This window comes from Agrococcus sp. UYP33 (assembly GCF_054060915.1).
The window spans coordinates 167639-222140 of sequence record NZ_JBSSDR010000001.1; the positions used below are offsets into that span (position 1 = coordinate 167639).

Sequence of the window (54502 nt, forward strand, 5' to 3'; positions counted from 1 at the left end):
TCACGGGGGTGAAGTTGAGGTCGACGCCCAGGTCGCACGTGCCGAAGGGCACGAGGCAGCCGGCGGCGCCGGCGAGCCAGCCGAACCAGCGCAGCGGCGGCGGGACGTCGAGCGAGAGCCGCTCGATGCGCTGGCCGATGAGCTGCTGCGCGTTCGGGGCGTTGGACGCCTGGAGGTCCTCGAGCGGATTGCCCGAGTTCGCGGCGAGCACGTACATGAGGAACGAGGCCACGAGAAGAGTGAGGATGGAGGCGATGATGCGCCTCACGACGAAGCTGAGCACGGCTCGGACTGCTCCGATCATTCCGGAGACCGCGTGGCTTGTGGCTGCGCGGTCGAGGGTCGGACATGGGATGGCCGTGATTGCCGGGACCGAGGTCCCGGCAATCACGGCCGGGGTCTAACTCACTGGGAGCTGGTGACCGTCAGACTAGCTGACGGGCGTCCACTCCCACGTGTTCCAGATGGAGCCGGTCTGGCCGCCGTTGTAGACGACGCCGTCGACCGTGCCGTTGGTCGCCACCAGGCCGGGGACCTGGAAGAGCGGCAGGCCGTAGAAGTCCTCACGGCTGAGACGGTCGATCTCGATCTGGATCTCGGTGAGGCGCTCCTCGTCGCCGATGATCGTCTGCGACTCCGTCGCGAGCGCGTCCACCTCGGCGTTGGAGTAGCCGTTGTAGTTGCCGCCGCCACCGGTCTGCCAGATCTGCGGGAGGCTCGCGTAGCCGACACCGGGCGAGATCCAGCCGAAGATGGATGCGTCGTAGGTGCCGCTGCCGAGGAGGCTCGACCAGTCGGGCGAGCCCGCGTCCTCGATCACGAAGCCGGCCTCGGACGCGCTCGCCTGAATGAGCTGGAACGCGTCGACGCGGTTCGGGTTGTTCGTGTTGTAGAGGATGCTGACCGTCGGCGTGGCGCCGGCGAGCAGCTCGCGAGCGCCCTCGATGTCGGGCTCCGCGAAGTCGCTGTAGCCGTTGGCGGCGATGGCGTCCTCGTAGGCCGGCTGGTTGGCGACGAACTGCTGCGAGTTGAGCACCTCGGCGTCGGGCTGGACCGGGGTCACGATCGACTCGAGGATGGCCTGGCGCGGGATCGTCATGAGGAAGGCCTCACGCACGGCCGGGTCCGAGAAGACCTCGGAGTCCATCGTCAGGTCGAGGTGGTCGTACGACAGCTGCGGGCCCTCGATGAGGGTGCCGCCGAAGGCCTCGATCGCCGCGACGGTGTCCGCGGACGGCTGCGGCTCGATGACGTCGACCTCGCCGTTCTGGAGTGCCGTGATCTGCGCGTTCGGGTCACCGATGAAGCGGATGATCAGCTCGTCGAAGGAGGGAGCCATCTCGCCGCGCCACTCGGGGTTGCGCTCGAAGGAGATGAAGCCACCGTCGTCGGCCTGGAAGTCCTTGACGACCCACATGCCGGCCGAGACCAGCAGGCTCTCGTCCTCGGGCATCGACGTGATGTTGTAGCCCGTGTTCCACAGGTCGGCCATCTGGCGGAGCTGCTCGTTCTCGGCGGCGGGCGCAGCCGGGTCACCGGCGGGCGTCTCCTCGAGGAAGGTCGCGAGCTCGGCGACGTCCGCGAAGCCGGCCTTCTCAGCGAAGACGTGCGCGGGCTTGCCGATGAGGTTGACGAGGTTCCAGTCGACGTAGGGCTCGCCGTACGTCAGCGTGAGCGTGCCGGCCTCCTCGTCGATCTCGGGGAACTCGGTCGTGTCGAGGCCTGCGGTCGAGCCGGCGAGCTGGAAGTACTGGTTGCCGCCGGTGACCTCACCCGTCTCCTCGTCGAGCGTGGCGTCGTCGTAGTAGCCCGAGCCGATCGCCCATGCGAGCAGCATGTCGGTGGTCGTCATCGGCGTGCCGTCGGACCAGACAGCCTCGGGGTCGAGGGTGTACTGCACGACCAGCGGGCTCTCGGAGACGAGCTCGATGGTGCCGTTCGTCTCGTCGGGGACGACGTTGAACTCGCTGTCGACGTACAGGAACGAGCCGGGGCCCGTCGCGTTGCCGGTCAGGTAGTCCACCATGCCGTTGGTGTTGAGGTTGGTGTCGGGCGTGGCCGACGTCAGCGCGGTCGCGGCGTTGGTCTGCGCGACGCTGATCGTGCCACCGGTGCCCGGTGCGGCGGAGCCCGACTCCGAGGGAGCGGGCGTGGTCGTGGTGCAGCCCGCGAGCGCGACCATCGCGGCAGTGCCGATGGCCAGCCCGGCGAGCGCGCGACCGCGACGCCTGTTCTTGTCTGTCACTGTTCCTCCTGTGCAAGGTGAGCGGGCGGCCACAAGAGCCGCCTTGCTCGTTGGATAGTCAGCAGTGTATGCACGCGGTTTCCAGCGGGCGCGCACGGCAACACGATCGTTACCAAGTTGGTGCCAATCCGTTCCACGGCCCGTACGACGTAGCGTTGGGGCGTGCATCCGCCCCTCGCCAGCCCCGTCCCGGCCGCCGCTCCCCCGCTCTCGCAGCGCCGCCTGGCGGTCGAGCTCGTCATCGTGCTGCTGCTGTCGCTCGGCGCGAGCGCGCTCTGGTCGGTGCTGCAGTTCGTCGACCTGAGCACCAGGGCGGCGCCGATCGGCGAGCAGCAGGTCGCGCTCAACCCGGCCAGGTCGGATCGCGCGTGGCTCGACCTCAGCTACCAGCTCACCGGCATCGCGCTCGACCTCGTGCCCGTGGCGCTCGTCTGCTGGCTGCTGTGGCGGAGCCGCAGGCCGCACCTCGGCGCCCTCGGCATCGACGCCGCGCGCCCGGTGCGCGACACGCTCTCCGGCGCGCTCCTCGTGCTCGTGATCGGCGTGCCCGGCATCGCCCTGTACGTCGTGGGCCGCCAGCTGGGGCTGACGGTGAGCGTCGTGCCGTCGCCGCTCGACGCCGAGTGGTTCACGGTGCCGGTGCTGCTGCTGTCGGCGCTGCGCGCGGGCCTCACCGAGGAGGTCATCGTGATCGGCTACGCCTTCGAGCGCCTCCGGCGGCTCGGGTGGGGCCCGGGCGCATCGGGCACCGCCCGCTGGGGCATGTGGCCGATCATCCTCGCCGCCGCGGCGCTGCGCGGCGTCTACCACCTCTACCAGGGCGTGCCCGCGCTGTTCGGCAACCTCGCGATGGGCGTGCTGTTCGGCTGGCTCTACGCGCGCACCGGCAGGCTCGTGCCGCTCGTCGTCGCGCACACCCTCATCGACGTCGCCGTCTTCGTCGGCTACCCGTGGGCGTTCGCGACCTTCCCGCAGCTCTTCGGCTAGCGCTCAGGGCTGCTCGACGCCCCACTCCCACGCGTTCCAGGTGAGGGATGCCTCGCCGGGCCGCGGGGCGATGCCCTGCACGCCCGGGGCGCTGATCGTCAGCTGCGCGGGCTCGACGAGCGGCAGCACGACCGCCGCGCCGACGAGCGACGCCTCGAGCTCGAGCAGCGTCTGCTCGAGCGCGTCCTGGTCTGCGGTCATGAGCGCCTCGTCGAGCAGCGCCTCGCGCGCCGGGTCGGTGCTCGCGGCGAGCCCGCCGTCGCGCCAGCGCTCGACGACGGCTGCCGCGTCCGCGGGCGCGGGCGCGAGCCGCAGCACCGCGTGCCAGTCATCCTGCGCGAGGCCCGCGGCGAGGTCGTCGGCGCCGCAGTCGCGCACGGCCCAGCCCGCGGTCGCGGCCTGCGCGGCGATCGCCGGCAGCGCGGCGGCGGCGAACGCATCCGCCCGGTCGTACCGCACGCACAGCTCGGTGCCGGCGGGGACGCCCACCGCGTCGCGCTCCGCGACCGCGCGCTCCTCGTCGGCGCCGCCGAACGCCTGCGGGAAGCCGGCGTCCTCGATCGCGTAGTCGTAGATGCGGGTGCCGGGGCGGAACAGCACCGAATCGACGCCCGTCGCCTCGGCGGCCGCCTCCCCGAGCGCCGCCTCGGCGACGCCCCGGCGGTCGATCGCGTGCAGGAACGAGCGGCGGGCGTCGGCCGGCTGGAGCGGGGTGCGGTCGGCGCGCAGCAGGAGCTCCCAGCGGGTGCCGTCGCCCGCGGTCAGGAGCGTCGCGTCCTCGCGGTCGAGGTCGCGGATGGCGTCGCGGTCGGCGTCCGTCGGCCGGATCGTGGCGACGTCGAGCTCGCCGGCCGTGAGGCCCGCGAGCGCCGCCGCGTCGTCGGCCGTCGCGGCGAGCGCGATGCGCTCGACCTGCGGCAGCTGCGCGCCGACGTACTCGCCGTTCGCGACGAGCTCGACGCGCCCGTCGCGCACCGACTCGAGGCGGTACGGGCCGCTCGAGATCCCCGTGGCGCCCGGCGCGCCGTCCGGCAGCGTCGCGGCGTCGACGGTCAGCTCGCTGCTCCAGGCCGCCGCGAGGGTCGACAGCACGAGCGGGTCCGCGCGGTCGATCGCGTCGAGCACGCGCTGCTTCGCCTCCATCGGGTCGCTGACGCCGAACACGCGCTCCCCCAGCACGTGCGCCGGCACGGCGACGTCGAGCGCGGTGCGCCAGTCGGGCACCGGCTGCGAGAAGCGCACGTCGATCGACCTGGCCCAGTCGTCGCGCACCGGCACCTCGGTGGCGTGCACGAGCCCGCCCGGCTCGGCGACGTCGAACCACACGGCCGCCTCCGGCAGCTCGATCGCGCCGTCGGCGCCCCGCAGGGCCTCGCTGTCGAGGTCGGGGGTCGAGAGCGCGTTCGACGCGGCGAGCCACGCGAGCATGAGGTCGGCCGCGTCGATCGGCGCGCCGTCCGACCATCGGATGCCCTCGGCGAGGTCGTAGCGCACGGTGAACGGGCTGTCGGCGACGGCGGTCGCGGTGCCGAAGGACGGGTCCTCGCGGACCTCCCCGTCGGCGTCGACCGTCGCGAACGCCGCCCGCGTCATGGCAGCGACGTCGAGGTTGCCGGGGGTGCGGCCGAGCGTCGACGCCGCGTTCGTCGACGTGAGCTCGCCCGACCAGGCGACCTCGACGCTCGAGCCCGCCTGCACGCGCGGCTCGACCTGCGGCCCGCACGCGGTGAGCGCGGTCGCCACGACCGCCGCGGCGGCGAGCGCGGCGGAGGCGCGACGGATCGCGCCGCGTGCGGGCGTCGGCATCAGGCGAAGGCCTCCACCGGCGGGCAGCTGCAGACGATGTTGCGATCGCCGTACGCCTGGTCGATGCGCGCGACCGGCGGCCAGTACTTGGCGTGCTCGACGCCGGCCACCGGGAACACGGCGTGCTCGCGCGAGTAGGGGCGATCCCACTCGCCGTGCACGATCGAGCCCGCGGTGTGGGGCGCGCGGCGCAGCGCGCTCTCGGCGAGCGGCACCTCCCCGCGGCCGACGGCGTCGGCCTCCGCCTTGATCGCGATCATCGCGTCGATGAAGCGGTCGATCTCGGCGAGGTCCTCCGATTCGGTCGGCTCGACCATGAGCGTGCCCGCCACCGGGAACGACATCGTCGGCGCGTGGAAGCCGTAGTCGACGAGGCGCTTCGCGACGTCGTCGTTCGAGACGCCGGTCGCCTCCTTGAGCGGGCGCAGGTCGAGGATCGCCTCGTGCGCGACCAGCCCATGCTCGCCGGTGTAGAGCACCGGGAAGTGCTCGCGCAGCCGCGCGGCGACGTAGTTGGCCGCGAGCACCGCGCTCGCCGTCGCCTTCGTGAGCCCGTCGAGCCCCATCATGCGCACGTACGCCCACGAGATCGGCAGGATCGACGCGGAGCCCCACGGCGCGGCCGAGATCGGGTTCTCGCCCACGAGCAGGCCGTCGACCGGCGCCGCCGCCTCGCGCGGGTCGCGCGGCAGGAACGGCGCGAGGTGCGCCTTCGCCGCGACCGGGCCGACGCCCGGGCCGCCGCCGCCGTGCGGGATGCAGAACGTCTTGTGCAGGTTGAGGTGCGAGACGTCGCCGCCCATGTCGCCGAACGTCGCGTGCCCGAGCAGGGCGTTGAGGTTGGCGCCGTCGATGTAGACCTGGCCGCCCGCCTCGTGGACGAGGTCGGTGATGCGCCGGATCTCGGACTCGTAGACGCCGTGCGTCGACGGGTAGGTGATCATGAGCGCCGCGAGGTCGCCCGCGTGCGCGCCGATCTTCGCCTCGAGGTCGGCCACGTCGACGTCGCCGTTGCCGCGCGTCGCGACCACCACGACCCGGCAGCCGGCGAGCACGGCCGAGGCCGCGTTCGTGCCGTGCGCCGAGGCGGGGATGAGCACGACGTCGCGGTGGTCGTCGCCGCGCGAGCGGTGGTAGCCGCGGATCGCCAGCAGGCCGGCGAGCTCGCCCTGGGCGCCGGCGTTCGGCTGCAGCGAGACGGTGTCGTAGCCGGTGATCGACGCGAGCCACTCCGCCAGCTCGTCGATGAGCGCGAGCGACCCCTCGGCGTCCTCGATCGGCCCGTACGGGTGCAGCTGCGAGAACTCGGGCCAGGTGATGGCCTCCATCTCGGCCGCCGCGTTGAGCTTCATCGTGCACGACCCGAGCGGGATCATGCCGCGGTCGAGCGCGTAGTCGCGGTCGGAGAGCCGCTTCGCGTAGCGCATGAGCTGCGTCTCGGAGCGGTGGGTGCGGAACACCTCGTGCTCCATGAACGGGGTCTCGCGCACGAGCGACGCGGGGATCGCGCGAGCGATCGCGGCGTCGCCGACCTCGGTCGCGGGCGCCTCGGAGACCTCGAGCGCCTCGGTGAGCACCCGGAACGCGCCCGGGTCGTCGATCCAGGTCTCGTCGAAGCTCACGTGGAGCGTGTCGTCGTCGATGCGGTGCACCAGGATGCCCGCGTCGCCCGCGGTCGTCTGCAGCTGCGCCGCCCGGCCGGCCACCCGGATCCGCACGGTGTCGAAGAAGGCGTCGTGCACGACCTCGACGCCCGCACCGCGCGCCGCCTGCGCGAAGCGGGTCGCGACGCCGTGGACGCCCTCGGCGATCGCGCGGATGCCGTCGGCGCCGTGGTAGACGCCGTACATCGAGGCCATCACGGCGAGCAGCACCTGCGCGGTGCAGATGTTGCTCGTCGCCTTCTCGCGGCGGATGTGCTGCTCGCGCGTCTGCAGCGTGAGCCGGTAGGCCGGGTAGCCGTCGGCGTCGACCGAGACGCCGACGAGGCGCCCGGGCAGCTGCCGGGTGAGCGAGTCGGCGACGGCCATGAAGCCCGCGTGCGGGCCGCCGAAGCCCATCGGCACGCCGAAGCGCTGCGACGAGCCGACCGCGATGCGCGCGCCCTGGTGGCCGGGCGCCTCGATGAGCGCGAGCGAGAGCAGGTCGGTGGCGGCGACGGGCACGCCGCCCATCCGCGTCGAGGCGGCGAAGATGCCGCTCGCATCCCAGACGTGCCCGGAGGCGCCCGGCAGCTGGGCGATGACGCCGAACGAGTCGGGCAGGTCGGCGGGGTCGGTCTCGGCGAGCGGCAGCTCGACGAGCTCGATGCCGGTCGCGTGCGCGCGGTGGCGCAGCAGCGCCTTCGACTGCGGCAGCAGGTCGGCGTCGACGACGAGCACCGACGACGACGACTTCGACGCGCGGCGCGCGAGCAGCATCGCCTCGACGACCGCGGTGCCCTCGTCGAGCATCGACGCGTTCGCGATGTCGAGGCCCGCGAGGTCGGCGACCATCGTCTGGAAGTTGAGGAGCGCCTCGAGGCGGCCCTGGCTGATCTCCGGCTGGTAGGGCGTGTAGGCCGTGTACCAGGACGGGTTCTCGAGGATGAGGCGCTTGATCGGCGGCGGCGTGATGGTGCCGTGGTAGCCGAGCCCGATGGCGCTGCGGCGCACGCGGTTGCGGCTCGCGATCGTGCGGAGCTCGGCGAGCGCCGCCGTCTCGGAGGCGGCCTCGCCGATGCCGGTGCCCTCGGAGCGGATGCCGGCGGGCACGGCCGCGTCCATGAGCGAGGCGAGCGAGTCGAAGCCGACCACCTCGAGCATGCGCTGCTGGTCGGCCGCATCGGTGCCGATGTGGCGCTCGACGAACGGGCGCATCAGTCGGTGAGCTCGCGGTAGGCGGCCTCGTCGAGCAGCGCGGGCTGCTCGCTGAAGCGCACCTTGACGAGCCAGCCGTCGCCCTCGGCGGCGGAGTTGACGAGCGTCGGGTCGCCCGCGACCTCGTCGTTGACCTCGACGACCTCGCCCGCGGCGGGTGCGATGAGCTCGCCGACCGACTTCGTCGACTCGATCTCGCCGATCGCCTCGCCGCTCGCGAAGCTGCGGCCGACGCCAGGGAGGTCGACGAAGACCACGTCGCCGAGCGCCGCCTGCGCGAACTCGGTGATGCCGATCGTCGCGACGTCGCCGTCGGTGCGGACCCACTCGTGGTCCGGGGTGTACTGGGTCTCGCTCATGCTCGGGCCTCTCGGGTGTAGAACGGCAGGTCGGTGGCGGCGGCGGGGAGCCGGGTGCCGCGCACGTCGACGGACAGGGAGTTGGAGGTCGCCGAGCCGGGCTCGACGAGGGCCATCGCGATGGGGTGGCCGAGGGTGGGCGACAGCGCGCCGCTCGTGACGGTGCCGACGACGCGATCGCCGTCGAGCACCGGGTAGCCGGCGCGCGGGGCGCGGCGGCCCTCGGCGGTGAGCCCGACGAGCACCGGGGCGTCCACCGCGGGGCCCGCCTCGACGGCGCTGCGGCCGACGAAGTCGCCCTTCGTCTTCAGCGCGACGACGCGGCCGAGGCCGACCTGCGCCGGGAGCGTGTCGAGCGAGAGCTCGTGGCCGTAGAGCGGCATGCCCGCCTCGAGCCGGAGGGTGTCGCGCGCGGCGAGCCCGCAGAGCGCGAGCCCGTGCGCCTCCCCGGCGAGCACGAGCGCGCGCCAGAGGTCCTCGGCCGCGTGCGCGGCGATGTACAGCTCGAAGCCGTCCTCGCCGGTGTAGCCGGTGCGGGCGAGCAGCACGTCCTCGCCCTCGAAGACCGCCGGCAGGCTGCGGTAGTAGCGCAGCTGCTCGATCGGCTCGGACTCGAGCCCGATGGCGCCGACGATGGCCGCGGCCGCGGGTCCCTGCACGGCGACGAGCGCCGTGTCGTCGGTCTCGTCGGCGATCGTCGCGTCGAAGCCGGCGACGCGCGCGGCGAGGGCGTCGAGCACCGCGGTGCGGTTCGACGCGTTCGCGACGACGAGGAACTCGCTCGCGCCGGTGCCTGTCCCAGCCGTGCGGTAGACGATCACGTCGTCGACGATGCCGCCCTGCTCGGCGAGCAGCAGCGAGTACTTCGCCTGCCACAGCTCGATCGCCGACAGCCGGCCGGCGAGCGCGTGGTCGAGGAACGCCGCGGACTCTGCGCCGCGCACCCGGATCTCGGCCATGTGGCTGAGGTCGAAGAGCCCGGCGCGCTCGCGCACCGCCTGGTGCTCCGCGAGGTCGGAGCCGTAGCGCACGGGCATCGCCCAGCCGGCGAAGTCGATGAGCTGCGCCCCGGCAGCCTCGTGCACGGCGAGCAGCGGGGTGCGCCCCGCCGCCTCGGATGGGGGTGTGCCGGTCGCGGTCATGAGTCCTCCTGCGTGGTCTGGACTCCCCCTCTGTCGCTGACCGTCGACGGTCTGCTCCAGAGTGGCCTTCCCGCGCGGTTCGAGGACCTGAGAGTTTGGCGGGGAGGCTTGCTCCTTCGGTGCCCCGTGAGGGGCTCTCCCGCGCGGGCGTGCAGCGGCCGGCTGTGCGTGTCTGCTCGCGATCCTATCGGGTCTGCTCGTCGCCGTCAGCCGGTTCGCCCGCGTCGGCCGGCTCGTCGCGATCGCGGTCGTCGACCACGAGGTCGGCGCGGTACTGGCCGGTGCGGTGCGCCGCCTTCGCCATCATCTGCGTCGCGACCGGCGCGGTGACGAGCTGGAGCCCCGCCGCGAGCACGAGCATCGCCGTCGCCGCGCCGTCGCGCAGCACGAGCGCGAGCCCGACGCACAGCAGCAGGAAGCCGAGCGTCTGCGGCTTCGACGCCGCGTGCATCCGGTTGAGCACGTCCGGCAGCCGCAGCAGGCCGATCGCGGCCGTGAGGCTCAGCGCCGCGCCGAGCAGGATCAGCACGGCGCCCACGACGTCGAGCACGCCCTCGACCGTCATGCGCCGCGCCCCCGGCGCTCGGGGCCGGAGCCCACGACGCCCTGCCTGCCGGCGATGAAGCGCGCCATCGAGACGGTCGCCGCGAAGGCCAGCAGCGAGAGCACGAGGATGACGGGGATCGTGTAGCCGTGGTGGTTGATCGCCGCCTCGACCGCGAGCGAGCCGGCGACGATCGCAATGAGCACGTCGGTCGCGACCACGCGGTCGCTCGGCGCCGGGCCGCGGACGATCCGCACGAGCGTGAACGCGGCGGCGGCGGCGAGCATGACGCCCGCGGCGATGAGCACGAGCTGCATCAGCGCTCCTCCTCGGTCTCTCGGGCTGGCTGGGTCTCCGGCGCGGGCAGGCGCAGCAGCGCGCGGTCCTCGGCGGTGCCGAACGCCCGCAGCACGGTCGCCTCGGTCGAGCGCACCTTGGCGCGGGCGTGCTCGATCGCGGCAGGGGTCGAGGCGTCGAACACGTGCAGGAGGACCCAGCCGGCGTCGGCGTCGACCGCGACCGAGCCCGGCACGAGCGAGGCGAGCTCCGCCGTGATCACGGTGATGAAGGGCGACTGGCTGCGCAGCGGCACGCGGATGATGGCGTTGCGCGTCGGCCGCCAGAACGCCAGCACCTTCGCCGCGACCTGGAAGCTCGAGACCACGAGGCCGCCGAGCGTGACGAGCACGAGCCTCGCGAACCCGATCGGCCGGAACGACTCGAGCTCCGGCACGTCGGGCAGCGGGAACACGATCTGGATGAGGAGCGCCACGAGCACGCCGAAGACGGCGGCGCCGAGCGTCAGCTCGCCCCACAGCATCATCCAGACGATGGCGAGGCCGACGGTCGCCACGATCGAGGCGCGGTAGCGGAGGGCGGGTCGCTTCACGGCTGCGCCTCCTCGACCGCTGCCTGGTAGGCGCCGGCGCGGATGTCGGCCGCCGCGCGCTCCGCGTAGGCGGTCAGCGGTCCGGCGAGCACCGTGAGGGCGACCGTGACGGCCACGAGCGCGGAGGCGGCCAGGATCCAGATGCGCGGCAGCACCCGGACCGACAGCACCCGCTCGTTGTCGGGCGCCTGGTCCTGCCAGAACGCCCGCTGCCACACGCGGATGACGGCGATGAGCGTGAGCAGGCTCGTCGCGACGCCCGCGACCACGGCGACCATCGCGAGCGGCGACCCGGTCTCGAGCGCGCCGTCGATGAGCGCGACCTTGCCGAGGAAGCCCGAGAACGGCGGGATGCCGCCCAGGTTGAGCGCCGGCACGAGGTAGAGCACCGCGAGCAGCGGCACCGACGCGAGCCCGCCCAGGCGCGCGAGGCTCGTGGAGCCGCCGACCCGCTCGATGAGCCCGACGACGATGAAGAGCGCCGTCTGCACGAGGATGTGGTGGACGATGTAGAAGATCGCGCCGGAGAGGCCCGCGGCGGTGCCGAGCGCGACGCCGAGCAGCATGTAGCCGATGTGGCTCACGAGCGTGAACGAGAGCAGTCGCTTGATCTCGCCCTGGGCCAGCGCGCCGAGGATGCCGAGCAGCATCGTCAGGATGGCCGCGACGAGCAGCAGGTCGGTGAGCGGGCTCTCGGGGAAGAGCAGCGTCTGCACGCGGATGATCGCGAACACGCCGACCTTCGTGAGCAGGCCGGCGAAGACCGCCGTGACGCTCGCGGGTGCCGTCGGGTAGGAGTCGGGCAGCCAGGCCTGGAGCGGGAAGACCGCGGCCTTGATGCCGAACACCACGAGCAGCAGCAGCTGGATGACGAGCTGGAGCCCCGGGTCGAGCGCCGCGAGCCGCTCTGGCAGCTGGGCGAAGCTCACGGTGCCGGTCGCGCCGTAGACGATCGAGATGGTGAGCAGGAAGAGCGTCGAGGAGACGACGCTCACGACCACGTAGGTCGACCCGGCGCGCACCCGCTCCTTCGTCGCGCCGAGCATGATGAGCACGTACGACGCGAACAGGAGCGTCTCGAAGCCGACGAAGAGGTTGAAGAGGTCGCCGGCGAGGAAGGCGTTGGAGACGCCGGCCGTCAGCACCAGGAACGTCGGGTGGAAGACCGACACCGGCGCGCCGTCGGCGCCGTCGGCGATGTCGCGGCGCGAGGGGAAGATGACCACGAGCGCGGTGACGACGCTCGACACGAGCACCATGAGCGCGGACAGCCGGTCGGCGACGAGCACGATGCCGGTGCCGTCGGGCCACGCGCCCACCCACAGCACGATGGGGCCGAGCGCGTCGGCCGCGAGGCACAGCACGAGCGCGAGCACGGCGTTGATGGCGAGCGTCGACGCGGAGACGACGCGCTGCCATGCCGGGTGGCGCGCGAGCGCGAGCGTGATGCCGGCCGCGAGCAGCGGGAGCAGGACCGGGACGGGGACGAGGTTCGCGAGGTCCATCAGCGCTCCGGCTCGGCAGCGTCGTTGCCGGCCGCGACGACGTCGTCGTCGTCGCGGACGAGCCTGCCGCCCGACTCCGTGTCGGTCGCAGTGCTCGAGTCGGGCTCGACGTAGGCCTCGCTCGAGAGGTCGGCCTGCGCGCGACGGCGGACGATGGTGTCCTCGACGTCGTCGGCGACCTCGTCGTGGCCCTGGAGCTGGAACGAGCGGTACGACATCGCGAGCAGCAGCGCGCCGGTCGCGAGCGAGATCACGATCGCGGTGAGCACGAGCGCCTGCGGCAGCGGATCGGCGATCTGCGCCTCCGGCTCCCCCACGATCGGCGCGAGGCCAGCGGGGCCCGACGCGACGAGGAACAGCAGGTTGATGCCGTTGCCCGCGAGCATCACGCCGGCGAGGATGCGCATGAGGCTGCGCTCGAGCAGCAGGTAGACGCCCGCGGCGATGAGCACGCCGCCCGCGACCGCGAGCACGAGCGAGGGCGTCATGCCTGCACCTCGCGGCCGGGGAGCGACCGGTCGGACCCGTACTCGGGCCGCGGCGCGACGTCCTGCTCGCCGTGGAGGTCGATGCCCGCGCCGAGCGAGCGGACGAAGTCGAGCATCGCGCCGATGATGATGAGCCAGACTCCTACGTCGAAGAACAGGGTCGTGACGAGCTTGACCTCGCCGATGAGCGGCAGCACGGCCTCGAGGGCGTAGGACTGCCCGATGCGGCCGCCGATGAGCACCGGCCAGACGACGCTCAGGACCGCGAGCGCCATGCCGGCGCCGAGCAGCTTGCCGGCGTCGAACGGCACCGCCTCGAGCAGCTCGTCGCGTCCTCCAGCCAGGTAGCGCACGGCGAGCGCGACGCCCGCGACGAGCCCGCCGATGAAGCCGCCGCCGGGCAGGTTGTGGCCGACCGCGAGGAAGTAGACGGAGGCGACCATCATCACGGGGAAGAGGAGGCGCGTCATCATCTCGAGAACGGGCGACGCGAGCTCCGCATCGGCGAACGCCCCGCGGAGCCACGTGCGGCGGCCCGGCCCTCCTGGCGTGGGTCGGAGCACGCCGCTGCCCGCGACCGGGCGGCGGACGAAGATGAGGCTCGCGACGCCGGTCGCCGCGGCGAGCACGACGGAGACCTCGCCGAGGGTGTCCCACACGCGGATGTCGACGAGCGTGACGTTGACGATGTTCTCGCCGAAGCCGAACGTGTAGGCGTACTCGTAGAACGCCTCCGAGATCGGCTGCGCCGTGCGCGACTGCAGCGCGACGATCGACGCCGCCGCCGCGATCGTGCCAACCATCGCGCCGAGGAGCGCGCGCAGCCACCGCGCCGCGCGCAGCGGCCGGTTCGTGAAGTACTTCGGCAGGCGGCGCAGCACGAGCACGAGGATGACGAGGAAGACGGTCTCGGCGAGCACCTGCGTGAGCGCGAGGTCGGGGGCGCCGTGCAGCAGGAACAGCAGCGCGACGCCGTAGCCGACGACCGAGACGAGCATGAACGCCTTGAGGCGCCCGCGCGTCGTGGTCGCGAGCACGGCGGCGACGATGATGATGCCCGCGGCGCCGATCTGGCCGACGGAGTCGTACAGCCGGATGTCGTCGCCGAGGCCGACCTGCAGGAGGAGCGCGGAGCCCGGGAGGGCGACGACGGCGAGCATGATCGTGGCGACGTGGAGCGGCAGCGAACCGGTCTGGATGCGGCTCGTGACCTCGACCGCGAGGCGGTCGAGCCCGCGCATGCTCGCGTGGTAACCGCGCTCGAACGGGTCGGCGCCGTGCGGCGGGCGGCGACGGCGGCCGAGCGCGAGGAACCCAGCGGTGCCCGCGAGCCACGCGAGCATCGAGGCGATGAGCGGGATCGTGACGCCGTGCCAGAGCGCGAGGTGCGGGGCGTCCTCTCCGGCGGGGACGAGCTCGACGTGCGGGTGGAGCAGGTCAGAGATCGGGTCGCCGGCGAAGCCGAGCGCGATGCCCGCGAGCGCGAGCACGACGGGCGCGACAACGAGCCACGGCGAGCGCCGCTTCGGCTCGGTGACGAGCTCGCCGAAGAACGTGCCGACCACGAACCGCAGCGAGTACGCGACCGTGAGCGCCGCGCCCACCGCGATGCCGACGAAGGCGACCCAGCCGAGCGCGGCGAGCTCGGCGCTGTCGGCGATCGCCGCGTCGAGCGCCGCCTCCTTGCCGAGGAAGCCGATCGCGGGCGGGATGCCGGCCATCGACGCGGCGGCGACGATCGCGGCGCCGGCGGCGAGCGGCATCCGGCGGGCGAGCCCGCCGAGCTCGCGCAGGTCGCGCGTGCCGGTCGCGCGGTCGACGGCGCCGACCACCATGAACAGGGCCGCCTTGAAGACGGCGTGCGCGGCGAGCAGCGTGAGCCCCGCCTGCATCGCCGAATGCGTGCCGATGCCGAGCACGGTGACGAGCAGGCCGAGCTGGCTCACCGTGCCGTGCGCGAGCAGCACCTTGATGTCGAGCTGCCGCATCGCGCGCACGGCGCCGAGCAGCATCGTCACGATGCCGAGGCTCACGAGGCCCCAGCGCCACCACGGCAGCTCGACGAACGCCGGCTCGAGCGCGGCGATGAGGAAGATGCCCGCCTTCACCATCGCGGCGGCGTGCAGGAACGCCGAGACGGGCGTCGGCGCCGCCATCGCGCCGGGCAGCCAGTACTGGAAGGGCACGATCGCCGACTTCGACAGCGCGCCGACGACCATGAGCGCCGCTGCCCACGCGGCCGTGGCCGTGCGCGGCGGGTCGGCGAGCGTCGCGGCGAGCGAGAACGTGCCCGTCTGCGACTCGAGCAGCATGATGCCGGTCAGCATCGCGAGCCCGCCGACGGTCGTGACGATGAGTGCCGTCTGCGCCGCGCGGCGGTTGCTCGACGAGCGGTGGTTGAGGCCGACGAGCAGGTAGGAGAAGACGGTCGTGAGCTCCCACCCGACCGTGAGCACGATGAGGTCGTCGGAGAGCACGAGCAGCAGCATCGACGCGGCGAAGCCGGTCAGGAGCCCCACCGTGCGCGGCGCGAGCTTGCGCGAGTCGAAGTACCACGCGCAGTAGACGAAGATGAGGCCGCCGACCGAGAGCACGACCATCGCGAGCAGCCACTGCAGCGCGCCGAGCCGGAGGTCGATCGCGATGCCGAGCGCAGGCATCCACTCGATGCGCTCCTGGAGCACGGCACCGGCCGAGACCGCGGGGCCCTGGATGCCGAACCAGACCGCGGCCGCGAGGCTCGCCGCTGCCGGCAGCAGGAAGACGAACCGGCCCATGCGACTGCTCAGGGCGCTCGAGACGACGCCGAGGACGGCGAGGATCGTCACAGTGAGCAGCACGTGGTGCAGTCCCTACTCGAGCGCGGGCAAGGGGCTCCTGCCAGTCTACCGGCGCGTGCCGCGCCAGGATGACGTCGGCGCCCGGCCCTACCGTGGTGGCATGCGGCTGCTCCACACCTCCGACTGGCACGTCGGGCGCACGTTCCACGGTGCGGACACCGTCGACGCGCTCCGCTCCGTGCTCGAGGAGCTCGCCGCGACCGTTCGCCGAGAGCGCATCGACGTCGTGCTCGTCGCGGGCGACGTCTACGACTCGGCGATGCCCGCCGGCCGGCACGTCGAGGCGCTCACGCGCGCGCTGCAGTCGATCCGCGACGCGGGCGCGCAGGTCGTGCTGTCGAGCGGCAATCACGACTCCCCCGCGCGGCTCGGTGCGAACGCCGGCTTCGCGCGCGCCGGCGGGCTGCACCTCAGCACCGCCGCGCTCGACCCCGGCTCGTGGCGCATCGAGCTCGCCGACGAGCACGGGCCCGTGCACGTCTTCGCCGTGCCGTACCTCGAGCCGGTCGTGCTGCGCGCCGCGCTGCCGGAGTCGGGCATCCGCACGCAGGCCGACGCGATGCGCTGGGCCATGGACGCGATCCGCGCCGATCTCGCCGCGCGGCCGGCCCGCGCCGTCGTGCTCGCGCACTGCTTCGCGGCGGGCGTCGCGGCCGACGACGACGACGCGCCCCGCGAGATCCGCGCCGGCGGCCTCGACGTCGTGCCGATCGCGACGTTCGACGGCGTCGACTACGCGGCGCTCGGCCACATCCACTCGCGCCAAGCGCTCTCCGAGGCGGTGCGCTACTCGGGCGCGCCGCTGCACTACTCCTTCCGCGAGCGCTCCCCCGAGCGCGGCGGATGGCTCGTCGAGCTCGGCGCGGAGGGCCTCGACGGCGTCTCGTGGATGGGCCTGCCGGTGCCGCGGCCGCTCACGCAGGTGCGCGGTGAGCTCGAGTCGCTGCTCGCCGACCCCGCGCACGACGGCACCGAGGACCACTGGGTGCGCGCAGTCCTCACCGACGCCGCGATGCCGCTCGATGCGATGCGCCGGCTGCAGCAGCGCTGGCCGCACTGCGCGCAGGTGGAGTGGGCGGGCGCCTCGGGCGGTGCGGATGCCGCCGGGGTGCGGGAGCGCCTGCAGCGGCGCAGCGACGCCGAGGTGGTCGAGGGGTTCCTCGAGCACGTGCGCGGCGAGGGTCCGAGCGATGCGGAGCGCGCGCTCGTGGCCGACGGCCTCGCGCGCGTCGCGGCCGCCGAGGCGGCCAGGTGAGGATCCTGCGGCTCGCGCTCGAGGCGTTCGGGCCGTTCCGCGATCGGTTCGAGGTGAACTTCGCCTCGTTCCAGGGCGACGGCGTCTACCTCATCGCGGGTCCGACGGGCGCCGGCAAGTCGACCGTGCTCGACGCCATCAGCTTCGCCCTCTACGGGTCGGCGCCGCGCTACGACGAGCGCGCGCACCTGCGGAGCGACCTCGCGGGGCCCGGGTCGCCGACCGTCGTCGAGCTCGACGTGCAGCTCGGCGACCGGGTGCTGCGGGTGCTGCGCTCGCCCGAGTACGAGCGGCCGAAGGCGCGCGGCACGGGCACGACCCGCGAGCCGGCGCGCGCGACGCTCCTCGAGCGGACGGCGGACGGCTGGGAGGCGATCGCCACCACGACGAGGGAGGTCGGGCACGAGGTCGGACGGCTCGTCGGCCTCACGAAGCAGGAGTTCCTGCAGGTCATCCTGCTCGCGCAGGGCGGCTTCGCCGAGTTCCTGCGCGCGACGAGCGACGAGCGGAAGGCGCTGCTGCTGCGGCTCTTCGGCACCGGCGACCTCGGCGGGCTGCGCGACCTGCTCGAGGCCGATCGCAAGGCGCTCGCCGCCGAGCGCGAGGCGCAGGAGGCCGTGCTCGCCGATCGCGGCCGCCGGGTGCGCGAGGCGGTCGCCGCGCTCGCAGCGGGCGACGATGCGGACGACGACGTGGACGACAGTCCCGACGACGGCGCCGTGACCGTCGAGGAGCTCGACGCGCTCGAGGCCGCGCTCGCCGAGTCGAGCGAGCGCGCGGCCGCGCTCGCCGCCGAGGCCGGGGACGCGGAGCGGCAGGCGCGCCACGCGCGCGACGCGGCGCGCGAGCGGCTCGCGCTGCTGCGGCGGCGCGACACCGCCCGCGATGCGCTCGAGGCCCTCGCGCTCGTCGGCGACGAGGTGGACGCGGCGCGCGCGCGGCTCGACGAGGCGGAGCGCGCGGCGGAGGCGCGGGGCGCGCTCGACCGGTGGGCCAGGGCCGACGCCGGCGTCGCCGCGGCGGACGCCGCGCTCGAGCTCGCGGCGGCCGAGCTGCCCGACGACGTCGAGGCGGCGCGGGAGGCGGTCGTCGTCGCGCACGACGCCGCCGGCGACGACGCCGCCGTCGCACAGGCCGCCGCGGAGCTCGAGCGCGCCATGCCGGGGCTCGCGGCGGCGACCGTCCGCGCGGCGACCGCCGCCGAGGCCGCGAGCGCGGCGCTCAGCGCAGCCCGCGCGGAGCGCGAGCTGCACCCGGCCGAGCGCGACCGGCTCGTCGCCGCCCGCGAGGCGGCGAGCACGGCCGCCGCCGGGGCCGATGCGGCCGAGGCCGCGGTGACCGCAGCGCAGGACCGGCTCGCCGCGGCCCGCGACGTCGCGTCGCTCGCCGTCGAGGTCGGCGCGGCGCGCACGCGCGCGACGACGGCGCTCGAGCTCGCGCGCAGCGAGACCGCGCACGCCGCCGCGCTGCAGGAGGCGCGCATCGCCGGCATCGCGGGAGAGCTCGCCGCCGGGCTGGCCGACGACGAGCCGTGCCCCGTGTGCGGCTCGACGACGCATCCGGCGCCCGCCGAGCCCTCCCCCGACGCCACGACACCCCAGGCTGTCGCGGCCGCGTGGGAGCGCGCCGAGGCTGCGGTCGCCGCCGCGCGCGAGGCCGACGCGGCGCTCGCCGAGGTCGACGCGCGCCGCGCCGCTCGCGCGGCGGTCGCGGGCGACGACGAGCGGGCGCTCGCCGCCGCGCTCGAGGCCGCCCGGGCCGAGCGCGCGCGCTGCCGCAGCGCGGCGGTCGAGCGCGCCCGGCTGCAGCGCGAGCTCGAGGCGCACGATGCCGCGACGGCGGCGCTCGACGAGCGCATCGTCGCGCTCGAGTCGGATGCCGCGCAGGCGCGCGAGCGCGCCGCGGCGGTCGCGGCGCGCGAGGCCGACGCCCGGGAGCGGCTCGACGAGGCGCTCGGCGGCGACGACGCCGCGACGCTCGTCGCCAGCTCGACCGCCCGGCGCGACGCGCTGCAGCGCTGGCTCGACGCGGAGGCCGGCCGCAGGGCGGCGCTCGCCGAGCACGCGGAGGCTGCGGCCGCCGGTGCCGCCGCGCTCGACGCGCACGGGTTCGCGACCCGCGAGGCGGCCGTCGAGGCGCGCCTCGAGGCGAGCGAGCGCGCGGCGATGCGTGCGCGAATCCGCGACCACGACGCGCAGGAGGCGAGCGCCCGCGGGGTGCTCGCGCAGCCGGAGCTCGCCGACCTCGGCGACGAGGCGCCGGAGCTCGAGCCGCTCGAGGCGGCGCTCGCCGAGGCGACCGGAGCGCAGCGCGCAGCGGCGCGCGCCGACGCGGAGGCCGATCAGCGCCGCAGGCTCGCGCTCGCCGACGCGTCGGCGGCGCGCGGCGCGCTCGCGGCGCTCGGCGAGGGCGCCGCGCACGCGATGGCGCTCCGCGCGCTCGCGGGCGCGCTGCGGGGCGAGAACCCCCGCAGGCAGGACATCGAGACCTACGTGCTCGCGACGCGCCTCGCGGCGATCGTCGACGCCGCGAACCTGCGGCTCGCCGGCATGACGGGCGGGCGCTTCTCGCTGCTGCACGACGAGTCGACCGCCTACCGCGGCAGGGCGAGCGGGCTCGGGCTGCTCGCGCTCGACGCCCACACCGGGAAGGCGCGCACGACCGAGTCGCTCTCGGGCGGCGAGACGTTCCTCGCCTCGCTCGCCCTCGCGCTCGGCCTCGCCGACGTCGTGCAGGCCGAGGCGGGCGGCGTCTCGCTCGAGACGCTCTTCGTCGACGAGGGCTTCGGCTCGCTCGACGCCGACACGCTCGAGCAGGCCATGGCGGTGCTCGACGACCTCCGCGCGGGCGGGAGGAGCGTCGGCGTCATCAGCCACGTGCAGCAGATGCAGGAGCGCATCCCCGCGCGCATCCGCGTCGTGCCGGTGCCGGGCGGCGGCAGCCGCATCGTGGTCGCCCAGGAGGCCCTGCCGGCCGCTGGGTAGGCTCCCGCGCATGCATGACTTGGACGAGCGGCCGCAGCACGGCCGCCGCATCGACATCGGCTCGCTCGAGGCCTTCGACCGGTTCGCGGCGCAGGCGGGATCGATGCGCGGCTGGCGCATCCAGGACGTCGACCTGCGCGAGCGCGCCGCCGAGCTCGAGCGGCTCGACGGCAGCGGCGCGCTGCTGCTGGGCGCCGACCTCCCCGCGGGCGCGAAGGAGCGCCTCGTCGGGCAGGGCGCGCTCGTCTTCGACGACGTCCCGGAGGTGCCGTTCAACGCCTACCGGTCGACGCTCTACACGCCCGACGACCTGGTCGCCGGCATCGACGACGGCTACCCGTCGAGCTTCGACGCGCGCGTCTACGCCTGGTCGCGCACGCGGCACCACGACATCGCGCACACCCTCGCCGCCGCGCTGCACGATCACTCGATCGACGACGCGCTCACCGAGTGGGTCCAGGGCAAGATCATCGTCGGGATCATGGGCGGCCACGCGCTGCGTCGGGACTCGCCGGAGTACCGGCAGGCGGCGCACCTGGCGCACGGCCTCGCGCGCGCCGGACGGGTGGTCGCGACCGGCGGCGGCCCCGGTGCGATGGAGGCTGGCAACCTCGGCGCGCGCGCCGTGCGCTGCTCGAGCGACGAGCTCGACGCGGCGATCGACGAGCTCGCCGCGGTGCCCTCGTTCCACGGCTCGATCCCGGAGTGGATCGACTCCGCGCGACGGGTGGCGGCGCGGGTCGGCGACGGCGTCTCGCTCGGCATCCCGACGTGGCACTACGGTCATGAGCCGCCCAACTCGTTCGCCACCTCGATCGCGAAGTACTTCCAGAACTCCGTGCGCGAGGACATCCTGCTGCGCGTCGCGAACGGCGGCGTCGTCGTGCTGCCGGGCGGCGGCGGCACGGTGCAGGAGATCTTCCAGGACGCGTGCGAGAACTCCTACGCCGAGGACGGCGCGTGGGCGCCGCTCGTGCTGCTCGGCACGCGGTTCTGGACCGAGACGCTGCCCGCGTGGCCGCTGCTGCAGTCGGTCATGCGCGACCGGCCGGGCGCGGTGGGCATCGCGTGCGTCGAGACCCCCGCGGATGCGGTCGCGGCGATCGCGGCGTTCGAGCCGGGAGCCCGGGCGTCAGGCCTCTAGCTCGCCCGCGATCCGCCGCTCGAGGTCGTCGGTCGTCGCCTCTGGGAGCGCGATGAGGCCGTCGAGCTCGCGGCGGGCCTGCTTGTAGGCGCTCTGCCGCTCGGCGGGGGTGGACGCCTCGCTCTCGGCGAGGGCCATGAGGCGCTGCGCGGACTGCAGGCGCCGTCGCTCCGGCTCGGAGAAGCCCGACTGCGCGCGGCGCTTCGCCTCGCGCACCGCCGCCTCGAAGGCGACCTCGTAGTCGCGCACCGCCTCGCGGTACCGCTCGAGCGCGCCGGGCGGTCGCAGAGCGGCTGGCGCGTCGGGGCGGAGCCCCTCTGCCACCCGGCGCGCCCGGTGGAACGTCTGCGTGAGCGGCTCGCGCATGTCGGTCACGAGGGGGTAGTCGATGAGCTTCGCGACGTCGAGCTCGAAGTCGAGCCAGCGCCGGTCGGTGTCGGCGTGGTCGCCCAGGATGCGCTCGATCTGCCGGTCGCGGTCGGCCAGGTCCGCCGCCGCGCTCGGCGGCGGCTGGACCGGCGCGACCGGGTGCACTGGCGCGCGGCGGACGCGCTCGAGCTCGATGCGATCGCGCCGCCGTCGCTCGTTGTACTTGGCGACGCCGCCGATCCAGCCGCCGACGATCGGGCCCACGATGAACGCGAGCCACCAGTAGCTGCCGGCGAACTCCAGGATCTCCCCCACCCCGGCACCGTATCCGGGTCAGTGCGCCGAGGGGGCCTCCGCGCCGGCGTGCTCGACGTGCTCGCGCTCGTCGGGCACGACGTCCGCGGGCTTCCGCAGCCACAGCGTCGCGATCACGCCGATCGTCCAGAGCGCCGCGGCGCCCATGAACGCGATCCGCGCGCCCTCGAGCAGCGCCTCGCCGTGGGCGACGCCGTCGGCGACGAGCTGCGCCTGGCGCGTCGCCATGATCGTGACGAACGTGGCGGTGCCGGCGGCGCCGGCGACCTGCTGCACGGTGCTGAGCACCGCGGAGCCGTGGCCGTAGAGGTGCTTCGGCAGCGCGCCGAGCGACACCGTGAAGAGCGGCGGGAACGTGAACGCGAAGCCGAGGCTCAGCGTCACCTGCATCGCGAGCACGAGGTACCACGGCGTCGAGATGTGGAGCTGCGTGTAGAGCACGAGCGCGGTCAGCACGATGAGCGCACCGGGGATGACGAGCGGGCGGGGACCCCAGCGGTCGTAGAGGTTGCCGACCACCGGGCCGAGGAGGCCGGTGAGCAGCGCGCCGGGCAGCGTGATGAGGCCGACCTGGATCGGCTCGAGGCCCATCGAGTCCTGCAGGATGAGCGGCAGCATGATGAGCGTGCCGAACATCGCGGCCATGGCGAGGCCCATCACCACGACGGCCGCGGTGAAGAGCGGGTGCCGGAACGTGCGCAGGTCGAGCAGTGCGTCGTCGGTGCGCTGCAGGCGGCGCTGGCGCAGGATGAAGAGGGTCAGCGCGACGACGCCGACGCCGAGCGCGGTCGGCAGCTGCCAGGCCGGCAGGTCGGCGGCGCCGATGAGCGACAGGCCGTAGACGAGCCCGCCGAAGCCGAAGCCGGCGAGCGGGATCGAGACGACGTCGAGGTGCGGGGGCTCCTGCGCCTCGCCGCGCTTGAGGCTCCGCGCGCCGACGAGCAGCATGATGAGCGCGAGCGGCGCAACGCCCAGGAAGATGAAGTGCCACGAGGCGACCTGCAGGATCGCGCCGGAGACGGTCGGTCCGAGGGCCGGGGCCACCGAGATCACGAGCGAGATGGTGCCCATGAAGGCGCCGCGACGGGCGGGCGGCACGAGCTGCATGACCGTGGTCATGAGCAGCGGGAAGACGACCGCCGTGCCGGAGGCCTGGATGACCCGGCCCAGCAGCAGCAGCGGGAACGACGAGGCGATGCCGGCGAGCACGGTGCCGAGCACGAACGCGCTCATGGCGGCGATGAAGAGCGTGCGCGTCGTGAAGCGCGCCATGAGCCAGCCCGTGATCGGGATGACGATCGCCATGGTGAGCAGGAACGCGGTGGTGAGCCACTGCGCCGCGCGCTCGTCGATGCCGAGCACCGGGTCGGCGACGAGCGTCGAGATCGCGACGTTCATCGCGGTCTCGTTGAGGATGACGACGAATGCCGACACCAGCAGGGTGGCGATGATGACGGCACCGCCGGGTGCCAGTCGTTCGGGTGCGGGGCGCGCGTCGGCGCGCGGGGACTGGGTGTCGATCTGCATGGGTTCCATCTCGCGAGTGATGCGTCAATCCAACGCAGACCCGGCGCGGGCATTCCCACGGGGGTCGCGCCGGTGCGTGGAGACCCTGCAGGTCAGGCCTGCGGCGCCTCCATGAAGAAGAAGTCGATGATGTGGCCGTCGGGATCGGTGAGCTGGCCGCCGTACATGCCCCACTCGCTGTCCTCGACCGGCTTCGAGAGCCTACCGCCTGCCGAGGCTCCGGCGGCGGCGAACGCGTCGACCTCCTCGCGGCTGCCCAGCAGCAGCGCGAGCAGGTTCTCGAGCGTGCCCTCGGGAGCGCGGCGCTGGTCGCCGACGAGGAACTCGTCGAACTTCGCGTGCTCGAGCAGCATGATCGCGACCTGCTCGGTCAGCACCATGCAGCTCGTCGTCTCGTCGCTGAACATCGGGTTCCGCTCGAACCCCAGCGCCTCGTAGAACGCGGTCGAGCGGGCGACGTCGGCCACCGCGTGGTTGGGGAACACCATCTGGACTGCCATGACCGCTCCTCGCGCGCAGGGTGGGGACGGCGCCCACCGTAGTCGTGCGAGCGGGCGGCCGTCTATGGGCGCATCCGGGCCCGCGACTACCATGGAGGACCGTGGAGATGACGCGGATCGGCACCCGGGCGGCCGCCCCGCTCCCGCGATGAGCAGCCCGGGGTTCCGCCAGGCGCTCCTCTCCTTCGGGCCGCACGCCGGCGCCCACCGCGTCGCGCTGCGCGCGAGCGTCAGCACCGCCGTGCCGCTGCTCGTGCTGCTCCTCATCGGCCACAGCGAGTGGTCTGCGTGGGCGGCGTTCGGCGCCTTCGCGGCGCTCTACGGCCGCAACCGGGTGCACCTGACCCGGCTCGCGATGCAGTCGACCGCCGCGGGCGTGATGCTCGTCGCCGTCGTGCTCGGCTCGCTCGTCGCGACGCTCCCCGACCCGCTCTGGCCGATGATCGTCGGCGGGGCCGCGCTCGCCGGCCTCGTCTCAATCGTGTCCGACGCCGAGGACTGGCACCCGCCCGGGCCGCTCTTCGCGCTCTTCGCGTTCAGCGGCTCGGCATCGATCCCCGGGATGACGCTCGCGGGGGTCGGCACGGCCGCCGGCGTCGCCGCCGCATCCGCCGCCTTCGCCGTGCTGCTCGGCTCCGCCGGCACCGCGTGGCGCCGCGCGCGGCGGCTCCCGCCGCTCGAGTCGCCGCCGACGGCACGGGACTACCGCCTCTCCCCCGGTCGCCGCGTGCAGCTGCGGCGCGTCGCCCGCTACGCGATCGGCGTGCTGCTCGCGGGCTCGATCGCGGCCGCGCTCGGGATCGGGCACCCCTACTGGGCGATGGTGTCGGCGGTCGTGCCGATCTCGGCCGGCGCGTTCGCCGCCGGGCTCGCGCGCGGCACCCAGCGCATCCTCGGCACGACGCTCGGCGTGCTGCTCGCCGCGGGCGTGCTGCTGCTCGATCCCAGCGCGCTCGTGATCGTGCTGCTCGTCGCGGTCATCGCCTTCGGCGCCGAGCTGCTGGTCGGCCGCAACTACGGGCTGGCGATGGTCTTCGTCACGCCGCTCGCGCTGCTCTCGGTGCACCTGGCCTCGCCGACGCCCGTCGACCAGCTGCTCGTCGACCGGCTCGTCGAGTCGGTCATCGGCGCGCTCGTCGGGATCGGGGTCGGCTTCGCCACCCGTCGCTGGGGCTCCCTGCCGCGCTGAGGCCCTGTGCTATCAAGGTGGGCATGGCGCTCACCCCGGCTCGCGAACGCGATCCGAACGACCCCTACTTCCAGCGGGTCTTCACGGTCGCCAACGCGGTCACGCTGCTGCGCTTCGGGCTGCTCGTGCCGGTGTGCTGGCTCGTCGTCACGGGCGCCGACGGATCGTGGGTGCCCGTCATCCTGCTCGCCGTCTGGGCATCGACCGACTGGATCGACGGCGTGCTCGCCAGGGCGCTCCACCAGGAGTCGCGGCTCGGCGAGGTGCTCGACCCCATCGCGGATCGCATCGGCATCATCGGCGTGACGCTCTCGCTCGCGATCGCGGGCGTCGTCGAGTGGTGGATCCTCGCCGTGATCTTCGGCATGGACGTGCTCGCGGTGGTCTTCGCCGGGCGCGAGGCGCGCGACGGCAGCATCCACGTGTCCTGGCTCGGGAAGATCCGCACCGCGCTGCTGCTGCTGGCGATCGTCGTGCTGCTGCTCGGGCACACGGTCGTGCCGTGGGCGGCCCCGATCGGCATGACCCTCCTGCTCGTCGGCACCGGTCTGCACATCATCGCCGCGGTCGACTACATGCTCAAGGCGCGTCGCCTGCGGCTGGTGCAGACTGGGACGACCACTGCGACGACCACGAACCGGGAGCCGAGATGACCGACTGGACCGAGGAGCGCGAGCGGCTGGCGTCGCTCGTCGAGGACATCCTCGCTGGCTGGCACGAGTCGGTGGAGCGCGTGCCCGGCGAGGACGGCGACGAGGACACGATCGTCGCGCGCGACGGCGACAAGGTGATGGCGATCCTGCCGCTCGACGACGAGAGCGTCGAGGCGATGGTCGACGCCGAGGCCGAGGGCGAGCTCGCGCAGTGGCTGCGCGACGAGCTCGCGGAGGACGAGGATCGCGACGACGACGACCTCGACGACGAGGGCGACGACGACCTCGAGGCCGCTGCGGACGCCTGGCTGGGCGACGACGACAGCGACGACGACGACACCACGACGACCGTCGTCGTCGCGGATGACGACGACATCGACCTCGACGACTGGGACGACCCCGAGGCCGACGCGCTCATCGACGAGCTGCCGCGCTGAAGCGCCCTCACCGGCCGATCCCGGCAGCGGGGAATGCTGAGGCGGACCGCGCGTTGGCCCCAGCATGCAGATCGACATCTGGTCAGACGTGGCGTGCCCGTGGTGCTTCATCGGCAAGCGCCGGTTCGAGGCGGCGCTGAGCACGTGGGAGCACCGCGACGAGGTCGAGGTGACCTGGCACTCGTTCCAGCTCGACCCGACCCTCCCCGAGCACTACGACGGCACCGAGATCGACTACCTCGCGAGCCGCAAGGGGCTGCCGCCCGAGCAGGTGCGGCAGATGTTCGCGCACGTGACGCAGCAGGCCGCGGGCGAGGGGCTCGCCTACGACTTCGACCGGCTCGTGGTCGCGAACAGCCTGCGCGCGCACCAGCTGCTGCACCTCGCGAAGGCGCACGGCGCCGGTGATGCCGTGAAGGAGGCGCTGCTCTCCGGTCACTTCGAGCAGGGCGCCGACATCGGCGACGTCGAGGCGCTCGTCGCCATCGGCACGGCCGCCGGGCTCGACGCGCAGGAGATCCGCGACGCGCTCGCGGACGAGCGCTACCTGCCCGCCGTGCGCGCCGACATCCAGCAGGCGCAGGAGCTCGGGGTCAACGGCGTGCCGTTCTTCGTCTTCGACATGCGGCTCGGGCTCTCGGGCGCGCAGCCCGCGTCGACCTTCACGCAGGCGCTCGACCAGGCGCGGGCGCTCTCCCTCGAGGACGCGACCGCCGAGCGCTGAGGCCGGCGCCTCGGCCGATCAGGCCAGGCGCCGCGCCAGGTAGACCCACTCGCGGCCCGGCCGGTCGGGGGCGTCGCGCACGTCGACGAGCTCGAGCCCGGCAGCGACGAGCGAGCGCTCGATCGCCGCGCGCGGTCGGAAGCGCAGCGTCGACGTCGAGTCGATGGTCGCGCCGTCGCGGTGGAAGATCGTCGGGGACGCGAACGTGACGAACTGGCCGTCGACGTCGGTCACCTCGACCCACTCCTCGACCTCGCCCTCGTGCGGCACGTCGACGACGTGGCGGGTCGCCTCGCGCGTCCACTCCCGCCAGGCCTCGCGCTCCGGGCGGCGCGACTCGAAGACGAGCGTGCCGCCGGGCCGGAGCGCGCGGCGGGCGGCGACGAGCACCGCGTGCCAGTCGAGGTCGTCGAGGAAGACCTGTGCGACGTTCGCCGTCATGGTGACGACGTCGACGCCGACCGCCGGGGACGCATCCGCTGCGGTCGCGTCGGCGGTGCCGACCACCCAGCGGACCGCCTCTGCGCCGGGCTTCGCCCGCGCGACGTCGACGGATGCCGCCGCCGGGTCGACGCCCGTCACGGCGACGCCGCGCGCGGCGAGCATGAGCGCGAAGGTGCCGGTGCCGCAGCCGATGTCGAGCACCGACCGCGCACCGAGCTCGTCGACGACGATCCGCTCGTAGACCTCGAGGTCGGAGCGATCGGGATCGAGCGCGTCGTAGACCGCGGCGAGCCGCGGGTCGCCGAAGATGGGGTCGGGCGCCGACGCCATCCGGTTGGGCTGCCTCAGCCGCGCAGGCGCGCAGCGACCGCGTCGTGCAGCATGCCCGCGACCGCCTCGAGCCGCAGGTCGCCGCTCGTCGGCTCGTCGCCGGCCGCACCGTCGATCGCGCGGCCGATGAGCCCGGCCTTCGCGTCGAGCAGCTCGGCGATGCGCGTGTCGATCGTCTGCGCCGCGAGGATGCGCCACACCGTGACGGGCATCGACTGCCCGATGCGGTGGATGCGGTCGATCGCCTGCGTCTGCTCGGCGTCGGTCCACGAGAGCTCGGCGAGCACCATGTCGGCCGCGGCCTGCAGGTTGACGCCGACGCCCGCGGCCATGAGCGAGCAGACGATCACCTGCACCGAGTCGTCCTCGGTGAAGGCGTCGATCGCCCGCTGGCGCTGCGCGGGCGTCTGGTCGCCGCGGATCGACACCGTCTTGATTCCGGCCTTCGCGAGCGACTGCTCGGCGGCGTCGAGGACGTCGATGTGCTTCGCGAAGAAGACGACCTTGCCGACCGAGTGGGCGAGCTGCCCGGCGTAGTCGGCGGCGAGCGCGGCCTTCGCGCGGCCGATGCGACGGGCGAGCGCGAATACGTTCTCGCCGGTGGCGCCCTCCTGCGTCTCGACCTCGCTGCGCGCGATGCGGCGCACGAGCTCGTCGTCGACGCGGCTCTCGTCGCGCGCGTCAGCGGACCGCTGCGACATCGCGGCGTCGTAGCGCGCGAGCATGCGCTCGACGAGCACGCGCTCGGCGCTCCTGATGGAGCGCACCGAGGCCTCGTCGAGCTCCACGGGGATGTCGGCGATGCGGCGGGCGGGGATGTCGGACGCGACGTCGATCTTGCGTCGACGGACGATGCCCATGTCGATGACGGCCTTGCGCGCCGCCGGGTAGAAGCCCCGGTCCATCGGCGTGAGGCCGATGTCCTCGAGCTGGTCGGTGAGCGCGGCGTTCGGCTCCTTGTGGTCGATCCAGCCGAGGAACCGCCAGATCGCGCCGAAGTCCTCGATGTCGTTGATGAGCGGCGTGCCGGTGAGCGCCATGAGCAGCGGGTTGCCGACGCGCTCGCGCAGCGCCGCCGAGATCTGCAGCACGTGCTTCGACCGCTTCGAGCGGATGTTCTTGATGAAGTGCGCCTCGTCGACGACCATGCCGCGGAACCCGAAGCGCTCGAGCCAGCCGATGTGCCGGTCGAGGACCTCGAAGTTGACGATCACGACGTCGGCGAACGCGTCGAGCGAGTCGCCGTCGCCCTGCAGCACGGCGGCGCGGCGGCCGGGCGCCCAGCGCTCGGTCTCGCGCGCCCAGTTGATCTTCACGACGCTCGGCGCCACGACGAGCAGCGGGAACGCATCCGCCGCCTGCGCGGCGAGGAGTGCCTGCGCGGTCTTGCCGAGGCCCGGCTCGTCGGCGAGCAGGAAGGTGCGGTGCCCGTCGCGGGCGGCCTGCACGAGCTGCGACTGGTGGTGCATCAGCTCCTTGCCGCCGGGCGCGAGGCGCTGCTTCGGCTCGGGCAGCGGCATGCAGGCGGGCTTGCCGTCGGCCGCGACCTCGAACGAGAGGTAGAGCGGCGAGAGCAGGTCGAAGCCGGCGAGGCGGTCGCGCTCGGGCTTGCGACGGACGTGCGAGAGGTCGGGCTCGAGGAACGGGTTCGCGAGCTGCACGCGGTGCACCGACGGCGGCACGACCTGCGGCGCCAGCGGCTCGGTGCTCTCGGGCGCGGGGGCGGACGAGGCCTCGGGCTCCGGCTCCATGCCGGCGGCCTCGAGCATCTCGCGCTTGCGCTCGCGCACGGCGTCGGTGATGGGCGCGCCCTCGCCGAGGAGCGGCAGCAGCGTGGGCTCGCGGCTCGCGGCCTTGGCGAGGATGACGGCGATGCCGTCGAGACGCTTGAGGTCCTCGGCGCGCTCGGCGTCGGTGAGCGCCTTGTCGGCGCGGACGCGTGCGCGCTCCTCGCGGGCGAGCATCGCCACGACCTGCAGCTTCACGCGGGTGGAGCGCGATGCGCTGCCTCGCTTGACGCCCGCCTCGACCTGGCGCACGGCGCGGGCGAGCTGCGGGATGAGGGCGTCGCGATCGCGCGACGGCGCCTCGGCGGTCACGTCTGCAGGCGATGCATCCGTGATGGATGCGTCCGTCTCGGACACATCGATGGTTGCGGCGTCGGCCACATGTCCTCCATTCGAGGCGGGGCCGCGGGTACGGGCCCCGGTGTTCAGGCTGCGACGGGAGCCGGAGCTCGAGGCTGCGGCTCGTCGTGCCGGTGACGCCTGCTGCGGTGCGCGTGAGGGCCGCGATGCGGCACGGACGGCGATCAGCGGGCTGACGTCAGAGCCATCCTACCCGGTCGGCACCGGCGTGCGCTGCGAGGCTGCCCTGAGGATCGCCCGAGGCCGGGCTCGCCACGGCCTTCGCACCGGCCGCAGGATCGTGCGCGTGACCCGCCAGCGGCTGCCGACGCGCTCGATCACCTGCCGGCCCGCATGGACCTCGGTATGGCAGCGGGTGCACAGCAGGATGCCGTTGTCGATGTCGGTGTCGCCGCCGTCGGCCCATGCGCGCACGTGATGGACGCTGTTCCACGATACCGGCGCATCGCACCCCTCGCCCTGGCAGTGGCGGTCGCGGAGCATGATCGCCTTGCGCTGCGGCGTGGAGAACAGCCGCTTGCGGCGGCCGAGCTTGAGCACGTGCCCGTCGTCGTCGACGAGGGCCGCCTGCACGAAGCCGTCGCAGATGATGCGCGCCGCGAGCTGCACCGGCACGACCTCGCCGGTCTCGACGATCTCGCAGAAGCCGGGCAGACCAGCTGCGTGGGCGTCGAGCTCGGCCTGCGTCACGGCGACGAGCAGGGTCGGTGCGTCCTTGCCGGGGCGGGGCGTGTCGCCCGAGCGTGCGTGCGCCATGAAGAGCTCGGCGAGCACATCGGCCCGGCGCTGGTCGGGCGTGCGGTCGTCGTCGGCCGCGGAGGGCGAGCCGCCGATGTCGATGCGGGTGCGCGGCGACTCGTAGGCGTCGAGCACGGCCTGCACGGCAGCGCCCTCGACCGGCGGCAACGCCACACGGCCGCGGAAGATGCCGTCGGCGCACTGCCGGAAGGTGAACGAGCGCTGCGCGATCTGCTCCTCCTCGCGCGGCTCGGCGCCGTCGGGGTCGAACGCCTGCAGCCAGGCGCGTGCCGTCGTCGCGAGCTGCTCGGGCGGAGCGGGCACGGGGTCGTCGTAGCCGCGCTCGCCGGCCGGAACCTCCCCGACCGCGTCGGCGACGAGCGACGCCTCGGCGGCGAGCCGGTCGTCGTCGCTGATCCGGCTGCCCGCCTCGCCGAGCCGCTCGACGATGACGCGTGCCTGGTCGAGCCCGATCGCGCCGGCGACGAAGGCGTCGGCGAGGTGCGGGAAGCGGGGCTCGAACGGCAGGCCGGTCGGCGTGCGCCGAGGGGTCGCCGCGAGGGCGACCTGCACGATCGCGGTCGCGCGACCGGCGGTGACGCCCAGCTCGTGGCGCAGCGCGTCCTTCGTGCTGCGGTACCCGAAGGAGCGGGCGAGCGAGCGAGCGTCAGCTGCGGGCGAGACCTGCTGGAGCAACCCGGCGATGCGCACCGCGGCGCTGTCGGCGCACCGCATGAGCTCGCCGACCACCGCGAGCGCATCCCAGCGCTGGGCATCGCCGAGCCCTTCGAACGCGGTCGTGACGGCGAGCACGTGCCGCTGGAGCCCGTCGAGCGCCTCGCGCAGCGCGGCCGCCTCTGGCGACCTGCCCTGCCGCGCCTGCTGCTCCACCGGGACCTCCGTGTCCACCATCGGGACCACCGCCTCGGCCCACCGCCGTCGGTGGTGCTCGATGGGTCCATGCTACCACGAGCGTCGAACAAGCGTTCGAACTCTCGACAGCATGTGGAGAACTTCTTCAGCCTTCCAGCAGGCCCGCCAGGCGATCGATCGACGCGAGCAGGTTGGCGGGCAGCGTGCGGCGCGCGCGCCCGAGGCGCCGCTCGTCGTGCAGCTCGGTCCAGTCGTATGTGTGCGTCACCCTCGTGCCGGCGCCCTCCGGCTCGAGCTCCCAGCGCCACAGGTGGCCGATGGGCGGCGTGCCCTGCTCGGCGGGCATCCACGCGATGCGCCTGCCCTCCTCGAACTCCACGACGTGGTTCTCGCGCACGGCGCCGTCGCCGGTGAGCGTCATCGAGAACACGTCGCCGGTGCCGCGCACGCGCTGCCCCTCGGCGGCCTCGGCGAGGTTGTCGTTGCCGTCCCACGCCGGCTGCTTCGCCGGGTCGGCGATGTGCTCGAAGATGACGTCGGCGGGCGCCGCGATGAGGCGGCTCGCGTGCACGACTCGGGTCTCGTCGGTATCGCTCATGCCGCCATCCAAGCATCCGCGACGCATTGAGTCGCCCTCCGAAGCGGAGTAGACATGGGGCACGGACGGACCCCACGGAGGGAGCTCGAGATGGCTGCTGAGGCTTCGCGCAAGTACCCGATCTTCCCGCCGTTCACCGAGTGGTTCGACGCCTTCGCGCTGCTGGGCGGCTGGGACGGCAAGGGTCCGCTCCCGGGCATCCGCGTCGAGGAGGTCGTCGAGGACGGCGCCTTCGTCATCCATGCCGAGCTGCCGGGCCTCGACCCCGCGCGCGACATCGACGTCAAGGTCGAGCACGGCGTGCTGACGATCCACGCCGAGCGCCACCCCGACCGCCGGGAGGCGCAGCGGTCGGAGTTCCGCTACGGCGCACTGGCCCGCGCCATCCGGCTGCCGATCGGCTCGCGCGACGACGAGATCACCGCGTCGTACGAGGACGGCATGCTGACGGTGCGCGTCGCGCTCGACCCGGTGCCCGCGAAGCCCCGGCACATCCCGATCGAGCGGCGCTAGGCGCGGATGCGCGAGACCACTCGCACCGACGACGGCCGCTGGATCGTCGTCGACGGCAGGCGCTGGCGCGCCGAGGACCCGTCGCTGCCCGCCGATGCCGCAGCGCGGCTGCGCTCGCACCTCGGCCGCGCCCGGTCGGCCGTGCGCCTCGCCGAGACCGACGACGACCGCGACGCCGCGCGCGACCGCGTGCAGCTCGCGAAGGAGGGGCTCGGCGAGCGCGGCGACGCCTGGTGGGACCTCTCGGAGGCCGATCGCGCTGCCAGGGCCCGCGACCGGCTGCGGAGCCTCGACGAGCTGGCACCGCCGACGCGCTGATCGCCCGCCGGCCGCGGACGGATGCGCCGCTCAGGACAGCAGCGACAGCCCTGCGGCGACGGCGAAGCCGACGACGGTCGCGAGTCCCGCGAGGTCGCGGGCCTTCGCGCGCGCCTCCGGGATCATCGCGTCGACGAGCATGACGAGCAGCGCGCCGGCGGCGAAGCCGTCGACGACCCCCGTGAGGGCCGGCGGCGCCACCTCGGCGATCGCGCGGCCGCCGACGGACGCGAGCGTGCAGACCGCGCCGACGCCGAGCCAGAGCAGCAGCACGAAGCGGCGCGAGCGGCCGGCGCCCAGCATGTCGGCCGACGCTCCGACCGACTCGGGCAGGTTCGAGACGAACACCGCGACGAGCAGCGCGACGCTCACGCCGTCGCCGGTGGCGAGGCCGATGCCGAGCACCGCCTGCTCCGGCACACCGTCGAGCAGCGCCCCGACCGCGAGCGGCATCCCGGCAGCACCGGCGGCGCCGGTGCCGCGACGGCCGGACCTCGCCTCGACCGCCCGGTCCGCGAAGAAGTAGGCCATCGCGCCGGCCGCCAGGCCGATGCCGACGGCGAGCGCGCCGCCCTCGGCGACGCCCGCTTCGGCGAGCTCGAACGCGACGCCGGCGATGAGCGCGCCCGCCCCGAAGGCGAGCACGATGCCCACGACCGCATCCGACCAGCGCCGCGCCATCGCGAGCCCCGCGCCGAGCACGAGCGACGACGACGCGATCGCTCCCCAGAGCAGCGCCTCGAGCACGGTCAGCGCCGCCCGGGTCGCGCGTGGATCACCATCCCGGCAGGCTATGCCCGCCGCCGCCCGGGTGCCATGGTGGTGGGCAGCGAGCCGACGACGAGGAGGCGCCATGGCCGAGCTCTCGATCCACCCGGCGACGCACGCGCGCTTCGACGACCTCTCGCTCGTCATCGGGCCGAAGCGGGCCGACGCATCCGTCTGCTGGTGCCTCAGCCACCGCATCGACGCGAAGACGAACCTCGCGCTGCGCGGCCCCGAGCGCGGCGCGCACATGGAGGCGCTCACGCGCGAGCGCGCAGCGCCCGGCGTGCTCGCGTACGACGGCGACGAGGTGGTCGGATGGGCCGCGGTCGCGCCGCGCGCCGGGCTGCCGTTCGAGCGCTCCACGCGGATCCCGCACGTCGACGACCAGCCGGTCTGGTCGATCTGGTGCATCCGCGTGCGTCCCGGGCATCGCGGCGAGGGCATCTCGCACGCGCTCCTCGCGGGCGCCGTCGACTACGCCGCGTCGAAGGGCGCGCCCGCGGTCGAGGGGTATCCGGTCGACAACGCGGGCGAGCGCGTCGACCTCACCATGGCCTACGTCGGCACCCGGCGGCTCTTCGAGCGCGCCGGCTTCACGCTCGCCGCGATGACCGACGCGGTCTCCGGCGGCTTCCCGCGCGTGGTGATGCGCAAGCAGCTCGCGACGGGATGACCGCGGGCAGCTGCCCGTCGGCGCGTGCGCTCAGCCTGCGGCGATGCGGCGCAGCTCGTCGAGCGCCTTCGCGAGCCTGCGCTCACGGGTCTCCGCGGCCTTCGCCTCACCGATGCCGCGCGCGAGCTCCTTGCGCCGCGAGGGCGCGAGAGCGTCGAACGCCGCCTTCGCCGCGGGGTCCTGCGCGAGGGCGGCATCGAGCTCCGGCGGCAGCTCGATCGCTCGCTCGGCCTCGTCGAGCGCGATCACCGCATCGACCTGGTCGCCGGCCTCGACGCCCAGCGCCTCGCGCCGCTCCTTCGACAGGCCGAGCAGGTGCTCCCCTGCCATCGTGCCGATGCGGGTGCGCACGGTCGCCTCGCCGATCGTCAGGGTCACGGGTGCGTTCTTCGCGCCGCCCAGCGACGCGACCTGCTCGTCGTCGAGGACGATCGCCGCGGCCGGGCCGCGTCGCTCGATCGTGGTGCGGATGCGCAGCTCCCCCACGTCAGAACCGCTTCGTGAGGGCCGACTCCTTGTGCGCCGCCTTGGCGCCGCTCTTCGCCGACTCGACGATGTAGTAGGGCTCGTCGCCGGAGGCGCGGAACTGCTGGCCGTCGAACTGGAAGTCCTCGACCCTCCGCTCCTGCACCGTGCCGTGCGTCTCGCCCTGGCTCGTGTTCCAGCTGACCTCGTCGCCCTTGCGGAATCCCATGCGCCGCTCCTCGCTCCTCGTCGTCATCGCCGTGCGTGCGTCGCACTGTACGCGGGGCCGCTGTGCCGTGCCCAGGCGTATGGTCCCTCCATGGGTCGGCGGATGTTCGTGGCGGTCGTGCCGCCCGACGACGTGCGCGAGGACCTCGCCACGTTCCTCGAGCCTCGCGAGGGGCTGCGGTGGACGCCTGCCGACCGCCTGCACCTGACGCTCGCGTTCCTGCCCGACGTGCCGGAGCGCATCCTCGAGCCGCTCGACGAGCGCCTGCGCGCCGCGGTCGCCGACCTGCCCGCGTTCCCGTGCCGGCTCTCGGGCGCCGGCGCCTTCCCGCATCCCGACCGGCCGGCGGTGCTGTGGCTGGGGGTCGACCGCGGGCACGCCGAGCTCGAGCACCTCGCGCTGCGCGTGCGGGGCGCCGCCAACTCGGCGGGCGCCTCCCCCGACGGGCAGCGCTTCCTGCCGCACGTCACGCTCGCCCGGCCGCCGCGGCAGCGGAGCGCCGTGCGGTGGCTGCGCGTGCTCGACGGCTACGGCTCGCGCACCTGGACGGTCGACGAGGTGTCGCTCATCGAGTCGCAGCTGCAGGGCCGCGGGCGGCCCCGCCACGTCGAGGTGTCGGTGCTGCCGCTCGACGGTTGAGCGCGCTCAACCGAGCCGCCGCCACGCGCGGTCCAGGCGCTCGACGCCCTCGACGAGCGCCTCCGCCGGCTGCTCGCTGAACGACAGCCGCATGGTGCCGCGCAGGTGCGCGTCGTCGTCGACGGCGAACCACTCGCCGCGCTGGAAGAAGACGCCCTCGTCCTGCGCGAGCGCGTGCAGGCGCGCGAAGTCGCCATCGCCGCGCAGCCGCGCCCACAGGAAGAAGCCGCCGCTCGGCTCCGTGATCTCGATCGCGTCGCCGAAGCGCGACTCGAGCGCCTGCTGCAGCGCTCGCGCCTTGCGCCCGTAGCCGACGCCCGCGGCCGCGAGCGCCGCCGGGTACTCCTGCCGCTGCACGATCCGCAGCACGAGCTCCTGCAGCGTGCCGCTCGTCAGCCCGTCGAGGCGGTTGCGCAGCCGCACGAACCGCTCGGCGAGCGCCTCGGGCACCACGATCCAGCCGACCCGGAGCGCGGGGCCGAGCGTCTTCGAGAAGGTGTTGACGGCGATGACGCGGTCGGAGTCGAGCTGCCTCGAGCGCACGTCGACCCCGCCGGGCTCGAAGCCGACCTCGCGATAGGGGTCGTCGAAGATGATCGTGAACCCGAAGCGGTCGGCGAGCTCGGCGAGCCGACGCGCGCGGTCGTCGGGCAGCGTGCCGCCCGAGGGGTTCTGGAAGGTCGGCACGGTGAAGAGCGCCTTGGGCCGCAGGCCGGCGAGCAGCCGCCGCTCGAGCTCGTCGACGTCGATGCCGTGCGCGTCGACCCGGATGGGCACAGGATGCGCGCCGACCAGGTCGAGCGTGCGCAGGAAGAGCGGGTACACCGGGTCGTCGACGACGATCTCGTCACCGGCGTCGAGGGTGCCGAGCACCGCGAGCGCGAGCCCGTGGGCGCCGCCGGTCGTGACGATCACGCGCTCCGCGTCGACGCCCTCGCGCTCGGCGATCCACGTACGCAGGGCGGGGATGCCCGGGGCGGGCACGTAGCGGAGCGAGGCCGCGAAGGCGTCGCCCTCGGTGAGGTCGCGAGCCGCGTCGCGGTAGAGCGCCGTGGGCAGCGCCTCGACGTCGGGGTTGCCGCCGCCGAGGTCGATGCTGCCGGGGCGGTGCTTGATGAGCGTCGCGTCGCCGAACCCCTGCCGCTCCGGCAGCTGCTCGAGCAGCCGGCTCACGGCGATGCGCGGGTCAGGGACCATCGGGGGTGCTCCTCATCGATCGTCGATCGTCATGCCGGTGCCTCACAGCGGCCGCTTGAGCCCGACGTGGCTGTCGCCGTACCCGAGCCGGGCGTAGAAGGCGCGCGCCCGCTCGCGCGCCCGGTCGGTCGTGAGCTGCGCGAGTGCCGCGCCGCGAGCGCGCCCGTGCTCGTGCGCCCACTCGAGCATCGCCGAGCCGAGGCCGCTCGAGCGCTCCTGCGCGGCCACCCGCACGCCCTCGATCTGCAGCCGCGTGCTGCCGCCGCGCGAGAGCCCCGGGATGATCGAGAGCTGCATCGTGCCGACGACCCGCTCCGCCTCGTCGACGACCGCCGCGAGGTAGTGGGTCGAGTCCCGGGTGACCGCGTCGAACGCCGCCTCGTAGCCCGCGAGCTCCGCGACCTCGCGCTCGCGCCCCAGCTCGTCGTCGGACAGCAGCGCCACGAGCGCCGGCACGTCGTCGCGGGCGGCCCTGCGCACGCGGAAGCGCCGGTCGCCGATGGTCAGCCGTCCGCCGACCGACGTCCGCGCCTCGGAGCGCAGCCGCGCGACGAGCGCGTCGAGCCACGCACCCACGCTCGCCCGCGCCTCCGCCGTGTCCGGATAGCGGCAGCGCAGGTGGAGCCCCGCCTCGTCGAGGATGAACCAGAGCATCACGCCGTCGGTGCGGATGGATGCGCCCACGTACTGCGCCTGCAGCCCGGCCGCGTCGATGCGCACCGGCAGCCGGCGAAGGTCGAGCCAGGAGATGGCGAACATGCCGGGCGCCTCCGGCATGCCACCCCACGGCCGCAGCACATCCTCGAGCGGCCACGAGCCGAGCTGCACCGCCTCCTTGACGGCCGCCGCGCTCGCGCGCGCATCCGCATCCGCCGACTCGAGCACCGAGTTTGTGATGAACCAGCCCGCGGCGTCGTGCCACTGCGCGTCGTACCGGCTGTGCACGGGGAAGACCGCGCGCAGCGGCGTGCCGGCGAGCTCGTGCGTCACCGCGGTCATCGCCGCGACCACGAGCGCGAGCGTCGAGACGCCGCCGTCGCGGGCCTGCGCCGAGAACGCGGCGCTGTCGTCGACGTCGAGCACGTCGCGCACCTCGACCCGCTCCGACTCCGGCGATTCCGCCGTGCCGAGCGGCAGGGGGAACCGTGGCATCACCCCGCCGCTCGCCTCCAGCACCTCCGCCCAGCGCCGGCGCAGCACCTCCGGGGCGCCGTCGCGCTGCCGGAGCTCGCGCGTGTGGTCGGCGAAGGCCGGCGCCGGCGGCAGCATCGGCGCGCGCCCCTCGCGAACCTCGCCGAGCGCCGCGAGCAGGTCGCGCGCCAGCACGAGCATCGACCACATGTCGACGTGCGCGTGGTCGGCCGCGAGCACCACGGTCGGCCCCTCGGCGGTCTCGAGCACGCAGAGCCGGTGCGACGGGGCGCGATACGGCGAGCAGGCGTCGTCGAGCACCTCGCGCAGCGCGTCGTTCACGGCCTGCCCCGGCGCGATCGGATGCTCGACCCACCCGCCGGCGCGCACCTCGACCTCGTGCAGCCGCGGCCCGTCGTCGCCCTGCGTGAAGGCCGTCCGCAGGGTGGCGTGCCGCGCGATGACGGCCATCCAGGCGGCCGCGAGGTCGTCGAGCGCGACCGGCTCGCGCATCCGGAAGGAGAGCGCCATCCAGGAGCCCGCACGCTCGCCGGCGCCGACGTGGCGGCGCTGGTCGAACGACACGGGTAGCTCGACGTCGGTCGGCGTCGCGGCCACGTCGAAGCCGTGCAGCCGACCGAAGGGCAGCCGCAGGTGCGCCACGTTGGTCAGCCGCATGCCGGTAGCCTACGGAGCCCCTGCTGTCTGCGACCCAGGAGCCGCCGTGCCGACCTTCACCGTTCCGGGCGCCGAGCTCGACGTCGAGCTGAGCGACGAGGGCGGTCGACCGGTGGTGCAGCTGCATGGCCTGACCTCGAGCCGCCGCCGCGACCGGGTGCTGCAGCTCGACCTCGGTCGCGGGCTCAGCGGCACGCGGCTGCTGCGCTACGACGCCCGCGGCCACGGTCGCTCGACCGGTCGCGCCGTGCGCGACGACTACCGCTGGTCGGTGCTCGCCGACGACCTGCTGCGCCTCCTGGACGCGTGGTTCCCCGGCGAGCGCGTGCACGGCGTCGGGCCGTCGATGGGCACGGCGACGCTGCTGCACGCCGCGGTGCGCGAACCGGATCGGTTCAGCGGGCTGACGCTCATGGTGCCGGCGACCGCCTGGGAGACGCGCGTCCCGCGCGCGGACGAGTACCGGCGGGCCGCTGCCTTCGTCGAGCAGCATGGGCTCGCGCGCTTCGTCGCCGCCGAGCGGGGCGCGGCACCGCCGCCCGCGAACGCCGGCGCACCGCCGACGGAACCGGAGGTGGCGGAGGCGCTGCTCCCCTCCGTGCTGCGGGGCGCGGCGCTCAGCGACCTCCCGGACCCCGAGTCGCTCGCGACCCTCGGGATGCCGACCTCGATCCTCGCGTGGACCGACGACCCCGCGCATCCGCTCTCGACCGCCGAGCGGCTCGTGCAGCTGCTGCCCGATGCGACGCTGCGGGTGGCGTCGGCGCCTGCCGATGTCGCCCGCTGGCCGCAGGTGCTGCTGGAGGACGTCGCGCGCGAGCCGTAGCGAGCGCACGTCGTCACCCGCGCATCCTGCCCATCGACGCGCGCTCGCGCGACCGCCATGATGCGATGGAGCGAGGAGGTACGGATGGGCGATGCGGCAGGCACGGTCTCGTGCGACGTGGGGATCTCGGCCGACGGCTTCGTGGCCGGCCCCGGCCAGACGCTGCAGGAGCCGCTCGGGCGCGGCGCCGAGGCGCTGCACCGGTGGATGTTCGAGACCGAGGAGGAGAACGCCGACGAGATCGCGGCGATCCTCGGCCACGGTGCGTACATCATGGGCCGCAACATGTTCGGACCGGTGCGCGGCGAGTGGGACGAGCCGTGGCGGGGCTGGTGGGGCGAGGAGCCGCCCTACCGCGCACCCGTCTTCGTGCTCACCCACCACACGCACGAGCCCATCGAGATGGAGGGGGCACCACCTTCCACTTCGTGACGGACGGCCCCGAGGCGGCGATGGCGCGAGCGCGCGAGGCGGCCGGAGACCGCAGCATCTCGGTGGCGGGTGGCGCGAGCACGATCGACCAGTTCCTCGCCGCGGGGCTCCTCGACGAGCTGCGGCTGCACATCGCGCCGATCGTGCTGGGCGCCGGCGAGCGGCTGTTCGCCGCCTCCGGCCCGGTCGAGCTGCGGCCGGTCGCGTCGCGCACGGCCTCGCTCGTCACGCACGTCACCTATCGGATCGAGCGATAGGCCGGGTCGAGCAGTAGACCGGGTCGAGCGATGGGCCGGGTCGGGCGACGGGGTCGGCCGGCGAGCTGACGCCGCCCCGCGCTCGCGTCAGCCCTGGCCGGTGTCGGCGCGCAGGCGATCGATGTGCTGCGACGCCTCCGCCTTCGAGAGGTCGGCGGGCAGCTCCTCACCCGCCTGCTTCGCGAGCGTGTCGAGGTAGGAGCGCTGCGCGGCGGTCATCGGGTCGTCGCCGCTCACCCAGTCGGCCGGGTCCTTCTCGAGCGTCGAGTCCTGCGCGTCGCCGGTCGCCCCGATCGTCTCGCCCTGGGTGTCGGGCTGCTCGTCGGGCTGTGCCTGCGGGTTCACGTCGGTCATGGTCGCCTCCTGCGGATCGGGGGCCTCACGGTACTCCGGCGCGCCGACAGGCACCTGTGCACGACGCCCCTTCCGCGCCGCGGCACGCTGCGGTAGGAACGCAGCATGACGACCGGACAGCGCTGGCTCGACGGCTACATCCGCGCCTGGGCGTCGAAGGACCCGGCGGATGTGCGCGCCATCTTCACGGATGACGCCGAGTACCGATTCCGCCCCGACGATCCCGAGCCCGTGCGCGGGATCGACGCGATCGTCCGGATGTGGGGCGAACCGGAGTCGCCGAACCCGCAGCACGACCTGCGCGTGCTCATCGAGGACGAGCGGCTCGCGATCGTCACGGGCACCGTCGTCTACCCCGACCACGCGTCCTACGTGAACCTCTGGGAGGTCCACCTCGCGGACGACGGCCGGGCGCAGCGCTTCGTCGAGTGGTTCATGACGCCGCCCGATGCCGGGGACGACTGATCGGCTGACCGGCGGCGCCGGTTCACGCCGTCGGCGCGACCTCCATCTGCCCCCACGGGCTGCCGTACTCCCCGAGCAGGTCGAGGAACGGCTTCGGCGGCATCGCCTCCGGGCCCAGCACGCCCGCGCCCGACCACACGCCGGTCGCGAGCAGCTCGAGCGCGATCACCGGGTTGATCGCCGTCTGCCACACCACGCACTGGTGGCCGTACTCCTCCATCGACCAGGCGTTGTCGACCACGTGGTAGAGGTAGGTCGACCGCGGCTGACCGTCCTTGCCGGTGCCGCGCACCCACACGCCGGCGCAGGTCTTGCCCGTCATCACCGGACCGATGGATGCCGGGTCCGGCAGGCACGCCGCCACGACGTCACGGGGTGAGACCTCGACCCCGCCGACGCGCACCTTCTCGGTGCGGTCGAGACCGAGCGTGTGCAGCGTCTGCAGCACGCCGATGAACTCCGACCCGAGCCCGTACTTGAAGGTGACGCGCTCGCAGTCGAGCCAGCGCGGCATGAGGAGCACCTCCTCGTGCTCGACGTTGACGCACTCGACCGGGCCGATCCCCTCCGGGAAGTCGAACACCTCCGGCTCGCTGAACGGCGCGGTCGTGTACCAGCCGCCGTCCGTCTCGGCCCGCGAGCGCTCCCAGATCACGGGCGGGTTGAGGCACTCCTCGATCGTCGTCCAGATCGAGAACGACGGCGCGAAGATCTCGTTGCCGTCGTCGTCGTGCACCGCGAGGTTGGCGCCGTCGCGCGTGCCGAGCTCGGTGATGCTGCTGAAGAGCTCGTCCGAGGCGTAGCGGGCGAGCACGTCGGAGAGCCCGGGCTCGACACCCATCCCGACGAGCGCGAGCCTGCCCGCCGACTCCCACTGCTCGGCCTTGCCGAACTGCTCGTCGCCGAGCTTGAGCCCGACCTTCGCGTAGGGCTCGTCGGGGTGCCGCTTCGAGAGGCTCATCGCCATGTCGAGGTAGTCGGCCCCGGCCGCGAGCGCGCCGTCGAAGATGGGCATCACGAAGCGCGGGTCGACCGCGTTCATGACGTGCGTGATGCCGTGCTCGCGGCAGAGCGCCGCGACGGAATCCGGACTCGACGCGTCGACCTGCGCCGAGGAGAACCGGGGATCTACCGCTGCCGCCTTGCGTGCGCGTGCCTCGTCGTAGTCGGCGATCACGATGCTCTCGAAGAAGTCCCGACGGGCCGCGATCGCGGCGAACGCTCCTCCGACACCTCCGGCTCCCACCAGCAGGATCCGCATGACGCTCCTCTCGTGCCAGCGCCCTGCCGTGCGGCTCCCGCACGGCGACACGACGCTGATCGAGCGTGACTCTAGTAGAACCGCGACGGATTCAGTAGTGTCTGCCGTCAAGGAGGACGGATGCAGCACCCACACCCGGGGTGAAGCACCGGATCCGCCGAACTGCGCACAAGGGAGCAGTCGTGACCGACCACCGCACCACCCCCGCCACCGGGGGTCCTGCCAAGCTCAAGCCGAACGCCATCGGCTTCTTCGACGCCCTCGTCATCGGGCTCGCCTCGACATCGCCGGCGTACACGATCGCCGCCATCATCGGCGGCCTGGTGCTCTACACGGGCGTGCACGCGCCCGGCATCATGCTCGCGAGCTTCATCCCGATGCTGCTGATCGCCTCGGCGTTCTACTACCTCAACACGGTCGACCAGGACTGCGGCACCACCTTCTCGTGGGTGACGCGCGCCATGGGGCCGTGGTTCGGCTGGATCGGCGGCTGGGCGATCGCGATGACCGGCGTGCTCATCGTCGGCTCGCTCGCCGAGGTCGGCGTGCGCTACTCGCTGCTGACCGTCGGGCTCGAGGACCTCGCGTACGACCCGGTGGCCATCCGCGTGCTCACCGTGCTGCTCATCATCGTGATGACGGCGATCTGCGTCTGGGGCACCGAGATCTCTGCTCGGCTGCAGAACGTGCTCATCGTGTTCCAGATCGTCTCGCTGCTCGTCTTCGCGGTCGTCGCGCTGACGCAGGTCTTCTCGAACACCTCCGCGTTCGACTCGATCACACCGTCGTGGGAGTGGCTGAACCCGTTCGGCGGCGGCTGGGAAGGGGTGACGGCGGGCCTGCTGCTCGGCGTCTTCGCCTACTGGGGCTGGGAGTCGGCGGTCAACCTGACCGAGGAGACGACGAACTCGTCGCAGTCGCCCGGCAAGGCCGCCATCTGGTCGACCATCGTGCTGCTCGTCACCTACCTGTCGGTGACCATCGCGGTCGTCGCGCTCGCCGGCGACGCCTTCCTGGCCGAGACCGCCGACGAGGAGGACGCGATCTTCCAGGTGCTCGCCGCCGACACGATGGGCCCGTGGGCCTGGGTCGTCATGCTCTCGGTCGCCACCTCGGCCATCGCCTCGACGCAGACGACGATCATCCCCGCGTCGCGCACCGGGCTCAGCATGGCCCGACGCGGCGCGCTGCCGAAGATGTTCGGCCACATCCACCCGCGCTTCCGCACCCCCGACGTCTCCACCTGGTGGGTCGCCGGCATCGCGAGCGCGTACTACCTCGTGGTGGGCCTGCTGAGCGAGACCGCGCTGTGGGACACGCTCACCGCGCTCGGCCTGCTCATCGCCTTCTACTACGCCCTCACCGGCATCGCCTGCGCGATCTACTTCCGCAAGCGGCTCACGAAGAGCGTGAAGAGCTTCGTGCTCATCGGCGTCGGCCCCGTGCTCGGCTCGCTGCTGCTCATCTGGCTGCTCATCTCGGCGATCATCGACTACGGCAACCCCGAGAACGCGTACACCGAGACCCCCTGGTTCGGCGTCGGCCCGCCCCTCGTGATCGGCATCGGCATCTTCGCCACCGGCGTCGTGCTGATGATCATCTGGTACTTCCGCGACCGCCGGTATTGGGAGGAGCGCCCGAGCACCGCGGAGCAGCCGATCGTGCGCATCGACACCACATCGGTGGGCACCGGTTCCGTGGGCCGCGGCGCGGTCGGGAGCGGCACGGCGGGCAGCGGGGAGACGAAGCCATGAGCGTCCTCCTGGGCTACGACGAGTCGCCCGGCGCCAAGGCCGCGCTGACGATCGCGATCGACGTCGCGAGCCGCTACGGCGAGCAGCTCGTCATCGTCTACGGCACCGAGCCGCCCGGCGGCGTCGGCGAGGAGCGGCGCACGCACGAGGCGATGCTGCAGCAGTGGGGGCGCGAGGCCGTGGGCCACGCGCTCGACGCCGCCGCAGCCGCCGGTGTGGATGCCGTCACCGAGCTCGTGTCGGCGCGGCCCGTCGATGCGCTGCTCGAGCAGGCGGAGCGGCACGATGCCCGCCTCATCGTCGTCGGCACGTGGGGCGAGAGCCCCATCCGCGGCGCCATCCTCGGCTCGACCCCGCACAAGCTGCTGCACCTGAGCCGCCGACCCGTGCTCTGCGTGCCGCTGCCGACCTGACCGCGGGGGACGCATCCGAGCGTCCACATCCGAGTGCCATCATCCGAGCGCACCGAACGACCACCACCGACGAAGGAGTCCCATGCCCGCCCCCGCCGACCACCTGTGGATGCACTTCACCCGCATGGCCAACGCCGACGCGGCGCCGGTCATCGTGCGGGGTGAGGGCGCCTACATTTGGGACGACCGCGGCAAGCGGTACCTCGATGGCCTCGCCGGGCTGTTCGTCAACCAGCTCGGACACGGGCGCGAGGACCTCGCCGCGGTCGCGGCGCAGCAGGCGTCCACGCTCGCGTTCTTCCCGCTCTGGTCGTACGCGCATCCGAGCGCGATCGACCTCGCCGACAAGCTGGCGTCCCTCGCCCCCGGCGACCTCGACCGCGTGTTCTTCACGAGCGGCGGCAGCGAGGCGGTCGAGAGCGCCTGGAAGCTGGCGAAGAACTACTTCAAGCTCACCGGCCGGCCGATGAAGCACAAGGTCATCAGCCGGGCGATCGCGTACCACGGCACCACGCACGGGGCGCTGTCGATCACGGGACTGCCGCCGCTCAAGGCGCAGTTCGAGCCGCTCGTGCCCTCGACGTTCCGCGTGCCGAACACGAACCAGTACCGCGCGCCGATCCACGCCGACGACCCCGAGGCGTTCGGCCGCTGGGCCGCCGACCAGATCGCGGTCGCGATCGAGCAGGAGGGGCCCGAGACCGTCGCGGCGGTCTTCCTCGAGCCCGTGCAGAACGCCGGCGGATGCTTCCCTCCCCCACCCGGGTACTTCCAGCGGGTGCGCGAGATCTGCGACGAGTACGACGTGCTGCTCGTCTCGGACGAGGTGATCTGCGCATTCGGGCGCCTGGGCACGATGTTCGGCGCCGAGCGGTACGGCTACCAGCCCGACATCATCACGTGCGCGAAGGGCCTCACCTCTGGCTACGCGCCGCTCGGCGCGATGATCGCGAGCGAGCGGCTGTTCGAGCCCTTCGCCCAGCCCGGCGCGATGTTCGCGCACGGCTACACCTTCGGCGGCCACCCGGTGGCGACCGCCGTCGGGCTCGCGAACCTCGAGATCTTCGAGCGCGAGGGCGTGCTCGAGCACGTGCGGGCCAACGAGGGCGCCTTCCGCGCCACGCTCGAGGGGCTGCTCGACCTGCCGATCGTCGGCGACGTCCGCGGCGACGGCTACTTCTACGGGATCGAGCTCGTGAAGGACAAGGGCACCCGCGAGACGTTCGACGACGACGAGAGCGAGCGGCTGCTGCGCGGCTACCTCTCGGGCGCGCTCTTCGAGGCGGGCCTCTACTGCCGCGCCGACGACCGGGGCGACCCCGTCATCCAGCTGTCGCCCCCGCTCATCTGCGACCAGTCGCACTTCGACGAGATCGGACAGATCCTGCGGGGCGTGCTCTCCGAGGCGGGGTCGCGGCTGTGAGCCTCCCCGACGCGCAGGACAAGGCGATCATCGCCGAGCTCCAGCGCGACGGGCGCGCGCCCTACGCGGCGATCGCCGAGACGGTCGGCCTCAGCGAGACCGCGGTGCGGAAGCGCGTGAAGCGGCTGACGGATGCCGGGGTCATGCAGATCGTGGCCGTCACCGACCCGATGCAGCTCGGCTTCGCGCGCCAGGCCATGATCGGCATCCGCGTCTCCGGCGAGCTCGAGCCGGTCGCCGAAGCGGTGTCGGCGCTGGCCGAGGTCGACTACGTCGTCATCACGGCCGGCTCGTACGACGTGCTCGCCGAGGTCGTCTGCGAGAGCGACGCGCACCTGCTCGAGCTCGTGTCGCAGCGCATCCGCTCGATCGACGGCGTGCGCGAGACCGACACGCTGATGTACCTGAAGCTGCAGCAGCAGAGCTACGCGTGGGGCGTGCGGTAGCGCCCACTCGTCGCCGCTCACTCCACGCGGAAGTGCCGCACGCGCTCGTCGCGCTCGAGCAGGTACGCGTCGTCCTCCGGGTAGTAGACCGCCAGCTCGGGATCGTCGCCCGCGAACGCCTCGATCGCCGCGAGCGACGTCCAGCGCGAGACCGTCGAGATCTCCGTGCGCCCGTCGCCGAGGTCGCGCGTGAGGATCCACGCGTCGAGGTTGCCCGGCGTCTCGCGGTAGGCCTCCATGCCCGTCCGGCGCACGTAGTCGACGTAGGCCTCGCGATCGCTCGTCCGGATGACGCCCGTCCACATGCGCACGACCGATCCCTGCTCGCTCATGCCGGGGACGCTACTCCTGCCTCGCCCCGCTGCGTGGACCCTACGCTCGAGCCATGGACACCCGACTCGTCGTCGCGCAGGTCGCGATCGGCTTCGTGCTCGCCTTCTGCCTCTGGGCGCAGGTGTTCCCTCGCTCGAACTGGCGGCTCTTCTGGAGCCGGCAGTACCGCTTCAGCCACGTGCGCGGCGAGCGCGAGCAGATCGCGTTCGTCCGACGCCTCACGGTCCTGCCCATCGTCGTCTGCGTCATCCTGACCGTGATCATCCAGGTCTGGGGCTGAACAGCGCCGTCAGCGCTCGGTGACCTGACCCGCCTCGACGCGCCAGTGCCGGTCCGTGCGGACCGTCTCGAGCATCCGCCGGTCGTGGGTCACGAGCAGCAGCGTGCCGTCGTAGGTCTCGAGCGCCTGCTCGAGCTGCTCGATCGCCGGCAGGTCGAGGTGGTTCGTCGGCTCGTCGAGCACGAGCAGGTTGACGCCGCGCGCCTGCAGCAGCGCGAGCCCAGCGCGCGTGCGCTCGCCGGGCGAGAGCTCGTCGACCGGTCTGCCGACGTGGTCGGCCCGCAGCCCGAACTTCGCCAGCAGCGTGCGCACCTCGCCCGAGGCGAGCTCGGGGATGAGCGCCTCGAACGCCACCGCCAGCGGCTGCGAGCCCGCGAGCAGCGAACGGGCCTGGTCGATCTCGCCGATCCGCACGCTCGCGCCCAGGCTCGCCGAGCCTTCGTCGGGCGACTGCTGACCGAGGAGCGCCCGCAGCAGCGTCGACTTCCCGGCGCCGTTCGGCCCGGTGATGCCGATGCGCTCCCCCGCGTTCACCTGGAGCGACACCGGCCCGAGCGTGAACGATCCCTGCCGGAGCACGGCACCGCTGAGGGTCGACACGACCGAGCTCGACCGCGGCGCCGCCCCGATCGTGAACTCGAGCTGCCATTCCTTGCGCGGCTCCTCGACCTCCTCGAGGCGCGCGATCCGGCTCTCCATCTGCCGCACCTTCTGCGCCTGCTTCTCGCTCGACTCCGTCGACGCCTTGCGGCGGATCTTGTCGTTGTCGGGCGCCTTCTTCATCGCGTTGCGCACGCCCTGGCTCGACCACTCCCGCTGCGTCCTCGCGCGCGACACGAGGTCGGCCTTCTTCTCGGCGAACTCGTCGTACTGCTCCCGCGCGTGCCGGCGGATGGTCGCGCGCTCCTCCAGGTAGGCGTCGTAGCCACCGCCGTAGATGCGGTTCGAGCTCTGCGCGAGGTCGAGCTCGAGCACCCGGGTCACGGCGCGCGCGAGGAACTCGCGGTCGTGGCTCACGAGCACCACGCCGCCGCGCAGCCCGCGCACGAACTCCTCGAGCCGCTCGAGGCCGTCGAGGTCGAGGTCGTTCGTCGGCTCGTCGAGCAGCACGATGTCGAACCGCGACAGCAGCAGCGCGGCGAGGCCGACGCGCGCGGCCTGGCCGCCCGACAGCGACGTCATGAGCGCCTCCTCGATCGACGCGCCGTGCAGCTCGAGGCCGAGGTCGGCGAGCACGATCGGCAGCCGCTCGTCGAGGTCGGCGGCGCCGCTCGCGAGCCAGCGGTCGAGCGCTGCGGAGTAGGCGTCCGCCGGGTCGACGCCCGCGGGCGCGAGCGACGGGTCGCCGAGCGCAGCGGCCGCCGCGTCCATGTCGGCGGTCGCCTGCGCGCATCCGGTGCGCCGCCCGATGTAGTCGGTGACCGTCTCGCCGACGACGCGCTCGTGCTCCTGCGGCAGCCAGCCGACGAAGGCGTCGGCGGGCGCGAGCGCGACCGTGCCGGCCTGCGGCTCGTCGATGCCCGCGAGCAGCCGCAGCAGCGTCGACTTGCCGGCGCCGTTCGCGCCGACGACGCCGACGACGTCGCCCGGGGCGACGGTGAGGTCGAGCGAGTCGAACAGCGTGCGATGGCCGTATCCGCCGGCGAGGCCCTGAGCGACGAGCGTTGCGGTCATCCGCCCATCCTCTCAGCCCGTCGCGCACGCGGCGCACGACGGCGCGATCGGTCGTCCGGCGCTCGAAGGGCGCGCGGTGGAGGCGGTGCGCGCCGATACCGGCCGTCCGCGACCGTTCCCTAGGCGTTCGTCGCGCTCGGGGCTACGGTCAGGTCATGGAGCCCTCCCCTGCGCATGTCGGATTCTCCGAGGACCACGCCGCCACGATCGTCGACGAGCTGAACGCGTGCGCGCCCGACGCCGAGGGGCTCGGCGCGTGGCTCGCTCGCACCGGGGTCGAGACGGAGCGCATCGTCACCAGCAAGACCCTGACCTACATCACGCTCGCTCGGCGCAGCGAGGACGGCGGCAGGATCGTGCTGATGCTGCTGGACGGCGTCTGGGAGCGCGCGATCTAGCCGAACGCGATCCCGCTGATCGCTAGGGAGCGCTCGTGCCGTAGATCTCAGGGCGTGCGGGCGACGCTCCGAAGTAGTCGAGCTCGAATCGCTCCAGCACGACGCGCATCACGGGGCGGGTGTCATGGCCCTCGACGCGCTCGACGTCGCGGGCGGCCCTGAAGAGCCCGGCCACGACGTGCTGCTCGTTGACCTCGTCGCGCTCACTGTCGACATAGCGAGCGGCATCCGCGACCAACCGGTCGTACCGCTCTCGCATCGAACCCCTCGTCGTCTCGGCTTCCATCGTGCCGTCTTGGACGCTCGTCCGCAAGCGCGGGAGCTACCGTGTCAGCATGATTCCCATGCGTGGCACCGCCCGGCGCGGATGCGGTCGGAGGGATCGCTGATGGCTGCCTCCCGTGCTGACGACATCGCCGCTCGACGTCGTGAGGCGCTCGATGGGCTCGCGGAGGTGGAGCGTCAGCTCGCCGAGCTCCGAGGGATGCGCGGGGTGCAGCACGACGACGACGAGCACGACCCGGACGGCGTCTCGCTCTCGTCGGAGTGGTCGCGGCTCGAGGGCCTGCGGCAGACGCGGCTCGATGCGCTCACGGCGATCGACGAGGCGGCAGCGCGCATCGCGAGCGGCGAGGGCGGGATCTGCAGCGTCTGCGGCCGGCCGATCGCGCCCGAGCGGCTCGAGGCGCGGCCGCAGGCGACGACCTGCATCGACTGCGCGCCCTGACGCCTCACCCGTGCGACCGTTCGCCGGGCCCCAGCGCTCACGCGCTGAGGCGGCGTGCGACGGATGCCGCGGCCCGACCGCCAGAGACGAGCGCTCCCTGGATCGACGCGGTCTCCCGGTGATCGCCCGCGACGAGCACGCGCCGTCCCGTCCAGAGCGGGCCGGGCGCGATCGGCCCTGGCAGCTGCGCGGGAACCGCGTGGCGCACCACGTGGTGCGCGAGCACCTCCCACCCGTGGGTCGACGTGCGGTACAGCCGCTCGAGGTCCCGTCGCACCTCCGCCTCGCCGACGAGGCCGTCAGGGCGGTCGAGGAGCGTCGTCGCCTGGACGAGGTGGGCGCCGGCGGGCGCGTACGAGGGCGCGACCTCCGAGATGACGGCGGTGTTCCAGACGGGTCCGGCCGGGCCTCCTTCGCGGCGTGACGCATCGAGCAGCAGGAAGCGACCGGAGAGCGGGCTGTCGGGCGCCCGGAACCACCAGGTCGTCAGTCCGCGCATCGGAGGCGTAGGAGCAGGAGCGAGGGCGGCGAGGTCGTGCGCCTCGACCGCGACGATCGCCGCCCGGGCTCGGATGGAGCCGTCGTCGGTGTCGACCTGCACCCCGGCATCCGTCTCGCGCACGGCGTGCGCGGGCGTGCGCAGCCGCACCGGCTGGCTGAGCGCTGCGGCGAGCTGCTCCGGCAGCGCCTGCATGCCGGCGTGGGGCAGACCGGGGACGCCGAGCGCGAAGGAGCGCAGCAGCAGGCGCACGTAGTTGGCCGATGCGCTGCCGCTGCTGTCGGCGAGCACGCCCGCGAGGAACGTGTCGAGCACGTGGCGGCGCAGCCGGCCGGTGACGCCTGCGGCGTCGAGGGATGCGCGCAGCGTCAGGTCCTGCGTCGCACGCGACGCGGTCCGGGCTCGGGCGAGCGTCGGACCGAGCCACCGAGCGAGCCCAATGAGATCGCGCGCGGGCACGAGCCCGCTGCGGAGCGTCCGGATGGCGTGCTGCGGGTGCCGCAGCGGATGCGCGAGCGTGCGGGTCGTCGCGCCGGTGCGCACGACGGCGCCGACGCCGAACTCCTGCAGCCCGAGCGCTCGGACGTCGACCCACCGCTGGACCGCCGGGTAGGCGGGGTTGAGCACCTGGAAGCCGCGATCCATCCGGCACCCGTCGACCACGTCGGTGCGCACCCGTCCGCCCACGGCATCCGATGCCTCGACCACCGTCACCGCGAGGCCGCGCGCCTCCAGCCGCCGGGCAGCCTGCAGTCCGGCAAGACCTGCCCCGATGACGATGACGTCGGCGTCCACAGCGCTCCCCTCGACTGCAGCAGCCAGTCTCCCCCGCCCGCCTGTGCCTCCGCGCGGAGCGCAGGCGAGGCGTTCAGACGGCCATCGCGCCGACGACCTCGCCGAAGAGGATCTCGCCGGTGGGCTCGAAGCCGATCCGGCGGTAGAACCCCTCGGGCCCGTCCTCGCCCGGCACCCACAGCACGGTGATGCGGTCGATGCCTCGTCGTCGTGCTTCTGCTGCGACCTGCTCGACGGCGAAGCGCCCGACACCCGTGCCCTGCACATCGGCCGCGACGTTCAGCCGCCACACCCCGGCGCGGAACGCGGCGATCTCGTTCGTCGGGTCCCAGCTCGCCATGACGAAGCCGACGACCTCGTCGCCGTCGACGATGACCCTCGGCCAGGCCGCGGGAGACACGTAGGCCTCGGCGATGGAGTGGACGACGGGCGCCACGTTCGCCGGCTCGCCGACAGCGGGCGGCAGGCGCACCGCGGCGCCCAGGTTCTCTGCAGTGAGCTCGACGAGTCGGAGTGCCATGGCGACACGGTACGACCGACCGATGACACGGACCCGGCGACGCCTCGGTGCCGGCTATCGAGGCAGCAAGCCGAGATCCCTCGCGCGCTGCACCGCGACGAGCCGGTCGTTGCACTCGAGCGTGGCGTACAGCGCACCCAGGTGCTTCCGCACCGTGCGCTCGGAGATACCCATGCGCCACCCGATCGCTCGCGCGGTCAGTCCCCCCGCGAGGTGAGCGAGAAGGATCCGCTCGCGCGGCTTCACCGTCACGGACGCGCGCTCGGACAGCGCTGCGCGACTGCCCTCCAGCGCGATCAGCACCGGCAGGATCCGGCCCGCGATCTCCATCTCTCGGTCGGTGAAGTCCGAGGAGGTGCGGGTGAAGGTCCAGCCGCTCCCGACACCTGGCATCCCCATGTGCGTGAGGAGGCCGAGCTGGTACGCGTGGCCGAACGGGCGGTAGAGCTCGTTGTACAGCGCCGTGCCGTGCCACTCGGCCTGCGTGGCGACATCCGACATCCGCCGAGGGCTCTTGTCGTCGGGCGACCGCTCGAAGCTGCGCACCCCCTGGTGGGTCTGGCCGTAGCGCGCGAGCCCGCTCGCCCGCGCCTCATCGCCCGACGACGCACCGCGCACCGTCGCGGTGCCGGCGATGAAGTCGACCCGAGCCCAGATGACCTCGTCGGCCGGCAGCAGCGCTGCGAGCAGCGCCGGCGCCTGCAGGTCGTACTCCGGCGCATTCGCGATCGCTCGAAGATCGTGGGCGAGATCGATCACGGCAGTGGCGACCGTCGTGCTCGACATCGCGTTCCTCCCCGGGTCGGACCAGGAGTGCGTTGCTGCCGCCGCATCGAGATCCCCGCGATCCGAACGACGCTCGAGCCGCAGGTGGCGGGATGTCAAGTGGCGGGTCCGACACTACCGCGGGCCGGTCCGCGCGAACAGGATCGGGCTTGCACCTGCGCGATGCGGGCGCAGAGCAGCCGCTCACGGCTGCGCACGGAGGTGGCGGCGATGGTGCTGTTGGTGGCATTCGCGGCGGGCGACGGCAGCCAGCTGGTCGCCGAGGGCGGCGGCGGGGGCGAGATCCTCGCGAACCGGGGCGGCATCGGACCGTGGGAGACGTTCCGCCTCTTCAACCGCTCGCGGCCGGACGCGCTCCCCCGGCACGGCGACGCGGTCGCGCTCCAGGTGCACGACGGCGGCTTCCTGACGACGACGAGCAGCGGCGGCCTCACCGCCGCCCAGGACGGGATCGTTGCCGCGTCGGTGTTCACGCTCGAGCGGGTCGAGGGCGCAGGCGTCATCGCGTCCGGCGACGCCGTCGCCCTGCGCGCCGCCGACGGCAGGTTCGTCGTCGCCGAGGGCAACGGCGGCGGCGCCGTGGGGGCGAATCGGCCGCGGCGAGGACCCTGGGAGACGTTCACCGTCACCCTCATGGGCCAGCAGCTCGTGCGCCTCCGCTCGTCGAGCGCCAAATACGTGACCGCGGAGGGCGGCGGCGGTGGAGCGGTCACCGCCAACCGCGACGCCGTGGGCCTCTGGGAGACGTTCAGCCTCATCAACTTCACGCGCACGGGTGCGCGATGCCATCCCGGCGACACCGTGGCGCTGCGCACCTGGAGCGGCGACTACGTCCGGGTCGCGGGCCGCGACGGGGTCGATGCCCGTGCCAACCAGGCCCGCATCGAAGCCCGCTTCCGGCTGACGGCTCCGGGCGATCGCCCCATCCGACATCTCCAGCGCGTCAGCCTGAGGCCCCTGCACAGCGCCGGCTTCCTCGCCGAGCGCAGCGGCACGCTGCACGCCCGCGGCGCGACGGCGGCAGGCTTCGCGCTGTTCACGATCGAGCTGGCGGAGCATGCGGCGATCGGCTTCGGCTGGGTGCCGGACGGCGCAGCGCTCCCTGGCCGCCCGTTCGACCCGCTGCCGTCGCCCGTCGCCTCTCCCCGCGCCATCCTCACGCTGCACTTCTTCGAGCGCGCCGGCGAGCCCGTGACGACCAGCGCGCAGATCCGCCGAGCACTGACCGGCCCAGCACCGAGCCTCGCGTCGTGGCTGCGCACGATGTCCGCCGACCGCTTCCGCATCCGGGATGTCGGCATCCACGGCCCGTTCCTCGTGCCGCCCGTGCCCGCCGGGGCGGCGAACCCGCACCGGCTCGGGCACGACCTGCTGCTCGGCGCTGCCGAGGCCAGCGGCATCCCGCTCGTCGAGCGCGCTGTGGACGGCGTGATCGACGGCGGCCGCACGGCGATCGTGCACATCAAGGCCGGCGGCGTGGGCGGGCAGGTGCACGACGGTGCGGCGAGCACGCCATCGGGACTGCGCGTCCAGGGCAGGGATGCGGGCGTCGGCGTCACCACGGATGTGGACGAGGCCTCCGGCGCAGTGCTGTGCCACGAAGCCTCCCACCTGGTGCTCGACGTGCGCGACCGCTACGGCAGCCGCCAGCCGCTGCGCGGCGATCTCATCGCGAACCGCACCTTCGTCGGCGACTGGGAGCCGTTCGTGATCGAGCGGGTGGGCGGCGCGGGCACCGTCGCTGCGGGCGACGTCGTCACGCTTCGCGCCCATGACGGCGGCTACGTCTCCGTGAGCGATGCGCCACCTCGCGTCGTCAACGTCGAGCCGGAGCGCGACGGCCGTGCGCGCCTGTTCACGGTGCAGCGCAGCGGCGGTGGCGGCGCGATCGCCCATGGCGCTGCCATCGGCCTTCGCAGCGCCGGCGGCACGTGGATGACCGCTGAGCTGGGCAGCGACCACGTCGTGACCGCGAACCGCGCGGCCATGCGCACGTGGGAGACCTTCGAGGTGGTCAAGCAGGGCGGCACCGGCGCCATCAGCTCTGGTGACAGCATCTGCCTGAAGAGCGCGGCCGGGCTGTTCGTCTCGGCGGAGACAGGCGGCCGCAACGGGGCTGGATCGGATGCCGACCGACAGCGCGGATACGTCTGGGGCGGGTCGACGGGCGCCGGGCAGGGTGGCAGCTTCGACAACGCCGATGCGAACTACAGCACGGTCATGCTCTCGCTCTACGACCGCATCAGGCTCGGCTGGGTGCGCCCTCGCTACCTCACCCCGGACGACCGCGGTTGCTTCGTGATCCGCCCGTTCCTCGACCAGCGGGACGCCCTGGTGCTGTTCGACCCGAAGAACCCG

The 54502-nt window shown here is 73.5% G+C and carries 54 protein-coding genes, 1 pseudogene and 1 riboswitch (2 of these 56 cut by a window edge); of the genes and pseudogenes, 23 read left to right on the forward strand and 32 right to left on the reverse strand.

What is annotated here, in order from left to right; genetic code table 11:
* Both ACVWW9_RS00755 and ACVWW9_RS00760 read right to left on the reverse strand, forming a co-directional pair.
* Positions 1 to 283, reverse strand: partial view of an ABC transporter permease gene (locus ACVWW9_RS00755; protein ID WP_456513995.1) — the 5' portion only. Its footprint begins 1259 nt before the window's first position; only the first 283 of its 1542 coding nucleotides appear in the window; the start codon lies at positions 281 to 283; its stop codon lies off the left edge, out of view.
* A gap of 147 nt (positions 284 to 430) precedes the next feature.
* On the reverse strand, positions 431 to 2245 hold the full coding sequence (locus ACVWW9_RS00760) for an ABC transporter family substrate-binding protein (RefSeq protein ID WP_354259709.1): 1815 nt from the start codon (positions 2243 to 2245) through the stop codon (positions 431 to 433).
* Positions 2246 to 2407: 162 nt separating this feature from the next.
* Here ACVWW9_RS00760 and ACVWW9_RS00765 point away from each other — a divergent pair, with 162 nt between their 5' ends.
* Positions 2408 to 3232: a CPBP family intramembrane glutamic endopeptidase gene (locus ACVWW9_RS00765; protein WP_456513996.1), complete on the forward strand. Its 825-nt coding sequence runs from the start codon at positions 2408 to 2410 to the stop codon at positions 3230 to 3232.
* Between the two features lie 3 nt (positions 3233 to 3235).
* Here ACVWW9_RS00765 and ACVWW9_RS00770 read toward each other — a convergent pair whose 3' ends face one another.
* The 10 genes from ACVWW9_RS00770 to ACVWW9_RS00815 all read right to left on the reverse strand — a co-directional run bounded on the left by ACVWW9_RS00770 (position 3236) and on the right by ACVWW9_RS00815 (position 15663).
* Positions 3236 to 5038 carry an ABC transporter substrate-binding protein gene (locus ACVWW9_RS00770; protein ID WP_456513997.1) on the reverse strand — a complete coding sequence of 601 codons (1803 nt, stop codon included), beginning with the start codon at positions 5036 to 5038 and terminating at the stop codon, positions 3236 to 3238.
* On the reverse strand, positions 5038 to 7896 hold the full coding sequence (gene gcvP, locus ACVWW9_RS00775; protein WP_456513998.1) for an aminomethyl-transferring glycine dehydrogenase: 2859 nt from the start codon (positions 7894 to 7896) through the stop codon (positions 5038 to 5040). The genes ACVWW9_RS00770 and gcvP overlap by 1 nt, the downstream gene beginning before the upstream one ends.
* On the reverse strand, positions 7896 to 8255 hold the full coding sequence (gene gcvH, locus ACVWW9_RS00780; protein WP_123695845.1) for a glycine cleavage system protein GcvH: 360 nt from the start codon (positions 8253 to 8255) through the stop codon (positions 7896 to 7898). The genes gcvP and gcvH overlap by 1 nt, the downstream gene beginning before the upstream one ends.
* Positions 8252 to 9397 carry a glycine cleavage system aminomethyltransferase GcvT gene (gene gcvT / locus ACVWW9_RS00785; protein WP_456513999.1) on the reverse strand — a complete coding sequence of 382 codons (1146 nt, stop codon included), beginning with the start codon at positions 9395 to 9397 and terminating at the stop codon, positions 8252 to 8254. Before gcvT ends, gcvH begins: the two co-directional genes overlap by 4 nt.
* A gap of 65 nt (positions 9398 to 9462) precedes the next feature.
* A riboswitch (glycine riboswitch) is annotated at positions 9463 to 9549 on the reverse strand.
* 32 nt (positions 9550 to 9581) lie between these two features.
* Positions 9582 to 9962, reverse strand: a complete 381-nt coding sequence (mnhG, locus tag ACVWW9_RS00790; RefSeq protein WP_456514000.1) for a monovalent cation/H(+) antiporter subunit G — start codon at positions 9960 to 9962, stop codon at positions 9582 to 9584.
* The gene (locus ACVWW9_RS00795) at positions 9959 to 10258 is read right to left on the reverse strand and encodes a monovalent cation/H+ antiporter complex subunit F (RefSeq protein ID WP_456514001.1); all 300 of its coding nucleotides are present in this window, start codon (positions 10256 to 10258) and stop codon (positions 9959 to 9961) included. Before ACVWW9_RS00795 ends, mnhG begins: the two co-directional genes overlap by 4 nt.
* Positions 10258 to 10830, reverse strand: a complete 573-nt coding sequence (locus tag ACVWW9_RS00800) for a Na+/H+ antiporter subunit E (RefSeq protein WP_456514002.1) — start codon at positions 10828 to 10830, stop codon at positions 10258 to 10260. Before ACVWW9_RS00800 ends, ACVWW9_RS00795 begins: the two co-directional genes overlap by 1 nt.
* A complete protein-coding gene (locus ACVWW9_RS00805; protein WP_354259686.1) occupies positions 10827 to 12335 on the reverse strand; it encodes a Na+/H+ antiporter subunit D in 1509 nt (502 codons plus the stop codon). Before ACVWW9_RS00805 ends, ACVWW9_RS00800 begins: the two co-directional genes overlap by 4 nt.
* Positions 12335 to 12823, reverse strand: coding sequence for a Na(+)/H(+) antiporter subunit C (locus tag ACVWW9_RS00810; protein WP_456514003.1), 489 nt, complete (start codon positions 12821 to 12823; stop codon positions 12335 to 12337). The genes ACVWW9_RS00805 and ACVWW9_RS00810 overlap by 1 nt, the downstream gene beginning before the upstream one ends.
* Positions 12820 to 15663, reverse strand: coding sequence for a Na+/H+ antiporter subunit A (locus ACVWW9_RS00815; protein WP_456514004.1), 2844 nt, complete (start codon positions 15661 to 15663; stop codon positions 12820 to 12822). Before ACVWW9_RS00815 ends, ACVWW9_RS00810 begins: the two co-directional genes overlap by 4 nt.
* A 100-nt stretch (positions 15664 to 15763) precedes the next feature.
* On the opposite strand from ACVWW9_RS00815, the gene ACVWW9_RS00820 reads away from it, so the two are divergent.
* From ACVWW9_RS00820 to ACVWW9_RS00830, 3 genes are read left to right on the forward strand one after another with little or no spacing between them, the layout of a single operon-like run.
* The gene (locus ACVWW9_RS00820) at positions 15764 to 16918 is read left to right on the forward strand and encodes an exonuclease SbcCD subunit D (RefSeq protein ID WP_456514005.1); all 1155 of its coding nucleotides are present in this window, start codon (positions 15764 to 15766) and stop codon (positions 16916 to 16918) included.
* Positions 16915 to 19902 carry an AAA family ATPase gene (locus tag ACVWW9_RS00825; RefSeq protein ID WP_456514006.1) on the forward strand — a complete coding sequence of 996 codons (2988 nt, stop codon included), beginning with the start codon at positions 16915 to 16917 and terminating at the stop codon, positions 19900 to 19902. The genes ACVWW9_RS00820 and ACVWW9_RS00825 overlap by 4 nt, the downstream gene beginning before the upstream one ends.
* A gap of 10 nt (positions 19903 to 19912) precedes the next feature.
* On the forward strand, positions 19913 to 21046 hold the full coding sequence (locus tag ACVWW9_RS00830) for an LOG family protein (RefSeq protein ID WP_456514007.1): 1134 nt from the start codon (positions 19913 to 19915) through the stop codon (positions 21044 to 21046).
* Here ACVWW9_RS00830 and ACVWW9_RS00835 read toward each other — a convergent pair.
* The 3 genes from ACVWW9_RS00835 to ACVWW9_RS00845 form a co-directional block, all read right to left on the reverse strand.
* Positions 21035 to 21730, reverse strand: a complete 696-nt coding sequence (locus ACVWW9_RS00835; protein ID WP_456514008.1) for a hypothetical protein — start codon at positions 21728 to 21730, stop codon at positions 21035 to 21037. The two genes, ACVWW9_RS00830 and ACVWW9_RS00835, sit on opposite strands and share 12 nt — an antisense overlap.
* Positions 21731 to 21748: 18 nt before the next feature.
* Positions 21749 to 23257, reverse strand: a complete 1509-nt coding sequence (locus tag ACVWW9_RS00840) for an MDR family MFS transporter (protein WP_456514009.1) — start codon at positions 23255 to 23257, stop codon at positions 21749 to 21751.
* Between the two features lie 92 nt (positions 23258 to 23349).
* Positions 23350 to 23757: a VOC family protein gene (locus ACVWW9_RS00845; protein ID WP_456514010.1), complete on the reverse strand. Its 408-nt coding sequence runs from the start codon at positions 23755 to 23757 to the stop codon at positions 23350 to 23352.
* 148 nt (positions 23758 to 23905) lie between these two features.
* On the opposite strand from ACVWW9_RS00845, the gene ACVWW9_RS00850 reads away from it, so the two are divergent.
* The 4 genes from ACVWW9_RS00850 to ACVWW9_RS00865 all read left to right on the forward strand — a co-directional run bounded on the left by ACVWW9_RS00850 (position 23906) and on the right by ACVWW9_RS00865 (position 26760).
* The gene (locus tag ACVWW9_RS00850; RefSeq protein ID WP_456514011.1) at positions 23906 to 24946 is read left to right on the forward strand and encodes an FUSC family protein; all 1041 of its coding nucleotides are present in this window, start codon (positions 23906 to 23908) and stop codon (positions 24944 to 24946) included.
* Between the two features lie 23 nt (positions 24947 to 24969).
* Positions 24970 to 25599, forward strand: a complete 630-nt coding sequence (locus tag ACVWW9_RS00855) for a CDP-alcohol phosphatidyltransferase family protein (protein ID WP_123695859.1) — start codon at positions 24970 to 24972, stop codon at positions 25597 to 25599.
* Positions 25596 to 26036: a hypothetical protein gene (locus ACVWW9_RS00860; protein WP_123695860.1), complete on the forward strand. Its 441-nt coding sequence runs from the start codon at positions 25596 to 25598 to the stop codon at positions 26034 to 26036. The genes ACVWW9_RS00855 and ACVWW9_RS00860 overlap by 4 nt, the downstream gene beginning before the upstream one ends.
* Before the next feature lie 64 nt (positions 26037 to 26100).
* Positions 26101 to 26760 carry a DsbA family oxidoreductase gene (locus ACVWW9_RS00865; protein WP_456514012.1) on the forward strand — a complete coding sequence of 220 codons (660 nt, stop codon included), beginning with the start codon at positions 26101 to 26103 and terminating at the stop codon, positions 26758 to 26760.
* Between the two features lie 18 nt (positions 26761 to 26778).
* Here the strand turns inward: ACVWW9_RS00865 and ACVWW9_RS00870 are convergent, their stop codons facing one another.
* The 4 genes from ACVWW9_RS00870 to ACVWW9_RS00885 all read right to left on the reverse strand — a co-directional run bounded on the left by ACVWW9_RS00870 (position 26779) and on the right by ACVWW9_RS00885 (position 31890).
* On the reverse strand, positions 26779 to 27534 hold the full coding sequence (locus tag ACVWW9_RS00870) for a class I SAM-dependent methyltransferase (protein WP_456514013.1): 756 nt from the start codon (positions 27532 to 27534) through the stop codon (positions 26779 to 26781).
* A gap of 14 nt (positions 27535 to 27548) precedes the next feature.
* On the reverse strand, positions 27549 to 29633 hold the full coding sequence (locus ACVWW9_RS00875) for a DEAD/DEAH box helicase (protein ID WP_456514014.1): 2085 nt from the start codon (positions 29631 to 29633) through the stop codon (positions 27549 to 27551).
* 237 nt (positions 29634 to 29870) lie between these two features.
* Entirely contained in the window at positions 29871 to 31331 is a 1461-nt protein-coding gene (locus tag ACVWW9_RS00880) for a DUF222 domain-containing protein (RefSeq protein WP_456514015.1), read from the reverse strand.
* A 106-nt stretch (positions 31332 to 31437) separates the two neighbouring features.
* The gene (locus tag ACVWW9_RS00885) at positions 31438 to 31890 is read right to left on the reverse strand and encodes an SRPBCC family protein (RefSeq protein WP_456514016.1); all 453 of its coding nucleotides are present in this window, start codon (positions 31888 to 31890) and stop codon (positions 31438 to 31440) included.
* 90 nt (positions 31891 to 31980) lie between these two features.
* On the opposite strand from ACVWW9_RS00885, the gene ACVWW9_RS00890 reads away from it, so the two are divergent.
* Positions 31981 to 32403: an Hsp20/alpha crystallin family protein gene (locus ACVWW9_RS00890; protein WP_456514017.1), complete on the forward strand. Its 423-nt coding sequence runs from the start codon at positions 31981 to 31983 to the stop codon at positions 32401 to 32403.
* Positions 32404 to 32409: 6 nt separating this feature from the next.
* Positions 32410 to 32721, forward strand: a complete 312-nt coding sequence (locus tag ACVWW9_RS00895) for a biopolymer transporter Tol (protein WP_123695866.1) — start codon at positions 32410 to 32412, stop codon at positions 32719 to 32721.
* 30 nt (positions 32722 to 32751) lie between these two features.
* On the opposite strand, the gene ACVWW9_RS00900 is transcribed toward ACVWW9_RS00895, so the two are convergent.
* Positions 32752 to 33468 carry a ZIP family metal transporter gene (locus ACVWW9_RS00900; RefSeq protein WP_456514018.1) on the reverse strand — a complete coding sequence of 239 codons (717 nt, stop codon included), beginning with the start codon at positions 33466 to 33468 and terminating at the stop codon, positions 32752 to 32754.
* Between the two features lie 106 nt (positions 33469 to 33574).
* Between ACVWW9_RS00900 and ACVWW9_RS00905 the strand changes: the two genes are divergently transcribed.
* Positions 33575 to 34162, forward strand: a complete 588-nt coding sequence (locus ACVWW9_RS00905) for a GNAT family N-acetyltransferase (RefSeq protein ID WP_456514019.1) — start codon at positions 33575 to 33577, stop codon at positions 34160 to 34162.
* A 30-nt stretch (positions 34163 to 34192) separates the two neighbouring features.
* Here ACVWW9_RS00905 and ACVWW9_RS00910 read toward each other — a convergent pair whose 3' ends face one another.
* Complete coding sequence (locus ACVWW9_RS00910; RefSeq protein WP_456514020.1) at positions 34193 to 34648, reverse strand: YdeI/OmpD-associated family protein; 456 nt, start codon at positions 34646 to 34648, stop codon at positions 34193 to 34195.
* 1 nt (position 34649) lies between these two features.
* Positions 34650 to 34856 carry a DUF2945 domain-containing protein gene (locus ACVWW9_RS00915; protein ID WP_456514021.1) on the reverse strand — a complete coding sequence of 69 codons (207 nt, stop codon included), beginning with the start codon at positions 34854 to 34856 and terminating at the stop codon, positions 34650 to 34652.
* 90 nt (positions 34857 to 34946) lie between these two features.
* On the opposite strand from ACVWW9_RS00915, the gene thpR reads away from it, so the two are divergent.
* On the forward strand, positions 34947 to 35495 hold the full coding sequence (gene thpR / locus ACVWW9_RS00920) for an RNA 2',3'-cyclic phosphodiesterase (protein WP_456514022.1): 549 nt from the start codon (positions 34947 to 34949) through the stop codon (positions 35493 to 35495).
* A gap of 6 nt (positions 35496 to 35501) precedes the next feature.
* Here the strand turns inward: thpR and ACVWW9_RS00925 are convergent, their stop codons facing one another.
* On the reverse strand, positions 35502 to 36692 hold the full coding sequence (locus tag ACVWW9_RS00925; RefSeq protein WP_456514023.1) for an aminotransferase-like domain-containing protein: 1191 nt from the start codon (positions 36690 to 36692) through the stop codon (positions 35502 to 35504).
* 42 nt (positions 36693 to 36734) lie between these two features.
* A complete protein-coding gene (locus ACVWW9_RS00930) occupies positions 36735 to 38501 on the reverse strand; it encodes a GNAT family N-acetyltransferase (protein ID WP_456514024.1) in 1767 nt (588 codons plus the stop codon).
* Between the two features lie 46 nt (positions 38502 to 38547).
* Between ACVWW9_RS00930 and ACVWW9_RS00935 the strand changes: the two genes are divergently transcribed.
* Together ACVWW9_RS00935 and ACVWW9_RS00940 are read left to right on the forward strand one after the other, a co-directional pair.
* Positions 38548 to 39327 (forward strand): alpha/beta fold hydrolase, encoded by a 780-nt coding sequence (locus ACVWW9_RS00935; RefSeq protein ID WP_456514025.1) that lies wholly within the window; start codon positions 38548 to 38550, stop codon positions 39325 to 39327.
* Positions 39328 to 39411: 84 nt separating this feature from the next.
* Positions 39412 to 40016 (forward strand): annotated as a pseudogene (locus ACVWW9_RS00940) (dihydrofolate reductase family protein).
* Between the two features lie 87 nt (positions 40017 to 40103).
* On the opposite strand, the gene ACVWW9_RS00945 reads toward ACVWW9_RS00940, so the two are convergent.
* Positions 40104 to 40370, reverse strand: a complete 267-nt coding sequence (locus ACVWW9_RS00945) for a DUF3072 domain-containing protein (protein ID WP_456514026.1) — start codon at positions 40368 to 40370, stop codon at positions 40104 to 40106.
* 105 nt (positions 40371 to 40475) lie between these two features.
* On the opposite strand from ACVWW9_RS00945, the gene ACVWW9_RS00950 reads away from it, so the two are divergent.
* Positions 40476 to 40835, forward strand: a complete 360-nt coding sequence (locus ACVWW9_RS00950) for a nuclear transport factor 2 family protein (protein WP_456514027.1) — start codon at positions 40476 to 40478, stop codon at positions 40833 to 40835.
* A gap of 22 nt (positions 40836 to 40857) precedes the next feature.
* On the opposite strand, the gene ACVWW9_RS00955 is transcribed toward ACVWW9_RS00950, so the two are convergent.
* Positions 40858 to 42096, reverse strand: coding sequence for a saccharopine dehydrogenase family protein (locus tag ACVWW9_RS00955; protein ID WP_456514028.1), 1239 nt, complete (start codon positions 42094 to 42096; stop codon positions 40858 to 40860).
* Between the two features lie 182 nt (positions 42097 to 42278).
* Between ACVWW9_RS00955 and ACVWW9_RS00960 the strand changes: the two genes are divergently transcribed.
* From ACVWW9_RS00960 to ACVWW9_RS00975, 4 genes are all read left to right on the forward strand, one after another.
* Positions 42279 to 43850, forward strand: a complete 1572-nt coding sequence (locus tag ACVWW9_RS00960) for an APC family permease (RefSeq protein WP_354259603.1) — start codon at positions 42279 to 42281, stop codon at positions 43848 to 43850.
* On the forward strand, positions 43847 to 44263 hold the full coding sequence (locus ACVWW9_RS00965) for a universal stress protein (protein WP_354259600.1): 417 nt from the start codon (positions 43847 to 43849) through the stop codon (positions 44261 to 44263). Before ACVWW9_RS00960 ends, ACVWW9_RS00965 begins: the two co-directional genes overlap by 4 nt.
* An 82-nt stretch (positions 44264 to 44345) precedes the next feature.
* Complete coding sequence (locus tag ACVWW9_RS00970; protein WP_456514029.1) at positions 44346 to 45686, forward strand: aspartate aminotransferase family protein; 1341 nt, start codon at positions 44346 to 44348, stop codon at positions 45684 to 45686.
* The gene (locus ACVWW9_RS00975) at positions 45683 to 46132 is read left to right on the forward strand and encodes an Lrp/AsnC family transcriptional regulator (RefSeq protein ID WP_354259594.1); all 450 of its coding nucleotides are present in this window, start codon (positions 45683 to 45685) and stop codon (positions 46130 to 46132) included. The genes ACVWW9_RS00970 and ACVWW9_RS00975 overlap by 4 nt, the downstream gene beginning before the upstream one ends.
* Positions 46133 to 46149: 17 nt before the next feature.
* Here ACVWW9_RS00975 and ACVWW9_RS00980 read toward each other — a convergent pair whose 3' ends face one another.
* Positions 46150 to 46464 carry a hypothetical protein gene (locus ACVWW9_RS00980; RefSeq protein ID WP_456514030.1) on the reverse strand — a complete coding sequence of 105 codons (315 nt, stop codon included), beginning with the start codon at positions 46462 to 46464 and terminating at the stop codon, positions 46150 to 46152.
* A gap of 53 nt (positions 46465 to 46517) precedes the next feature.
* On the opposite strand from ACVWW9_RS00980, the gene ACVWW9_RS00985 reads away from it, so the two are divergent.
* Positions 46518 to 46745: a hypothetical protein gene (locus tag ACVWW9_RS00985; RefSeq protein ID WP_456514031.1), complete on the forward strand. Its 228-nt coding sequence runs from the start codon at positions 46518 to 46520 to the stop codon at positions 46743 to 46745.
* 9 nt (positions 46746 to 46754) lie between these two features.
* On the opposite strand, the gene ACVWW9_RS00990 is transcribed toward ACVWW9_RS00985, so the two are convergent.
* Entirely contained in the window at positions 46755 to 48419 is a 1665-nt protein-coding gene (locus ACVWW9_RS00990) for an ABC-F family ATP-binding cassette domain-containing protein (RefSeq protein WP_456514032.1), read from the reverse strand.
* 155 nt (positions 48420 to 48574) lie between these two features.
* Here ACVWW9_RS00990 and ACVWW9_RS00995 point away from each other — a divergent pair, with 155 nt between their 5' ends.
* Positions 48575 to 48817 carry a hypothetical protein gene (locus ACVWW9_RS00995; RefSeq protein WP_456514033.1) on the forward strand — a complete coding sequence of 81 codons (243 nt, stop codon included), beginning with the start codon at positions 48575 to 48577 and terminating at the stop codon, positions 48815 to 48817.
* Positions 48818 to 48839: 22 nt separating this feature from the next.
* Here ACVWW9_RS00995 and ACVWW9_RS01000 read toward each other — a convergent pair whose 3' ends face one another.
* Positions 48840 to 49076 (reverse strand): hypothetical protein, encoded by a 237-nt coding sequence (locus tag ACVWW9_RS01000; protein WP_123695887.1) that lies wholly within the window; start codon positions 49074 to 49076, stop codon positions 48840 to 48842.
* Between the two features lie 129 nt (positions 49077 to 49205).
* Between ACVWW9_RS01000 and ACVWW9_RS01005 the strand changes: the two genes are divergently transcribed.
* The gene (locus tag ACVWW9_RS01005) at positions 49206 to 49544 is read left to right on the forward strand and encodes a TraR/DksA family transcriptional regulator (RefSeq protein WP_456514034.1); all 339 of its coding nucleotides are present in this window, start codon (positions 49206 to 49208) and stop codon (positions 49542 to 49544) included.
* Positions 49545 to 49581: 37 nt separating this feature from the next.
* Here ACVWW9_RS01005 and ACVWW9_RS01010 read toward each other — a convergent pair whose 3' ends face one another.
* The 3 genes from ACVWW9_RS01010 to ACVWW9_RS01020 all read right to left on the reverse strand — a co-directional run bounded on the left by ACVWW9_RS01010 (position 49582) and on the right by ACVWW9_RS01020 (position 51688).
* Positions 49582 to 50838 carry a flavin monoamine oxidase family protein gene (locus tag ACVWW9_RS01010; protein ID WP_456514035.1) on the reverse strand — a complete coding sequence of 419 codons (1257 nt, stop codon included), beginning with the start codon at positions 50836 to 50838 and terminating at the stop codon, positions 49582 to 49584.
* A 73-nt stretch (positions 50839 to 50911) separates the two neighbouring features.
* The gene (locus ACVWW9_RS01015) at positions 50912 to 51358 is read right to left on the reverse strand and encodes a GNAT family N-acetyltransferase (RefSeq protein WP_456514036.1); all 447 of its coding nucleotides are present in this window, start codon (positions 51356 to 51358) and stop codon (positions 50912 to 50914) included.
* A gap of 54 nt (positions 51359 to 51412) precedes the next feature.
* The gene (locus ACVWW9_RS01020; protein ID WP_456515390.1) at positions 51413 to 51688 is read right to left on the reverse strand and encodes a response regulator transcription factor; all 276 of its coding nucleotides are present in this window, start codon (positions 51686 to 51688) and stop codon (positions 51413 to 51415) included.
* On the opposite strand from ACVWW9_RS01020, the gene ACVWW9_RS01025 reads away from it, so the two are divergent.
* On the forward strand, positions 51572 to 54502 hold the 5' portion of the coding sequence (locus tag ACVWW9_RS01025) for a hypothetical protein (RefSeq protein ID WP_456515422.1). 381 nt of this gene lie beyond the right edge of the window; the window shows 2931 of its 3312 coding nt (coding positions 1-2931); the start codon lies at positions 51572 to 51574; its stop codon lies off the right edge, out of view. The genes ACVWW9_RS01020 and ACVWW9_RS01025 overlap by 117 nt on opposite strands.

Coding starts and splice junctions, on each gene's coding strand:
- ACVWW9_RS00845 (WP_456514010.1), bottom strand. CDS start 23,757: ATGGCAGTCCAGATGGTGTTCCCCAACCACGCGGTGGCCGACGTCGCC.
- ACVWW9_RS00955 (WP_456514028.1), bottom strand. CDS start 42,096: ATGCGGATCCTGCTGGTGGGAGCCGGAGGTGTCGGAGGAGCGTTCGCC.
- ACVWW9_RS00990 (WP_456514032.1), bottom strand. CDS start 48,419: ATGACCGCAACGCTCGTCGCTCAGGGCCTCGCCGGCGGATACGGCCAT.
- ACVWW9_RS00915 (WP_456514021.1), bottom strand. CDS start 34,856: ATGGGATTCCGCAAGGGCGACGAGGTCAGCTGGAACACGAGCCAGGGC.
- ACVWW9_RS00905 (WP_456514019.1), top strand. CDS start 33,575: ATGGCCGAGCTCTCGATCCACCCGGCGACGCACGCGCGCTTCGACGAC.
- ACVWW9_RS01020 (WP_456515390.1), bottom strand. CDS start 51,688: ATGGAGATCGCGGGCCGGATCCTGCCGGTGCTGATCGCGCTGGAGGGC.
- ACVWW9_RS00770 (WP_456513997.1), bottom strand. CDS start 5,038: ATGCCGACGCCCGCACGCGGCGCGATCCGTCGCGCCTCCGCCGCGCTC.
- ACVWW9_RS00985 (WP_456514031.1), top strand. CDS start 46,518: ATGGACACCCGACTCGTCGTCGCGCAGGTCGCGATCGGCTTCGTGCTC.
- ACVWW9_RS00860 (WP_123695860.1), top strand. CDS start 25,596: ATGACCGACTGGACCGAGGAGCGCGAGCGGCTGGCGTCGCTCGTCGAG.
- ACVWW9_RS00840 (WP_456514009.1), bottom strand. CDS start 23,257: ATGCAGATCGACACCCAGTCCCCGCGCGCCGACGCGCGCCCCGCACCC.
- ACVWW9_RS00980 (WP_456514030.1), bottom strand. CDS start 46,464: ATGAGCGAGCAGGGATCGGTCGTGCGCATGTGGACGGGCGTCATCCGG.
- mnhG (WP_456514000.1), bottom strand. CDS start 9,962: ATGACGGTCGAGGGCGTGCTCGACGTCGTGGGCGCCGTGCTGATCCTG.
- ACVWW9_RS01005 (WP_456514034.1), top strand. CDS start 49,206: ATGGCTGCCTCCCGTGCTGACGACATCGCCGCTCGACGTCGTGAGGCG.
- ACVWW9_RS00930 (WP_456514024.1), bottom strand. CDS start 38,501: ATGCGGCTGACCAACGTGGCGCACCTGCGGCTGCCCTTCGGTCGGCTG.
- gcvH (WP_123695845.1), bottom strand. CDS start 8,255: ATGAGCGAGACCCAGTACACCCCGGACCACGAGTGGGTCCGCACCGAC.
- ACVWW9_RS00945 (WP_456514026.1), bottom strand. CDS start 40,370: ATGACCGACGTGAACCCGCAGGCACAGCCCGACGAGCAGCCCGACACC.
- ACVWW9_RS00895 (WP_123695866.1), top strand. CDS start 32,410: ATGCGCGAGACCACTCGCACCGACGACGGCCGCTGGATCGTCGTCGAC.
- ACVWW9_RS00810 (WP_456514003.1), bottom strand. CDS start 12,823: ATGACGCCCTCGCTCGTGCTCGCGGTCGCGGGCGGCGTGCTCATCGCC.
- ACVWW9_RS01000 (WP_123695887.1), bottom strand. CDS start 49,076: ATGCGAGAGCGGTACGACCGGTTGGTCGCGGATGCCGCTCGCTATGTC.
- ACVWW9_RS00965 (WP_354259600.1), top strand. CDS start 43,847: ATGAGCGTCCTCCTGGGCTACGACGAGTCGCCCGGCGCCAAGGCCGCG.
- ACVWW9_RS00995 (WP_456514033.1), top strand. CDS start 48,575: ATGGAGCCCTCCCCTGCGCATGTCGGATTCTCCGAGGACCACGCCGCC.
- thpR (WP_456514022.1), top strand. CDS start 34,947: ATGGGTCGGCGGATGTTCGTGGCGGTCGTGCCGCCCGACGACGTGCGC.
- ACVWW9_RS00970 (WP_456514029.1), top strand. CDS start 44,346: ATGCCCGCCCCCGCCGACCACCTGTGGATGCACTTCACCCGCATGGCC.
- ACVWW9_RS00870 (WP_456514013.1), bottom strand. CDS start 27,534: ATGGCGTCGGCGCCCGACCCCATCTTCGGCGACCCGCGGCTCGCCGCG.
- ACVWW9_RS00950 (WP_456514027.1), top strand. CDS start 40,476: ATGACGACCGGACAGCGCTGGCTCGACGGCTACATCCGCGCCTGGGCG.
- ACVWW9_RS00820 (WP_456514005.1), top strand. CDS start 15,764: ATGCGGCTGCTCCACACCTCCGACTGGCACGTCGGGCGCACGTTCCAC.
- ACVWW9_RS00795 (WP_456514001.1), bottom strand. CDS start 10,258: ATGCAGCTCGTGCTCATCGCCGCGGGCGTCATGCTCGCCGCCGCCGCC.
- gcvT (WP_456513999.1), bottom strand. CDS start 9,397: ATGACCGCGACCGGCACACCCCCATCCGAGGCGGCGGGGCGCACCCCG.
- gcvP (WP_456513998.1), bottom strand. CDS start 7,896: ATGCGCCCGTTCGTCGAGCGCCACATCGGCACCGATGCGGCCGACCAG.
- ACVWW9_RS00855 (WP_123695859.1), top strand. CDS start 24,970: ATGGCGCTCACCCCGGCTCGCGAACGCGATCCGAACGACCCCTACTTC.
- ACVWW9_RS00830 (WP_456514007.1), top strand. CDS start 19,913: ATGCATGACTTGGACGAGCGGCCGCAGCACGGCCGCCGCATCGACATC.
- ACVWW9_RS00890 (WP_456514017.1), top strand. CDS start 31,981: ATGGCTGCTGAGGCTTCGCGCAAGTACCCGATCTTCCCGCCGTTCACC.
- ACVWW9_RS01015 (WP_456514036.1), bottom strand. CDS start 51,358: ATGGCACTCCGACTCGTCGAGCTCACTGCAGAGAACCTGGGCGCCGCG.
- ACVWW9_RS00850 (WP_456514011.1), top strand. CDS start 23,906: ATGAGCAGCCCGGGGTTCCGCCAGGCGCTCCTCTCCTTCGGGCCGCAC.
- ACVWW9_RS00865 (WP_456514012.1), top strand. CDS start 26,101: ATGCAGATCGACATCTGGTCAGACGTGGCGTGCCCGTGGTGCTTCATC.
- ACVWW9_RS00805 (WP_354259686.1), bottom strand. CDS start 12,335: ATGGACCTCGCGAACCTCGTCCCCGTCCCGGTCCTGCTCCCGCTGCTC.
- ACVWW9_RS00925 (WP_456514023.1), bottom strand. CDS start 36,692: ATGGTCCCTGACCCGCGCATCGCCGTGAGCCGGCTGCTCGAGCAGCTG.
- ACVWW9_RS00880 (WP_456514015.1), bottom strand. CDS start 31,331: ATGGTGGACACGGAGGTCCCGGTGGAGCAGCAGGCGCGGCAGGGCAGG.
- ACVWW9_RS00885 (WP_456514016.1), bottom strand. CDS start 31,890: ATGAGCGATACCGACGAGACCCGAGTCGTGCACGCGAGCCGCCTCATC.